This is a genomic window from Spongorhabdus nitratireducens (assembly GCA_947387575.1).
In the GTDB taxonomy this organism is placed as follows: Bacteria; Pseudomonadota; Gammaproteobacteria; order Pseudomonadales; family Endozoicomonadaceae; genus CANDOC01.
Map to the genome: position 1 here is coordinate 1 of CANDOC010000013.1, position 57,671 is coordinate 57,671.

General features: G+C 50.0%; 50 protein-coding genes (1 of these 50 running past the window's edge). 22 read left to right on the forward strand and 28 right to left on the reverse strand.

Going from position 1 to position 57,671, the window contains the following annotated elements:
* From ACYZZ0_RS20350 to ACYZZ0_RS20375, 6 genes are all read left to right on the forward strand, one after another.
* A partial coding sequence (locus ACYZZ0_RS20350) for an Ig-like domain-containing protein (protein ID WP_461538499.1) occupies positions 1 to 2,232 on the forward strand: 2,232 nt, incomplete at its 5' end.
* Positions 2,233 to 2,339: 107 nt separating this feature from the next.
* A complete protein-coding gene (locus tag ACYZZ0_RS20355) occupies positions 2,340 to 3,860 on the forward strand; it encodes a TolC family protein (RefSeq protein WP_461538500.1) in 1,521 nt (506 codons plus the stop codon).
* Between the two features lie 10 nt (positions 3,861 to 3,870).
* Positions 3,871 to 4,734: an efflux RND transporter periplasmic adaptor subunit gene (locus tag ACYZZ0_RS20360; RefSeq protein ID WP_461538501.1), complete on the forward strand. Its 864-nt coding sequence runs from the start codon at positions 3,871 to 3,873 to the stop codon at positions 4,732 to 4,734.
* A complete protein-coding gene (locus ACYZZ0_RS20365) occupies positions 4,731 to 6,059 on the forward strand; it encodes an efflux RND transporter periplasmic adaptor subunit (RefSeq protein ID WP_461538502.1) in 1,329 nt (442 codons plus the stop codon). The genes ACYZZ0_RS20360 and ACYZZ0_RS20365 overlap by 4 nt, the downstream gene beginning before the upstream one ends.
* 3 nt (positions 6,060 to 6,062) lie before the next feature.
* Positions 6,063 to 8,159, forward strand: coding sequence for an HlyD family efflux transporter periplasmic adaptor subunit (locus ACYZZ0_RS20370; RefSeq protein ID WP_461538503.1), 2,097 nt, complete (start codon positions 6,063 to 6,065; stop codon positions 8,157 to 8,159).
* A gap of 147 nt (positions 8,160 to 8,306) precedes the next feature.
* The gene (locus ACYZZ0_RS20375) at positions 8,307 to 8,753 is read left to right on the forward strand and encodes a hypothetical protein (RefSeq protein ID WP_461538504.1); all 447 of its coding nucleotides are present in this window, start codon (positions 8,307 to 8,309) and stop codon (positions 8,751 to 8,753) included.
* Between the two features lie 28 nt (positions 8,754 to 8,781).
* On the opposite strand, the gene ACYZZ0_RS20380 is transcribed toward ACYZZ0_RS20375, so the two are convergent.
* From ACYZZ0_RS20380 to ACYZZ0_RS20390, 3 genes are all read right to left on the reverse strand, one after another.
* Positions 8,782 to 9,090 carry an NGG1p interacting factor NIF3 gene (locus ACYZZ0_RS20380; RefSeq protein WP_461538505.1) on the reverse strand — a complete coding sequence of 103 codons (309 nt, stop codon included), beginning with the start codon at positions 9,088 to 9,090 and terminating at the stop codon, positions 8,782 to 8,784.
* 109 nt (positions 9,091 to 9,199) lie between these two features.
* Positions 9,200 to 12,334 (reverse strand): efflux RND transporter permease subunit, encoded by a 3,135-nt coding sequence (locus ACYZZ0_RS20385; RefSeq protein WP_461538506.1) that lies wholly within the window; start codon positions 12,332 to 12,334, stop codon positions 9,200 to 9,202.
* Between the two features lie 9 nt (positions 12,335 to 12,343).
* The gene (locus ACYZZ0_RS20390) at positions 12,344 to 13,600 is read right to left on the reverse strand and encodes an efflux RND transporter periplasmic adaptor subunit (protein WP_461538507.1); all 1,257 of its coding nucleotides are present in this window, start codon (positions 13,598 to 13,600) and stop codon (positions 12,344 to 12,346) included.
* Positions 13,601 to 13,871: 271 nt separating this feature from the next.
* On the opposite strand from ACYZZ0_RS20390, the gene ACYZZ0_RS20395 reads away from it, so the two are divergent.
* Both ACYZZ0_RS20395 and ACYZZ0_RS20400 read left to right on the forward strand, forming a co-directional pair.
* Complete coding sequence (locus ACYZZ0_RS20395) at positions 13,872 to 14,591, forward strand: response regulator (protein WP_461538508.1); 720 nt, start codon at positions 13,872 to 13,874, stop codon at positions 14,589 to 14,591.
* A gap of 106 nt (positions 14,592 to 14,697) precedes the next feature.
* Positions 14,698 to 16,149, forward strand: coding sequence for an ATP-binding protein (locus tag ACYZZ0_RS20400; RefSeq protein WP_461538509.1), 1,452 nt, complete (start codon positions 14,698 to 14,700; stop codon positions 16,147 to 16,149).
* Between the two features lie 59 nt (positions 16,150 to 16,208).
* Here the strand turns inward: ACYZZ0_RS20400 and ACYZZ0_RS20405 are convergent, their stop codons facing one another.
* The 6 genes from ACYZZ0_RS20405 to ACYZZ0_RS20430 form a co-directional block, all read right to left on the reverse strand.
* On the reverse strand, positions 16,209 to 17,270 hold the full coding sequence (locus ACYZZ0_RS20405; protein ID WP_461538510.1) for a class I SAM-dependent methyltransferase: 1,062 nt from the start codon (positions 17,268 to 17,270) through the stop codon (positions 16,209 to 16,211).
* A 131-nt stretch (positions 17,271 to 17,401) separates the two neighbouring features.
* Positions 17,402 to 18,142 carry a YciK family oxidoreductase gene (locus ACYZZ0_RS20410; protein WP_461538511.1) on the reverse strand — a complete coding sequence of 247 codons (741 nt, stop codon included), beginning with the start codon at positions 18,140 to 18,142 and terminating at the stop codon, positions 17,402 to 17,404.
* 53 nt (positions 18,143 to 18,195) lie between these two features.
* A complete protein-coding gene (locus ACYZZ0_RS20415) occupies positions 18,196 to 18,981 on the reverse strand; it encodes an HAD family hydrolase (RefSeq protein ID WP_461538512.1) in 786 nt (261 codons plus the stop codon).
* 27 nt (positions 18,982 to 19,008) lie between these two features.
* Positions 19,009 to 19,755 carry a bifunctional 2-polyprenyl-6-hydroxyphenol methylase/3-demethylubiquinol 3-O-methyltransferase UbiG gene (gene ubiG, locus ACYZZ0_RS20420; protein ID WP_461538513.1) on the reverse strand — a complete coding sequence of 249 codons (747 nt, stop codon included), beginning with the start codon at positions 19,753 to 19,755 and terminating at the stop codon, positions 19,009 to 19,011.
* A gap of 243 nt (positions 19,756 to 19,998) precedes the next feature.
* Positions 19,999 to 20,304 (reverse strand): YebG family protein, encoded by a 306-nt coding sequence (locus ACYZZ0_RS20425; RefSeq protein ID WP_461538514.1) that lies wholly within the window; start codon positions 20,302 to 20,304, stop codon positions 19,999 to 20,001.
* A 122-nt stretch (positions 20,305 to 20,426) separates the two neighbouring features.
* The gene (locus tag ACYZZ0_RS20430) at positions 20,427 to 21,272 is read right to left on the reverse strand and encodes a transporter substrate-binding domain-containing protein (RefSeq protein WP_461538515.1); all 846 of its coding nucleotides are present in this window, start codon (positions 21,270 to 21,272) and stop codon (positions 20,427 to 20,429) included.
* Positions 21,273 to 21,577: 305 nt separating this feature from the next.
* Here ACYZZ0_RS20430 and ACYZZ0_RS20435 point away from each other — a divergent pair, with 305 nt between their 5' ends.
* The 3 genes from ACYZZ0_RS20435 (at position 21,578) to syd (ending at position 24,770) form a co-directional block, all read left to right on the forward strand.
* Positions 21,578 to 22,555: a DMT family transporter gene (locus ACYZZ0_RS20435; RefSeq protein WP_461538516.1), complete on the forward strand. Its 978-nt coding sequence runs from the start codon at positions 21,578 to 21,580 to the stop codon at positions 22,553 to 22,555.
* Positions 22,556 to 22,746: 191 nt separating this feature from the next.
* Complete coding sequence (locus ACYZZ0_RS20440; RefSeq protein ID WP_461538517.1) at positions 22,747 to 24,141, forward strand: DEAD/DEAH box helicase; 1,395 nt, start codon at positions 22,747 to 22,749, stop codon at positions 24,139 to 24,141.
* 56 nt (positions 24,142 to 24,197) lie between these two features.
* Complete coding sequence (gene syd / locus ACYZZ0_RS20445) at positions 24,198 to 24,770, forward strand: SecY-interacting protein (RefSeq protein WP_461538518.1); 573 nt, start codon at positions 24,198 to 24,200, stop codon at positions 24,768 to 24,770.
* A gap of 76 nt (positions 24,771 to 24,846) precedes the next feature.
* On the opposite strand, the gene ACYZZ0_RS20450 is transcribed toward syd, so the two are convergent.
* Together ACYZZ0_RS20450 and mnmH are read right to left on the reverse strand one after the other, a co-directional pair.
* Entirely contained in the window at positions 24,847 to 25,218 is a 372-nt protein-coding gene (locus ACYZZ0_RS20450; RefSeq protein WP_461538519.1) for a Cif family virulence factor, read from the reverse strand.
* 167 nt (positions 25,219 to 25,385) lie between these two features.
* Complete coding sequence (mnmH, locus tag ACYZZ0_RS20455; protein WP_461538520.1) at positions 25,386 to 26,480, reverse strand: tRNA 2-selenouridine(34) synthase MnmH; 1,095 nt, start codon at positions 26,478 to 26,480, stop codon at positions 25,386 to 25,388.
* 304 nt (positions 26,481 to 26,784) lie between these two features.
* Here mnmH and ACYZZ0_RS20460 point away from each other — a divergent pair, with 304 nt between their 5' ends.
* Positions 26,785 to 27,102: a hypothetical protein gene (locus ACYZZ0_RS20460; protein WP_461538521.1), complete on the forward strand. Its 318-nt coding sequence runs from the start codon at positions 26,785 to 26,787 to the stop codon at positions 27,100 to 27,102.
* A gap of 18 nt (positions 27,103 to 27,120) precedes the next feature.
* On the opposite strand, the gene ACYZZ0_RS20465 is transcribed toward ACYZZ0_RS20460, so the two are convergent.
* From ACYZZ0_RS20465 to ACYZZ0_RS20490, 6 genes are all read right to left on the reverse strand, one after another.
* Positions 27,121 to 27,933, reverse strand: a complete 813-nt coding sequence (locus tag ACYZZ0_RS20465; protein ID WP_461538522.1) for a nitrilase-related carbon-nitrogen hydrolase — start codon at positions 27,931 to 27,933, stop codon at positions 27,121 to 27,123.
* 207 nt (positions 27,934 to 28,140) lie between these two features.
* Complete coding sequence (locus tag ACYZZ0_RS20470) at positions 28,141 to 29,061, reverse strand: class I SAM-dependent methyltransferase (protein ID WP_461538523.1); 921 nt, start codon at positions 29,059 to 29,061, stop codon at positions 28,141 to 28,143.
* Positions 29,062 to 29,085: 24 nt separating this feature from the next.
* Positions 29,086 to 30,357 carry a cytosine permease gene (locus tag ACYZZ0_RS20475; protein ID WP_461538524.1) on the reverse strand — a complete coding sequence of 424 codons (1,272 nt, stop codon included), beginning with the start codon at positions 30,355 to 30,357 and terminating at the stop codon, positions 29,086 to 29,088.
* Between the two features lie 137 nt (positions 30,358 to 30,494).
* Positions 30,495 to 31,211 (reverse strand): helix-turn-helix transcriptional regulator, encoded by a 717-nt coding sequence (locus ACYZZ0_RS20480; protein ID WP_461538525.1) that lies wholly within the window; start codon positions 31,209 to 31,211, stop codon positions 30,495 to 30,497.
* 103 nt (positions 31,212 to 31,314) lie between these two features.
* On the reverse strand, positions 31,315 to 31,860 hold the full coding sequence (locus ACYZZ0_RS20485) for a hypothetical protein (RefSeq protein WP_461538526.1): 546 nt from the start codon (positions 31,858 to 31,860) through the stop codon (positions 31,315 to 31,317).
* Between the two features lie 210 nt (positions 31,861 to 32,070).
* Positions 32,071 to 33,363 carry a dicarboxylate/amino acid:cation symporter gene (locus tag ACYZZ0_RS20490; RefSeq protein ID WP_461538527.1) on the reverse strand — a complete coding sequence of 431 codons (1,293 nt, stop codon included), beginning with the start codon at positions 33,361 to 33,363 and terminating at the stop codon, positions 32,071 to 32,073.
* 537 nt (positions 33,364 to 33,900) lie between these two features.
* On the opposite strand from ACYZZ0_RS20490, the gene ACYZZ0_RS20495 reads away from it, so the two are divergent.
* The 6 genes from ACYZZ0_RS20495 (at position 33,901) to rplT (ending at position 39,060) form a co-directional block, all read left to right on the forward strand.
* On the forward strand, positions 33,901 to 34,863 hold the full coding sequence (locus tag ACYZZ0_RS20495) for a substrate-binding domain-containing protein (RefSeq protein ID WP_461538528.1): 963 nt from the start codon (positions 33,901 to 33,903) through the stop codon (positions 34,861 to 34,863).
* Between the two features lie 88 nt (positions 34,864 to 34,951).
* Positions 34,952 to 35,572 (forward strand): bifunctional phosphoribosyl-AMP cyclohydrolase/phosphoribosyl-ATP diphosphatase HisIE, encoded by a 621-nt coding sequence (hisIE, locus tag ACYZZ0_RS20500; RefSeq protein WP_461538529.1) that lies wholly within the window; start codon positions 34,952 to 34,954, stop codon positions 35,570 to 35,572.
* 161 nt (positions 35,573 to 35,733) lie between these two features.
* Positions 35,734 to 37,653 (forward strand): threonine--tRNA ligase, encoded by a 1,920-nt coding sequence (thrS, locus tag ACYZZ0_RS20505; RefSeq protein WP_461538530.1) that lies wholly within the window; start codon positions 35,734 to 35,736, stop codon positions 37,651 to 37,653.
* A gap of 65 nt (positions 37,654 to 37,718) precedes the next feature.
* Positions 37,719 to 38,264, forward strand: a complete 546-nt coding sequence (infC, locus tag ACYZZ0_RS20510; RefSeq protein WP_461538634.1) for a translation initiation factor IF-3 — start codon at positions 37,719 to 37,721, stop codon at positions 38,262 to 38,264.
* A 216-nt stretch (positions 38,265 to 38,480) separates the two neighbouring features.
* Positions 38,481 to 38,675, forward strand: coding sequence for a 50S ribosomal protein L35 (gene rpmI, locus ACYZZ0_RS20515; RefSeq protein WP_461538531.1), 195 nt, complete (start codon positions 38,481 to 38,483; stop codon positions 38,673 to 38,675).
* 28 nt (positions 38,676 to 38,703) lie between these two features.
* Complete coding sequence (gene rplT, locus ACYZZ0_RS20520) at positions 38,704 to 39,060, forward strand: 50S ribosomal protein L20 (protein WP_461538532.1); 357 nt, start codon at positions 38,704 to 38,706, stop codon at positions 39,058 to 39,060.
* A 143-nt stretch (positions 39,061 to 39,203) separates the two neighbouring features.
* On the opposite strand, the gene ACYZZ0_RS20525 is transcribed toward rplT, so the two are convergent.
* The 3 genes from ACYZZ0_RS20525 to rarD all read right to left on the reverse strand — a co-directional run bounded on the left by ACYZZ0_RS20525 (position 39,204) and on the right by rarD (position 43,307).
* Positions 39,204 to 40,694: a CoA-acylating methylmalonate-semialdehyde dehydrogenase gene (locus tag ACYZZ0_RS20525; RefSeq protein WP_461538533.1), complete on the reverse strand. Its 1,491-nt coding sequence runs from the start codon at positions 40,692 to 40,694 to the stop codon at positions 39,204 to 39,206.
* Positions 40,695 to 40,775: 81 nt separating this feature from the next.
* A complete protein-coding gene (gene aptA, locus ACYZZ0_RS20530; RefSeq protein WP_461538534.1) occupies positions 40,776 to 42,116 on the reverse strand; it encodes an omega-aminotransferase AptA in 1,341 nt (446 codons plus the stop codon).
* A 297-nt stretch (positions 42,117 to 42,413) separates the two neighbouring features.
* Complete coding sequence (gene rarD, locus ACYZZ0_RS20535) at positions 42,414 to 43,307, reverse strand: EamA family transporter RarD (protein WP_461538535.1); 894 nt, start codon at positions 43,305 to 43,307, stop codon at positions 42,414 to 42,416.
* A 107-nt stretch (positions 43,308 to 43,414) separates the two neighbouring features.
* Between rarD and ACYZZ0_RS20540 the strand changes: the two genes are divergently transcribed.
* On the forward strand, positions 43,415 to 44,335 hold the full coding sequence (locus ACYZZ0_RS20540; protein WP_461538536.1) for a LysR family transcriptional regulator: 921 nt from the start codon (positions 43,415 to 43,417) through the stop codon (positions 44,333 to 44,335).
* Positions 44,336 to 44,365: 30 nt separating this feature from the next.
* Here the strand turns inward: ACYZZ0_RS20540 and ald are convergent, their stop codons facing one another.
* From ald to dctP, 4 genes are all read right to left on the reverse strand, one after another.
* A complete protein-coding gene (gene ald, locus ACYZZ0_RS20545; protein WP_461538537.1) occupies positions 44,366 to 45,487 on the reverse strand; it encodes an alanine dehydrogenase in 1,122 nt (373 codons plus the stop codon).
* Positions 45,488 to 45,516: 29 nt separating this feature from the next.
* The gene (locus tag ACYZZ0_RS20550; RefSeq protein ID WP_461538538.1) at positions 45,517 to 46,821 is read right to left on the reverse strand and encodes a TRAP transporter large permease; all 1,305 of its coding nucleotides are present in this window, start codon (positions 46,819 to 46,821) and stop codon (positions 45,517 to 45,519) included.
* Between the two features lie 15 nt (positions 46,822 to 46,836).
* On the reverse strand, positions 46,837 to 47,394 hold the full coding sequence (locus ACYZZ0_RS20555; protein WP_461538539.1) for a TRAP transporter small permease: 558 nt from the start codon (positions 47,392 to 47,394) through the stop codon (positions 46,837 to 46,839).
* 74 nt (positions 47,395 to 47,468) lie between these two features.
* A complete protein-coding gene (gene dctP / locus ACYZZ0_RS20560; RefSeq protein ID WP_461538540.1) occupies positions 47,469 to 48,485 on the reverse strand; it encodes a TRAP transporter substrate-binding protein DctP in 1,017 nt (338 codons plus the stop codon).
* 389 nt (positions 48,486 to 48,874) lie between these two features.
* On the opposite strand from dctP, the gene ACYZZ0_RS20565 reads away from it, so the two are divergent.
* A complete protein-coding gene (locus tag ACYZZ0_RS20565; RefSeq protein ID WP_461538541.1) occupies positions 48,875 to 49,246 on the forward strand; it encodes a hotdog fold thioesterase in 372 nt (123 codons plus the stop codon).
* Here ACYZZ0_RS20565 and ACYZZ0_RS20570 read toward each other — a convergent pair whose 3' ends face one another.
* The 4 genes from ACYZZ0_RS20570 to thiS are packed head-to-tail and all read right to left on the reverse strand — an operon-like array spanning position 49,247 to position 55,304.
* Positions 49,247 to 53,101: a hypothetical protein gene (locus ACYZZ0_RS20570; RefSeq protein ID WP_461538542.1), complete on the reverse strand. Its 3,855-nt coding sequence runs from the start codon at positions 53,099 to 53,101 to the stop codon at positions 49,247 to 49,249.
* A 56-nt stretch (positions 53,102 to 53,157) separates the two neighbouring features.
* Positions 53,158 to 54,270, reverse strand: a complete 1,113-nt coding sequence (thiH, locus tag ACYZZ0_RS20575; protein ID WP_461538543.1) for a 2-iminoacetate synthase ThiH — start codon at positions 54,268 to 54,270, stop codon at positions 53,158 to 53,160.
* Positions 54,267 to 55,043: a thiazole synthase gene (locus tag ACYZZ0_RS20580; RefSeq protein ID WP_461538544.1), complete on the reverse strand. Its 777-nt coding sequence runs from the start codon at positions 55,041 to 55,043 to the stop codon at positions 54,267 to 54,269. Before ACYZZ0_RS20580 ends, thiH begins: the two co-directional genes overlap by 4 nt.
* 60 nt (positions 55,044 to 55,103) lie before the next feature.
* The gene (gene thiS / locus ACYZZ0_RS20585; RefSeq protein WP_461538545.1) at positions 55,104 to 55,304 is read right to left on the reverse strand and encodes a sulfur carrier protein ThiS; all 201 of its coding nucleotides are present in this window, start codon (positions 55,302 to 55,304) and stop codon (positions 55,104 to 55,106) included.
* A 260-nt stretch (positions 55,305 to 55,564) separates the two neighbouring features.
* On the opposite strand from thiS, the gene ACYZZ0_RS20590 reads away from it, so the two are divergent.
* Positions 55,565 to 57,364: an aminopeptidase P family protein gene (locus ACYZZ0_RS20590; protein ID WP_461538546.1), complete on the forward strand. Its 1,800-nt coding sequence runs from the start codon at positions 55,565 to 55,567 to the stop codon at positions 57,362 to 57,364.
* Between the two features lie 169 nt (positions 57,365 to 57,533).
* Positions 57,534 to 57,671, forward strand: the 5' portion of a protein-coding gene (locus ACYZZ0_RS20595) for a hypothetical protein (protein ID WP_461538547.1). The gene runs 834 nt beyond the window's last position; only the first 138 of its 972 coding nucleotides appear in the window; the start codon lies at positions 57,534 to 57,536; its stop codon lies off the right edge, out of view.

Consider the following 57,671-nt stretch of genomic DNA (forward strand, 5'->3'; position numbering starts at 1 on the left):
CTCAATAATAATCATCCGGCGGTACAGGCACTGGCCCAGGGTCAGACCCTGACCGATCGATTCAGCTATACCGTCAGCGACGGGCAGGGCGGTACGGCAACCGCCACCTTGGTGATTACGGTTAACGGTACCAACGATACACCGGATGCAGTTGCCGACAGCAATCTCACCAACGAAGATATCGCGATCACCAAAGACAACAGTGGCTCGGTGCTCACTAACGACACTGATATCGATAACAATGCCACCCAAGCGGTATCCAAAGTCACCAACGCAAGCGGAGATACCGCCGCACCGGGAGAAACGATCCGCGGCAGTAGTGGTGGTCGCTTTACCCTGCATGAAGACGGTACCTATGACTTCGATCCGGGCAATGACTTTCAGGATCTGCAACAGGGTGAACAGCGCACGACAGAGATTGAGTACACCGTCACCGATGAACACGGTGCGACCTCAACGGCAAAACTGGTGATTACGGTCGGTGGGGTGAATGATGCACCGACCGCCGGTGATCTGACTGACCAGACGCACAACGATGGTGATACCGTCAATATCGATCTGAGCGGTCGTTTCAGTGATGTGGATACTTCTGACAAGCTGACCTATTCACTGGCTGATGGTTCCGATGCCTTGCCGCAGGGCCTGACTCTGAATGCCGATGGTACACTTACCGGCACCATTGATCGCAATGCCTCTCAGGTGAATGGTGGCCAGTACAGCATTACGGTTCGAGCCAGTGATGGTCAGGGCGGGCATGTTGATCAGACCTTTAGCTGGACCGTTAACAACCCAGCGCCTGAAGCGCTAGATAATCAGGCCGTAGTGAATGAAGGTAATCCGGGGCAGGTATCTGAAACCAGTGGTAATGTGATTACCGATTCGGAAGGACAAGACTCTGATCAGGATGGAGATACCTTGACCCTGACCGATAGTGGTGTCCGTTCCGGTGAATATGGCCAGCTTATTCTGAACAGTGATGGCAGCTATCGCTATATTCTCAATAATAATGATCCGAGGGTGGCATCGCTGGGGCAGGGCCAGACCCTGACAGAAACCTTCTCCTATTCAATCAGTGATGGGAACGGCGGGGTTGCCACTGCCTCCCTGACAGTGACGGTTCAGGGTGTCAATGATCCCGTCGTGGCAACAGATAATTCCGGTGCTGTCAGAGAAGATATCAATACAGAAACCGCGGGGAATGTCATTACCGACGACAATGGTAGTGGTGTTGATTCAGATACTGATCAGAATGATCAACTGACTGTTATTGGTATTGGTGGACAGACAGGAAATACCGGACAGGTTGTTCAGGGTGAATATGGTCAGCTGATCATTAGTGCCGACGGCAGTTATCGCTATATTCTTGATAACTCCAGTGGCAAAGTACAGGCACTGGGCAGTACCGAATATGCTCAGGATACCTTCACCTATACCGTATCAGATGGCAAAGGCAGTACGGCAACCGCAACATTGGTAATTAATGTGCAGGGGCTGGATGAAGCCAATATCCCGGTAGAACCTGAGCCGGATACACTGCCTATTAACCGGCCTCATATACCTGACAGTCAAACCGGTGACAGTGGCAGTGCACCACCGCTGTTCCAGCTGCCTGTGACAGGGGATCGCGATGATCTGTTTGCGGGTATCCTGGGTGACCCGAGAATCAATCCTGTTCGCCTGACTGTGCAACTGAAAGACCGCGTACTGACAGAAGATATAACTGTTTTCAGTTTGCCGGTCGATGCATTTGAACACTCCGAACCCTTCCACCCTATCCGCATGGAAGCCACTCTGCCGGATGGATCTCCGCTGCCTGACTATATTTATTTCAACGCTTCTGAAGGGACATTTTCTGTTGATGTTGCAGATGCTCTGCATCAGGGAGTAGAGAGCGTTGATATCCGGATTGCAGGTAAGGACCTGCAGGGCAATGAAGCGGCCTCAACATTTAATCTGACGTTTGCCGAGACTGTGCAGGATCAGGGCGACCTGCAGTTGGCAGAATCACCTGAAGATCAGTCAGAGTCGGAGGCAGATGATACTCCGGCGGGTGTTACAACCAGTCAGGCTGAGACTGAAGCAGAGCGCACAGAAACAGATCAGCGCTCGGCAATGAATGGCAATGAATCGTTTGCCGAGCAGCTGGCGAAGGTCTCCGGTAATAACTTTGCCAAACAGCGGGATGACTTGCTGTCTGCTTTGCTTGATACGACATCGATACATAAAAGTTGAATTAACCAGAAATAAACGGGTCCGGGATGCTGTTGAAATGTTTCGCATGCAGCATCCCTGTTGCCCGGTATAACAGACAACACAGATACATTAAGTAAGGTAGTTTAATGTTAAGCCTTAAAAAGACGCTGACAGCATCGGTCTGCTGTACTTTTCTTGCTGGCTGCGCCGTAACACCGAAGCCTATTGATCCCGCTCAGCGTTCGTTAAAAGCCAAAGCGGATACGGAATTGATTTTTGCTTCTCAGGAGCCGCTGGGTGAATCCCTGAGCCTGACTGAAGCGATGGCCAGAGCGCTTAAATACAATCTGGATAACCGTGTTCAGCTTATGGAACAGGCTCTTTCTCATCAGAACTTTGAATTGGTGAAGATGGATATGTTGCCGGTGTTATCGGCCTCCGGCGGATACAATCATCGAAATAATATCAATGGTTCCAGTAGCTATTCCATTAAATCCGGCAGGGAGTCGCTGGAACCTTCTACCTCTCAGGAGTCCGAGCGTACCAGTGCCGATCTGAAATTCAGCTGGAATGCGTTGGATTTTGGGGTCAGCTATCTACAGGCCCAGCAGGAAGCAGACCGTTTTCTAATTGCCAAAAATACCCGTCGCAAAGTGATGCTGCGACTGTTGCAGCAGACCCGGGCCATTTACTGGCGGGCCAGTGCCATGCAGCAGCTTGGGAATGATATTGATGTTTTGCTGAGCCTGGCTCAGAAAGCCTCTGAACGACTGCAGGTCATTCGCAAACAACAGTTGCAGCCACCCCTTTCAACCTTGCAGGAACAACGTTTGCTGCTGGAGACGGTGCAAGAACTGGAGAGCATGAAGCAGTCAGTCAATGCGGCTCAGGTTGAGCTGGCGACAATGATCAATGTGCCGCCGGGCACCCGAATCAAACTGCAGTTTCCGCGAAAGCTGAATGGCCTGCCCAGCGTGCCTGCAAATCTGGAGGTGCTTGAATATCTGGCGCTGGAAAACTCAATGGATTATTCCACCCAGATGTATAACGCACGTATCGATCAGTTGGAAACACGCAAAGCCTTGTTGCGCCTGTTGCCGGGTATCGAGTTTTCTTATGCCGGAATGTACGACAGTAACAAATATCTCTATAACCAGGGCTGGGCTGAGGCTGGCGTCAGAATTTCATGGGACATATTCAGACTGTTTTCCAAAGATGAAATTGAAGCCCAGGGAGAGGCTCGCCAGCAACTGACCGAAACCCGCAGGATGGCGGTACAGATGGGGATTATTGCCCAGACGCATCTGGCTTGGCAGCACTATAAAAACAGTGCGACCCGTTATGGTCGTGCGTCTGAAGTACACGGTATTGATGAGGAAATTGCCCGGCTGACGCGTCAGGGACGCCAGAACAGGGCGGTTTCCGAACTGGATGAGATCCAGAATGATGCCAAGGCGCTGCGCTCGGCAATGGCTCGACTCTTATCCTACGCTGAAGCACAGGATGCCTACGGCAGCCTGCTTTTTTCCCTGAGCTTGAATCCGGTGCCGGAAGATTATCAGCTGCAATCAGTAGCTCAAATCAGCCAGCACCTGACAGAAACTTTCGGCAGCTGGGAGTCGGGTGAAATGCCGGCACTGGCTATGACTGTATCTGCTTCAAACTGATACCAAAGCTATGAAAATCAATAGCCTATTTCAGCGACTGGCTCGCTTGCCGGTAAAAAGCCTGTCAGTAAAGAGCCTGCTGGTAGCAAGCCAGCTGGTTGTTGCCAGTATGTATGTGCAAGCTGAAAACGAGCTTGAATCCCTGCTGCCGGTTGAAGCAGAAAGCTTTACCGGTGAAGGGATTCGCGGCCAGCTAAGGCCAACGCACTACACGACATTGGCTGCCGCTATGACCGGCATTTTGCTTGAGGTATCGGGCAGACCGGGCAATGAAATCAAAAAAGGTGAGCTGCTGGCCCGGTTTGATTGTCGGGAAAACTTTGCCGAGCGGGATGTAGCTACGGCCCGTCGTGATGGCGCCAAAGCCAAGTTTGATGTTAACAGCAGACTGGCCAAACTGGGCAATATCAGTGAACTGGAACTGGAAATCAGCCGCACTGAATACGCTATGGCAACCAGTGAAATAAAACTACTGAATGCCCGCCTGAGCCACTGTGAATTGCGGGCGCCATTTTCAGGGCAGCTGACCAGCCGGCAGGTACAACCCTATCAGTTTGTCTCAATGGGTGATCCCATGTTTGAGCTGATTGATACCTCCAGCCTTGAAGTGGAAATGTTGATTCCTTCGCGGGAGCTACACCGCTATCAACCTGGTACCCGAATCCAGCTGACACTCGATGAAACCGGTGAACGGGTATCGGCTCGGGTCGACCGGGTTATCGGTAGTATTGATCCCGTCAGCCAGACGGTGCGCGCGATTGGCCGGCTGGAGCAACATAGTGGCCGGTTATTACCAGGCATGAGTGGCACTATTGATTTGTTGCATTCCGGTTCGCTGAAACCTGACCAGCAAAGCAAGGCGGCTGCAGAATGAGTGAAACAGAGCAACTGTTGCAGCAGCTGGCAAGTTTGCTGACCCTGCAGCAGAAAGTACGTCGTGCTGATAGCACATCAGCTCTGGGCCAGTGTCTGGTGAATGAAACGCGCCACATTGTCAGCTATCGCTCGGCGCTATTGTTTCACCACAATCAGATACAGCAGGTTTCCGGTTTGCCTGAGCCTGTGCGGGATGCGCCGTTTACCCAGTGGGCCAGAAGACTGTGTCAGTACTTGCAGCAACAGGAGGGAGAAAAAATTCAGCCCGTTGATGTTAATGGTTTACCGGCTGAATATCAGGAAGACTGGGCAGAGTTTTTCCCTGCCAACTGCCTGTGGCTGCCGCTGAAAAATGGTGCAGGGGCGGTGCAGGGTTATCTGTTTCTGGCCAGAGCTGAAGTCTGGAACAAGCAGGAACTCAATCTGCTACAACATCTGGCCGAAACTGCAGCTCATGCCCTGCAAGCATTGGAGTTAACACCAAAGCTGAAACTCCAGCCTAAAGCTTCACGTCGGGGGCTTATCGCCGGAGCTGCAGCATTGGTCGTCATTCTGCTGTTAATGCTACCGGTCAACCAGACTGCACTGGCTCCGGCAGAAATTGTGGCGAGAAATAATGACACGATTACAGCACCGCTCGATGGTGTGATTGGCGAAGTCGTGGTGCAACCCAACCAGTGGGTCGAAACCGGTGATGTATTGCTGAAGCTGGATAACCGGGCGTTGCTGGCACGGCTGGATGTTGCGATTCAGGCTTTGAAAATAGCCCAGGCTGAATACAAACGTGCCCAGCAGGCCAGTACCGGCTACCGCCAGAACCAGACCCCGCTGCCGGTATTACAGACCCGGATTGATCAAAGTGCAGCAGAGGTTCATTACCTTCAGTCGCAATTGCAGCGGGTCGAGATCCGTTCTGAAAACGAAGGTGTGGTGATTCTGGATGATCCGGAAGCATTGGAAGGGCGCCCGGTCAGGGTAGGGGAGCGGCTAATGGTTGTGGCTGATCCGGCTTCTGCGGAGATTGAATTCTGGTTGCCGGTAGCAAACAGTATGCCGTTACCGGATAACGCCGAAGTAGAACTGTTCCTGAATGTTAATCCGGGTCATGCACTGGATGGTACTCTGCGAAATACCAACTATCAGGCGCAGCTATCTCCCGAGAACATCCTGGCATTTCGGGGGCGGGCTGAACTGAAGGAAACAGAAGATATACCCAGATTGGGCTGGCGCGGTACCGCCAAAATTCTGGGTAATGATGTACCGCTCTATTACTACCTGTTCAGTCGACCCTATGCTGCTGTACGGCAATGGCTGGGTGTTTAAGTTGTGTTTGATCAAGCACCTGCCATTCCGGTTTTAAGAGATGATCTGAACCTGATGCCGGGAGAGGCGGATCCGGATGGTTCACCCATATGGCTGCTGCAGGATCCGTTAAGTAACCGTTTTTTCAGGTTGGGTGAAATAGAACTGGCTATTGTTGCAGCACTGGGCGCCGGTGCTCCGGAGCAGATTGCAGCACAGGTGACCTGGGAAAGGCAGCAACCTGTCAGCACGGAAAATGTTGAAGAAGTTATCGCCTTTGTCCGGGCCAATAATCTCGCCCAGGCCGATCCGGAACAAATTAAAAGGTATCAGCAGTATCAGGCTGCCAAGCCCGGCATTCTGTCACGAATGCTGAAGACTTATCTCTTTATACGAATTCCTCTGTTCCGGCCGGATCGTTTCCTTTCAACAACATTGCCATGGGTTCGCTGGCTGGGATCCTGGCCGGTTATAGCCATTTTGATCCTAAGTGCTTTTGCTGGCCTGATTCTAGTGACTCAGCGGTTTGACCAGTTTCTGACAACCTTCCAGCATTTTTTTAGCTGGAAAGGTATTGTCGCCTATGCCCTGACACTGTTTGCCATCAAGATGCTGCATGAATTGGGGCATGCCTATGTCGCTAAAGCCAAAGGGTGTCGTGTTCCGGTGCTGGGGGTTGCTTTTCTGGTGGGTTGGCCGGTGTTGTATACCGACACCAGTGAAGCCTGGAAACTGACAGAGCGACGAAGTCGAATGGCCATTGGCGCTGCCGGAGTAGCAACCGAACTGGGAATTGCGGCTATTGCCGTGTTGTTATGGAATCTGGCATCGGAAGGAATCTGGAAAAGTATTTTCTTTCTGTTGGCGACTACGACCTGGCTGATGAGTGTACTGGTCAATTTTAATCCGATGATGCGTTTTGATGGTTATTATTTGCTGTCGGACTGGTTGCGCACACCTAACCTTGAGCCTCGGGCCTTTGCCATGACCCGGTGGTGGTTAAGGGAAAAAATGTTTGGTTTGGGAGAAGAACCGCCTGAACCGCCGCGTACCTATTTTATTGTTCACTCGTTTTGTATCTGGGTTTACCGCTTTTTTCTGTTTCTGGGGATTGCGGTACTGGTGTACTCGTTCTTTATCAAGGTTCTGGGTATCTTTCTGTTTCTGGTGGAAATTGTTTACTTCATTATGCGACCCGTATGGAATGAAATGCGCCGGTGGTGGCAGCGCCGAAACCTTTTCAGCTGGAACCTGCTAACAATCAGAACACTGTTGCTGGCTTTCCTTGTAATTGCGCTTGTTGCTATTCCCTGGCGTAACAGTATTACCCTGACAGCCTGGCTGCAGGGACGGTATATCACGGTTTTTGCACCTCAGTCGGGGCAATTGGCAAGTTCATTACCTGAATGGGGTGAAGTAGCGGAAGAAGGTGCATTATTAACGCGTCTCAGTGCTCCGAAGCTGGAGCAGGAGTTGCAGGATGCCAGGGAAAAACTGGCAGAACTGGCGCAGCAGGTGAGAGCGCAGGATTTTGATGTGGAGATGCGAGAGCGGGCCCTGGTGGTTAAAACCGAGCTGGCTACCCAGTTAAGCCGGGTACGTAGCTTGCAGCGACAGCTTGATTCACTGCAGGTTTATGCGCCTGCCAATGGTCAGATTATTGATGTCTCTCGCGCATTAAGAATCAATGACTGGGTTAGTGCTGGCGAGCCATTATTCAGTCTGGTCGATAGATCTAATATTGAGCTGGAAGCGTATCTTGAAGAGTCGGATCTATGGCAATTGAGTCAGGGCATGGAGGGCTGGTTTTACCCTGAAAATCCTGGTTATCAGCCTTTCAGAGTCAGGGTTGATGAAATTGAATCAGGTGCTTTGAGAGAGCTCAAGACACCTTATCCTGCTTCTGTTTTTGGTGGTGGACTCGCTGTAAAGCAGACCGAAGGTAATGTGATGGTGCCGGTGATGGGAACCTACCGGGTATTTCTGCAGCCGCTTTCGCCACTGCAACTACCGGACACAGTAATCAGGGGGAATGTGGTCATTGAAGGCCGGGCTGAAAGTTATCTGTCGGTTTGGTGGCACAAGGCTGAAACAATTCTGTGGCGTGAATCCGGCTTCTGATCAGGGCTTGGCTATACTGCATCGGGTATGACTGCTCTGATCTTATTCTTGTCCTTTTGCTTGATGGTTTCTTCGATAGCTTTCTCGATCGCTATCTCGATCGTTTTCTAAATAGTCAATTAACCCTGCCTACAGGATCCTCCGGTCATGAAGCTTAACTGGTTAGCAAGAACCTGCTGTTCTCATTTCCTGGTAACAACCCGAGTTGTTGTTCTGACAAGTGGTCTGGTTGTATCAGCTGTCACCGTAGCTGCATCCTCAACAGACACCTCTCCTGTAGAAAAAATGATGTCAATGCCGGCAGAGGAACGTGCCGGACATATCACCGATGCCATGACGAGTATCCTGTCACTGACGGATATTCAGAAAAAAGAGGTCAATGCCATCAACCTGCGCTATGCCCGTGAGGCAGGGAGCTTGATGGATTCATCCGGTACACGAAGTGAGAAGGCTCAGAAAATTCAGGCGATGATGCAGCGTAAGGATTCAGAGCTTAAAAAGATACTGACACCGGAGCAGGATAAGATCTGGCAAGACTATCGGGCAAAAATGCAGAGTAAAATGCACGAAAGAATGATGGAGATGGGGGGCTGAATAATAACCCGCTGTATTCCTGGACCTGTCAGGACAAGACGGGCCAGATTTGATAAGCAGGCTCTTCATAGGGGTGGGCCTGCTTCAGGGCCTTGATAACCTGTTGTTGATATTGCTCCTGAAAGAATGTTTCTACCTTGTACTCTTCGACAACTTCTACCTTGCCCTTTTCGCCAATAAAGGGATTGCTGCCACTCAGGGCCTGAAACTGACCGTGGCCCGGGGTTTGCCAGCAACTGCATTCATAATCCTGATAGCGTCCGGCTCCAGCTGCAAACACTGCATTTTTTACTTCTTCCAGATGTGTTGTCGGAACAGTGAAACAAAGCAGTAGCATGGCAATTCCATTATTGAGTTAATTGATTGTTATAACGTGCCTTATTTGATCCTTTAGATAAGGCAGAAGTTCCAGCTATGTCCTTGTTGGGCAAGTTTTTTTGTGAATGTCATTCAGTGGTGCTTTCCGCTCGGCTGCCAGCTGCGGCAGGATTCAATTTTTCCCGCCATTGCTGAATCAGTGAATACAGTACCGGGGTAAACAGGGTGCCGAAGATCGTTGCGGCCAGCATACCGTACATAACAGTTGTACCCAGTGACTGGCGGGATGCAGCGCCCGGTCCGGTAGCTACAACCAGAGGCATGGTGCCCAGAATAAAAGACAGGGCTGTCATGATGACGGCGCGAAATCTCAGCTGGGCTGCTTTATGGGCGGCCTCCTTGATGCCGATACCTTGTTGCCGCTGTGCCATGGCAAATTCAACAATAAGTATCGAGGTTTTGGCGCAGATACCAATCAGCAATACCAGCCCCACCTGGGCATAAATATCATTGACCCGACCCAGAGCCAGTAATGCCGTCAATGCGCCGCAGGCGGCAATGGGAACTGATGCAATGACTGAAAACGGAATATTCCAGCTTTCATACTGGGCAACCAGAAACAGATAAACAAACAGAAGTGCCAGCCCGAACAGCAAGGGTGCAAGGTTGCCGGCTTCAATTTCCTGGCGGGACTGGCCTGCCCATTCATAGCTGTAACCATCAGGTAGTTCCGATGCCAGCTGAGCCATCGCGGCAATAGCTTCACCGGAGCTATGGCCGGGAGAGGCACTGCCATTAATTGATGCTGAACGGTACAGGTTAAAGTGGGTCAGGCTGGTCGGGCCCAGAATCGGTGTCAGGGTTGCAAAGGTAGCCAGCGGCACCATTTCATTACTGCTGTTACGGACATAGAAGTATTGCAGGTCTGAAGGCTCGGCCCGGAATCGGCTTTCAGCCTGAATAATGACCTGATAGATGCGGGAGTACTTATTGAAATCGTTGATATAAAGCGATCCCAGCTGTGCCTGAAGGGTGAGAAATACATCCGACAGGTTAACGCCCATGGCTTTCACCTTACTGCGGTCAACTTCCAGAAAATACTGGGGAACATTAGCCCGAAAGGTACCAAATACCCGACTCAGATCCGGGTCCTGATTAGCCTTGTAAATCAGACCATTCATGACCTGAGACAGCTCTTGGGGTGATCGTCCCTGAGTATCCTGCAGTTTGAATTCGAACCCGCCGGCTGTACCAAGTCCGGGAATCGGCGGCATTTCAAAAACCATAATCTGGGCATCAGGCTGTACCCATAGTTTACCCTGTAGCCTTTGAGATATAGCCTCTATACTTGTATCGGGTGTCGTACGCTGATCCCAGTCATCCAGCACAACAATACCAAAGCCGTTATTGGAACCGTTACCACTGAACAGACTGAAGCCTGTAATAGCGATGAACTCCGCTACACCCTTTTCTTGGCGAACGATGGGGGATATTTTCTGGAACACATCATCGGTACGGTTAATGGAAGCTGCATCTGGCAGCTGTACATCCATAAACAGAAAGCCCTGATCCTCGTTGGGTACAAAACCTGTAGGCACGGCTTTCAGCAACCATACCGAACTGCTGATCAGGATCAGAAACAGAATGCCCATGACCCCAGCACGTCGCAGCATCATGCCGACAAGTGTTGTGTATCCGCCCGTCAGTTTGGTAATGGCAACTTCAACCGGCTTCAGCAAGCCGACCTGACCACTATTCCCCGGTTTGAGGAATGTGGCGCACAATGCTGGACTGAGTGTCAGGGCATTGATAGATGAAATACAGACAGCAACCGCAATGGTTACCGAAAACTGTTTATACAGTTCCCCGGTAATGCCCGGCATGAAACCTACCGGAACAAAGACCGCCAGAAGTACCAGGGTGGTTGCAATAACCGGTCCGATAACTTCCTTCATGGCATCTTTGGTCGCGGTGACCGGGTCCTTTCCCAGCGTCGTAATATGCCTTTCAACATTTTCGATGACGACAATTGCATCATCGACCACGACGCCGATCGCCAGTACCAGCCCAAACAGGGTTATGGTATTAATCGAGTAGCCCATGACTTTCATAATGGCGAAAGTACCAATCAGGGACACAGGAATAGCGAGTGTGGGAATCAGCGTTGCCCGCCAGTTTTGCAGGAACAGAAAAACCACCAGAATAACCAGGAAAACGGCCTGAAACAGGGTGGTTCTGACTTCAGCAATCGAGCGCTTGATAAATTTGGTCGTATCGTAAGGTATGTTGTAAACCATGTTATCCGGCAGCGCTTTTGCCAGATGGTCCATCTCGGCATAAACCGCATCGGCTACCTGGGTCGCATTGGCAGAAGGCAGCTGGTAAATAACAATAAAGGCAGTCGGTTTATCATTTCGTTTCGCGTCACCTCCGTATGACTTGGATCCCAGCTCGACTCTTGCGATATCGCGGAGTCTGACAAATGAACCATCAGGGCGGGCCCGAATAATAATGTTGTCAAATTCCTCGGCGTTAACCAGACGACCCTGGGTCTGTATGGTGTATTCAAACTGCTGGTCAGGCAGTACCGGGCCCTGTCCAAGCTTTCCTGCAGCTACAATAATATTCTGCTCCTGCAGAGCCTGCTGAACATCAGAGACCGCGATGCCAAGTGCGGTCATCCGTCTTGGATTCAGCCAGATGCGCATGCTGTAGGTCTGCTCACCCATAACCTGAACCTTGGCGACACCCGGCAGGCGTGCCAACGGCTCGGTAATATAGTTGGTGGCATAGTTGCTCAGGAATTTGGCATCCAGGCTGCCGTCAGTTGCATAGAGACTGATACCCAGCAACATATTGCTGGATTCCTTATTGACAGTAATTCCCTGACTGCGCACTTCTGCCGGCAGTTTGGGGCTGGCCTGGGATACCCGGTTCTGAACATTGACCTGGGCAATATCATCGTTGATGCCATTCTCAAAGGTGACAGTAATACTGGCGCCACCATCATTGGAGGCGGTTGAGGCCATGTAAAGCATGCCCTCAACCCCGTTAACCTGCTCTTCTATCGGACGGATGACAGACTCTTCAACGGCCTTGGCACTGGCACCTGGATATACAGCGGAAATCGAAACTGTGGGTGGTGCCAGTTCCGGATACATATTAACCGGAAGGGTCAACATACAGATCAGGCCGGCCAGAGTAATAACAATTGAAATGACAAAAGCGAACTTGGGCCGGTTAATGAAAAACTGACTGAACATGACAGATCCTCATCCGTTGGCCGACTCATTGGCGGGCTTCGGCGAATTGTCAGGAGGAGTGTCGGATGAGTTATTGGTGTCGGGCTTTTTCTCTGATGCTTCTTCAGGGGGAATAATGGCACCGGTAACCGGATCAACTTTCCGCTCAACCGGTGTCACAGTGCCGCCGCTCTGTACTTTTTGCAGGCCTTCCACAATGATGCGCTCGCCGGACTTAAGACCACCCTTGACGACCCACATCGGACCAATGCGTCTTCCCAGCTCAAGGAAGCGAGTGCTGACTTTATTATCTGCTTCAACAACCAGTACAAAACGTCCCTGTTGGTTTTCCTGTACAGCAGCCTGGGGAATAAGGGGACTGGGTGTTTTATCCTGTGACTCGGCAATCAGGGTGACATACATGCCGGGAAACAGAATACCATCAGGGTTGGGAAATTCGGCGCGAAGATTAACGGTACCTGTAGTTTCATCCACTTTGGTGTCAGCAAAGTTGAAAGTGCCTTTCTGTTTGTATGCTGCCCCGTTAGGCAGTCGCAGATTCAGGTTGAACTCTTTACTTTTCTTCTGATCCCTTTCACCTTCTTCCAGATGATAGTTGACCAGCTCTTTCTCATTGATCTGGAAGTTGACGTACATCGGATCCACGCTGGACAGCCTCGCCAGCGGCTCACTGGAAGCATTAACCAGATTGCCGATACTGTAACGCTCCTTGCCGATGACGCCGGCAAAGGGGGCAGTGATCCGGGTATAACCAAGATTGATTCGAGCCGTCTCCACGGCCGCTTCCGCTGCTGCAACGGAGGCTTTAGCTTGATCAAAGTCGCTGCTCAGTTTGTCGAGATCTGATTGACTGATATAGCCTTTGGGCTGTAACTCCTTGCCACGCTTTAGATCATGTATAGCCTTGGTTTCTGCTGCACGGTTGCGGCTGAGTTCAGCTTCTGCGCTGCTCAGGGCGGCTTCAAATGATGCCGGGTCAAGTTCGAACAACAGTTGTCCCTTGTGTACTGTTTCGCCTTCTACAAACCCCCGGTGGGTCAGATAACCTTCAACTCGTGCTCGCAGGTCAACTTCTTCGACCGCTTCGGTGCGGGCAACAAATTCCTTGTGCTCGCCAACGGGCGTGTTTTCGATTTCAGTGACAATGACGGAAGGAGGAGGTGGCGCGGCCTGCTGTGGTGTTTCATCTGAACAACCGGAAACCAGCATGGCAAGGCAGATAAACACCGGCCCTATCAGGGATACCCTGAAACCTGTGGCTGACACGTTATTGCTCCTGAAGGCACAGCAAGGCAGTAACGTTAGAGAATTGATCCTGATCCACAATTCGTCAATGTGGAATACACCATATCTGACGAGAGGACACACAGATTACATAATCTTTACACGCTGCTGCTGCACACTACATTTGACATTCGGTAGACTTCATCGTCCATATCGATTGGTTTTAACTGTGCGGTGCCGTGTAGCCTGCATGGCGTGCTTTTTGTCCTGCCTGGCCGGTAAGCCATCGATGAAACCATGGAAGTTGTACGTTATGACTGAAATTGCGACCCGCATCCTGCTTGTTGATGATGACATTGAACTGTGTGAACTGCTGAAAGAGTACCTTTCCATTGAAGGTTATGATGTCACAGCCGTTCATGATGGCCGTTCCGGTGTAGAAGCTGCGCTTAGTGGTGAATTCCAGCTGGTATTGCTGGATGTGACCCTGCCGGCGCTAAACGGTTTTGAAGTGTTGCGGGAGATTCGGCGCGAGACTCAGCTTCCGGTATTGATGTTGACCGCACGTGGCGATGATGTGGATCGGATTGTCGGACTCGAAATCGGTGCTGATGATTACCTGCCCAAGCCGTATCACAGTCGTGAGCTAGTGGCCCGGATCAAGGCTATTCTGCGTCGTGCCGGCAGCCAGTCTGCCGAAGCCAGCCCGGATCGTGGCGGCATGCTGAAAGTGGGTGATCTGGAACTGAATCTGGCCAATCGTGAAGTTTATGTCGATGGCGAACAGGCTCAACTGACTGCAACCGAGTTTCTGGTGCTCAAGGCGCTGGTGGAAAGTGCCGGCCAGCTGATCAGCCGTGAAGATCTGACCCAGACTGCACTTAACCGACGACTGGCGCCGTTCGATCGTGCAATCGATATGCATGTCAGTAATGTGCGCAAAAAAATCAGTAAGCGAAGTGATGGTGGGCCACGTATCAAAACTGTGCGCGGTGCAGGTTATTTTTATACGGCTGGTGAACAGTCGGAGTAACCCGCCTTTAATACATGATGAAGATGTAGCTGTTCCTGCTTCAGGTTTCTGCCGGGAGTGGCAGCTGTTTCTTCCGCTCTGCTGTTGAGAGAGTTCTTGTCGCCCGATGTTAAAGTCTTTTTTCCACTGGTTTCAGCAACGTACACGTCACCGTCTGTTCTGGAAGGTGTTTCTCTGGATCTGGCTGATTACATTTGTTCAGGTCTGGGTTATCACTCTGAACCTGCTGGCCTGGGTTGATTCTTCCGAGTATGCACCCGAGCGGGAGGCTATCTTTCAGGAACTCACCAAGGCGGTAGGGTTGCTGGAAGCAAAGTGTATCACCCTGCAGGGGTTGGAAGAATCGAAGCTGGCTCCCCAGTGTGTCAAGGACTTGCATCTTCCCGGTGGCCAGCTGTTTGTAATGGATCACCAGGGCGGCGTTCTTGGCGGTGTGGCTTCATCCAGTCTGCTGCGGTTGTATCGGGATAGTCAGGAAGACAGTCATCCTCTGATCCGTTCCAATCTATGGGAAGTCTTGGCAGGACCTTCCCGGGTTGCCGTCGGCAGCAGTGAATATCTGGTATTTGTCGCTTTTGAACGGCCGCAGATCTTTATCAATCGTTTTCACCGGGCGTTTCTTAACAACCCCTATGGCTTTACCGGCAGTTTTCTTATTGGTCTGATTCTGTGTGTATTGCTGTCGGCTTATCTGGTGTCGCCTATTCGTCGGTTGCAGGCAGCTTCCAGACGACTGGCGCGGGGTAACTTTGATACCAGTGTCGGGATGTCGGTACTGGAGCGCAATGATGAATTCGGCGATCTTGGTCGTGATTTTGACCGTATGGCATCTCAGCTGAACATGTTGCAGGGCTATAAAGAACGACTGCTTCGGGATGTATCCCATGAATTGCGTACGCCTTTAACTCGACTGCAGCTATCGCTTGCGCTGGCCAGAAAGAAAGGTGGTGAAACTGTTCAGGTCGAGCATGACCGGATCGAGAAAGAAGCCAACCGCCTGAACCATATGGTGGGGCAGATCATCCAGTGGTCACGGATGGAAAATGTGGTGCAGATGACCCCGGAGGTATTCTCACTGGATCAACTGCTGAAACGACTGGTTGAAGACGGCCGCTTTGAAGCGGAAGCTAACGGCAAGTCGGTTGAGCTGACCCGTCTGGACAGCTTTGACATCAAGGGTGGTAGCAGTTGGCTTGGTAGTGCCATTGAAAACTGCCTGCGGAACTGTATCCGTTTTTCACCAGAAGGCACCAGTGTCCGGGTTGCCCTGACGGTATCCAAGGAAACCCTGGATGAGCAGGCTGTACTGACCATTCGTGACCAAGGGCCGGGTGTCAGTGAAGAAGGTCTGGCACATTTGTTTGAGCCATTCTACCGGGCCGACAATAACAACGGACAGAGTAATGGTAGTGGTCTGGGGCTGGCGATTGCGGCCCGGGCTGTGGAGTATCACGGTGGTACGATCAGAGCCCGAAATGCATCACCGGGTCTGGAGTTTCGGATTCAGCTGCCATCCAATGGCGTCGATAGCAGAACCCGGACGATGATAACCTTTTGATGTCGTTTTGAAGCCGTCAGGCACGCAAATCCTGTTTTGCGTGCCTGATGCAATTGCTCTCAGGGCGTAGCTTCAAGAATCATATTGGTAGCTGTGTCCATAACCTTGCGAACTGTTGAGAAACCGGCTTCTTTTAATATGCCGGTGAGTCGCGCTTCTCCAGCCTGTGCTCCCAGCCCAAGTCCCACCTCTTGGGCACGGGAAGCAGGTATACAAACCATAGTAGAAAAACTGTAATACAGACCGGACAGGGTATTCAGGTTTTCTTTCAGACTGTCACCCGCCAGTGGCTCCACAACCATCAGCTTGCCATCCGTTTTGAGCGCCTGAAGCATATGCCGGGCAGCACCAACCGGATCTCCCATATCGTGCAAGGCATCAAAAATACAAATCAGATCATAGTCTTTGCCTGAAAATTGTTTGGCCGGACTGACTTCAAACTCAATATTACCCAAACCTGCCTCTTGAGCCCGCTGACGAGCGGTTGCTATGGATGGCTCAAAGAAATCAGCGCCGAGTACCGTGGAGTTTGGATAATGCTCGGCCAATAAAAGACTGGTTGTGCCCTGACCGCAGCCGATATCAGCGATACGGGCACCGGCCTTCAGTCGTGTCTCAATTCCGTCAAGTGAAGGAATCCAGTTGGATACAAGGTTGGCAGCATAGCTGGGGCGGAAAAACCGATCGACACCACAAAAACAGCATTCATGATGTTCTCCCCAGGGGCGGCCCCTGCCTGAACGAAAAACGTCCAGTGCCGTATCATGAGTGGCATATTGGGACACAATAGACTGAAAGAAGCCCTGCATGCAGGCGAGTCCGCCTTCATCGGCAAAAATTGCAGCCTGCTCCGGACTGAGCTGAAACTCGTCGGTTTCCGGGTTGTAATCGATATATTCAAATGCGGCATTAGCAGAAAGCCATTCGCGCAGGTATCTGGGCTCAAGCCCGGTATGGTTTGCCAGAGTGGAATGTGAGCACGGGCCATGCTGCTCAAGCGCCCGGTATACGCCGGCCTGATCACCAAGGTAGGCCATCAGAACCCCCATGGCGCCGCCGACATTATCGAGTAGTTTGGCTTGCAACCCTTCCAGCCTGGCCTGATCGATCGGATTACTCACGTTCTATGCTCCACTGCTGCTTTTGATTAGAACCTGAAGTAAATGGCTCACAACAGGTTTGTAAGCGAACAGTGTAGATCAGGGCGGAAGGGTTGCTTTCAGGCGGCTTTACTACTGGCCGCTAAGGGCTTCTACTGCGCGTTAAAGGCTTCGCCATTAACACCCTTGCTATCCGGTCCCATCAGATACATGTAGACCGGCATAATTTCGTCAGGTGTCGGCAGTGTGCCCGGGTTTTCTGCCGGGAAAGCTGACGCGCGCATCGCCGTGCGGGTGGCGCCGGGGTTAATGCTGTTGACTCGTACCGGACTGACACCTTCTTCTTCATCCGCCAGTACCTGCATCATGCCTTCAACGGCGAACTTGGAAACAGAGTAGGCACCCCAGTGAGCTCGACCCTTGCGGCCAACGCTGGATGAAGTAAAGATGACTGAGGCATCCTCACTCAGGCGCAGCAGTGGCAACAAAGCCCGGGTCATGAAAAAGTTGGAATTTACATTTACCTGCATCACTTGCATCCACTTTTCCGGATCATAGTGAGCTATCGGGGTGATGGTTCCCAGTTGTCCGGCGTTCAGCAGCAGTCCGTCCAGTCGACCGAAATTTTGCTCGATATTGGCGCCCATCTCTTCATAATCTTCAGGTGTGGCACCCTGCAGATCCATCGGATAAATCGCAGGCTGGGGGCCACCGGCTGCTTCGATAGCATCGTAAGTCTGCTCCAGCTGCTCGATATTACGGCCGGTCAGAATAACGGTGGCACCGGCTTTGGCGTAGTTAACCGCTGCACTGCGACCAATACCGCTGCCGGCACCGGTGACCAGAATAATACGACCTTTCAGCAGGTCAGGTGACGCTTGATAGTCAAACATACTTTTTCAAAACTCTTGTGAGAACTCTTTTGAGAGCTATTCTCGAATGATGATCAATTTTGGGATTCAGATAGGGTTACAGTAGTTTCCTTTCCGGAAAGCACCCACCCCTGTTGTTCAAACCAGGGCAGCAGCCCACTGTCGTTTTCTATATGCTGGTGTGCCGGCCAGTCATAAGGATTGATTCCCGGAGCAAGATAACCATAATGGACGGCAATGGTCAGCATACCGGCATTGAGCCCGGCTTCAACATCACGCAGATGATCACCAATATAAACACAGTTTTCCGGCTTGCAGCCTAGTCGTTCAGCGGCAATCAGCAGACCTTCAGGGTCAGGCTTGGATTGCTGCACATGATCCGGACAAATCAGTACTTGGCTGGCCTGGAGTCGCTGTAACCGATGCATTAATCCCAGGGTATGACGCTCCGGCTTGTTGGTGACGATGCCCCACTGAATACCGCGAGCTTCCAGCTGTTCCAGCAAAGGTCCCAAGCCGGGATAAATATCTACATTGTCGTTAGTATTGCCAGTCAGGTGCTGGTCGTAACGATCAAGGAATTCATTGCGCAGGTTTTCCAGTTCGATCCCGGGTTCCAGCTCAAAGCCGAGACCAATCAGAGTACGGGATCCGGCAGAAACATGACGCCGAATCACATCTGGGTCCAGTTCCGGGCGATTATAGTCCCGCAACTGCTGGTTCAATACGAGGACAAAGTCATCGGCGGTATCCACCAGCGTGCCATCCAGATCGAATAGAACGGCTTCTATCGGGCGAGGCTCATCCATTAGCAATTCCCTGTTGTGATTATGAGCACGGGTAACTGCGGGTGACATCATACGGCAGTTACCCGAACGGTCTTGTTATTATTCTGCGGGACGTGTGGCATAGGCAAGATAGTTTACGTCAGTATCCCGTCCGAGCTTGTATTGCCCGGTGATCGGGTTGTAAGTCATGCCGGTCAGATCATGCAGCTGCATTCCGGTTCCCCGGATCCAGCGGGACAGCTCTGACGGACGGATAAACTTGTCGTAGTCGTGGGTGCCCTTTGGCAGCATTTTCAGAATGTATTCTGCGCCGGCAATTGCCAGCAGCCAGGCTTTGGGGTTGCGGTTGATAGTGGACATAAAGACCTGACCACCCGGTTTTACCAGAGTGAACAGGGATCGGATGATGGATTCCGGATCGGGAACGTGCTCCAGCATCTCCAGACAGGTCACTACGTCGTAACTGCCGGGCTCTTCTTCAGCCAGCTGTTCAGCGGTAATACGGCGGTAGTTAACCTCCACACCACTTTCGAGGCTGTGCAGCCTAGCGACATTGAGAGGGGCTTCACCCATATCAATACCGGTAACTTCTGCACCACGACGGGCCATGGATTCGGACAGAATGCCACCACCACAGCCCACATCCAGTACTTTTTTACCAGCCAGTCCGGCTCGCTCATCGATATAGTTCAGGCGCAGCGGGTTAATGGCATGCAGGGGCTTGAATTCGCTGTTGGGATCCCACCACCGGCTGGCAAGCGCCTCGAATTTAGCGACTTCGGCACCATCAACATTCTGGTGCTGGTGTTCCGGCTCCTGCTGCCGTCCATCGGAGGATTTTGTCATGGAATTCTGTGCTTTTATCTTCTGATCTGTCGTGTGCCCGGAAAAGTCTGAATTTCAGTTATCTTCTGCCGTTCGGGGCCGCTTTTGATATGTTGCGATTATACCGGTGGATGGCAGGGGCTCAAGGGATTGAGGTCAATAGAGCGAAGGAGGATGAACAGAGGGTATTACGAAGGGAATAGAAAAGGGGCGGGAGAGACCCGCCCCTGAAGATGAAGAGGCTTATTTGCTCGCAGTAGCGACTTAGCTCACGGCAGACAGTTCTGCAGATTCAGCTTCCTCTTCTGCTTCTTCCGGACGTGAATCCAGCAGATTGGTCAGCAGTTCCGGCTTGCCCTTGCAGGCTTTGGCCAGGGTGTCGGCATTTTTGGCCAGCAGCAGGCCAATGGCTTCGCCCTGCTTGTCGGATACATCTTCCAGGCTGACGGTGATCAGTTCACTGATGGCATCGGCCAGTTCCAGAGTCTGATCCCAGGCTTCGGCTTCTTTTTTGGTCGCAAACACTTTTCCGTCCCGTTCCACGCGCCAGAGAGGCGTAATCATTCCCATCAAGTATCTCCAGTTCTGACACTACTGTAATGACTGTATTTATATACAGTATGCCAGCAGACTCGCATCTGCTCAAGGTTGTTCAGGAAATGGGCGGTTTGCAACAGGTCTTTAAGGGGGCTTTATTCGTCAGCTCCGTTTGCTGTCCATTTCTTAACAATGGCCCGGGCTTCCGGGGTTTGCAGCCAGCTGTTAACCGCCTTCAAGAGTGCCGGGCTGGAGCGTTCCAGCATATATACCTTTTCAGTACGGTTGAAAGGGTTGGCTGCATTAACCGGGCAAAGGCCACTGCCTTTTCGTTGCCAGTAGATGGCTTCAATCCGGTCGGTAACCATGATATCTGCCCGCTTCTGCAGCAGCCACTGGAAGGGCTGGGCATTATCTTCAGTTATATTGATCGCAGCGTCCGGCAACCATTTGCGCGCCAGCTTTTCATTGGTACCGCCGGGGTTTTCAACCACTTTGTAATGACTGCCGTTAAAAGCTTCCAATAGTTGCTCGGTAGTTTTGTCTTTCAGCTGTGCTGCATCTTCACAGCGCATCAGGGCGACCTTGCCATCTTCATAAACGGTGTCGGTCAGGGAGAAGTAGAGTGCGCGCTGTTCGGTGCGGGATACACCTCCCATTGCGATATCGAACTTGCTTGCACCCATATCGTCGGACAGGGTTGGCCAGCTGGTATCTACAAATTCCACGGTAATCGTCTTGTTGGCCTCTCTGGATAGAAACTGCCCCAGAGAGTGAGCCATATCGATTGCCATACCTTCATAGCTGCCATCCGGCTGCTTCTTGGTCAGGGGGGCATAATCACCGGTTGTTCCCACACGAAGGGCTCCAGCCTTGATAATGGCTTCCATATCCCTGGCCTGTATCTGTGAGGACAGGACCAGTGCGATGATCAGCCAGCTAATAAGGCTGACAGGGTTCAGGGATGCGGTATGGCGTGTCTGACAAGGGAAGCTGTTCATTATTATCCTCGCTTTGTTGATTTCAGATATTTCCCGACACTCAGACCATTTTATTGGGTAATGGTTGCGGTTTGGCTGTGGCTGTCAGCGCTGTGAGGTAAGACTTTTGGAGCATTGCGCCAGTTGCCTGCTTTTGAAAATGTACCTGCGTTGTAGAAAAAGCCTATTCAATCGGGAACTTGGCTGAGCTTAAGCTATCGAAGCAAGACAGACTTGGGTGATATGCGGGATTGGTATCGATTCAAGCGTATGGGTAGTCCGTATCTGGTCTAGGAAGTAGTAGGTCAAAAAAGGAGGTAGGGGCCATGCTGAAAGGGACTGAATGGCCGGGAGTTATCTGCGCGATAATGGCTGGAGCCTTATGGGGTTCTATCTTTGTAGTACCTGAAATGCTGCCTGGGTTTACTGCCGCTGAGGTGGCATTGGGCCGTTATCTGGTATACGGCATGGCATCTGTACTGGTGCTGGCATGTCGTTCTGAAGTGCTGCGCTGGTTGCACTGGCGTGATTATCTCACTGTATTTCTGCTGGGTCTCTCCGGTAATGTGGTCTTTTACCTATTGGTGGTTACCGGTGTCGAGCTGGCCGGTGCCGAGCTGGCAGCCCTGTTCTCCGGTGTGGTTCCGGTGACCCTGACTGTGGCCGGTAACCGTCGTGACCGCTGCCTGATCTGGCGTCAGCTGGTACTGCCGCTGGGGCTGATTCTGGCCGGACTGGGGATGATGCATGGCTGCAAGATGCAGCATGTACTGCACTGTGAAAGTGAACAGATTCTCTGGGGGATGCTGGTGCTGGTACTGGGCGTTGCCTGCTGGACTTGGTATGCGCTGAAAAATGCCGAATTTATCCTGTCCCGACCGGAACTACGCACCAGTCATCTGGTTGCCCTTACCGGTCTTGGAACGCTGGCCGGAGTGCTGGTAACAGCCCCGATACTTTATTTTACCGGTCATGGCCCCTGGGCCTTGCTGGCAACCGAGCATACTTCTTCGGAATGGATGTTATTTGCTGCTGCCATGCTGTTTCTGGGGCTACTGGCAACCTGGATACCGATGGCTCTTTGGAACCGTGCCGGCCGCTTGCTTCCGGTTACCCTGATGGGGCAGTTGGTGGTGATGGAAAGCATCTTTGGCTTGTTATATGCCTTGTTGCTGCAGGGACGCTGGCCTGATCTGAATGAGCTGTTAGCGGTTTCCTTACTGGCTGCCGGTGTTGTGTTGTGTGTTCGTCGTTATCAGCAGGCCCGGTTGATGGCCAGTTGCGATAATCGGGCAACGGCGTAAATGTGGTTATAATCGTGCTGCCAGTGATGGCAGCACGATTGCCTCCCAGCACAATCTGCCTCCCGGCAGATAGCTGGTGCAGGGAAAGTCAGTATCGGTACTGTATCCGGGAAAGTGCAGACCTCAATGGAAATTGCTGATAACCTCACTCTCCGCTTTCTATTTCTCTTGTTTGGTATATCTCGAATCTCATGACCCACTCCTTTGCATCCCTGGGTTTATCTGCTCCTTTACAACAGGCGCTGGACGAACAGGGCTATCGCGAACCGACTCCGATTCAGTCCAAAGCGATTCCCATGATCCTGACTGGCCGTGACATGATGGCAGCGGCACAAACCGGTACCGGTAAAACGGCCGGATTTACCCTGCCACTGCTTCAGCGCCTGTCCGATATGAAAGCATCAAAATCGGGTGCACCAAGAGCCCTGATTCTGGTACCGACGCGGGAACTGGCTGATCAGGTCGGTAAAAGTGTGGAAGCCTATGGCCGACACTTGCCATTCAAGTCGGCGATTATTATTGGTGGTGTTGATGTCGAACCACAGCTGCAACAGCTGCAGCAGGGTGTTGATATTGTTATTGCGACCCCCGGTCGACTGAAAGACCTGCTCAACCAAAAGAAACTGTCACTGCAACAGCTGCGCATGCTGGTACTGGATGAAGCCGACCGAATGCTCGATCTGGGCTTTATTCAGGAGATTCGCAGTATTATCAGTCTGCTGCCCCAGAAGCGACAGAGCCTGATGTTCTCGGCGACGTTCTCACCGGATATTGTTGCGCTGACAGAAGAACTGATGCGCCATCCGGTTCGGGTTGAAGTTGCTCCCAGAAACAGTGCTGCTAAAACCGTTAAACAAACTGTCTACGCGGTGGATGTGCAGGATAAGCCTGATATCTTGTCGTATATCATTCAGGGCGGAAAGTGGAGCCGGGCACTGGTTTTTGTTCGTACCAAAAAGCGGGCGGACCAGCTGGTGGAGCAACTGGCAGAAGAGCAGTTAAGTGCGGTTGCAATTCACAGTAATAAAAGTCAGATTTATCGCACCCGGGCACTGGATGCGCTGAAGAAAGGTAAAGTCAGAATTCTGGTAGCGACTGATGTGGCAGCCCGTGGTCTTGATATTGAGCAATTGCCGTTAGTCGTTAACTATGATTTGCCTAAAGTTGCACAGGACTATGTTCATCGAATAGGTCGAACCGGGCGTGCAGGTGAATCCGGCCGGGCCATTTCACTGATGAGTCCGGAAGAACGCAAGCTGGTTGGAGCCATTGGTGAATTGCTGGGTCGTAAGTTGGCACCGGAGCCGTTGCCATTCTTTGAAGATGGCGTGCTTGATACTGCTACCTTTGAAACCCCGGTAAAAAAGACCTTGAAGGTACGCAAACAGACAACGTCTCAGAAGAAAGGCGGTGGTTCAAATCCGGCAAAGCAGCCCCGCAAAGGTCAGGGTTCGAATCACAGATCTGCCAGGAACAGCAATAAAGCCGGTACGGCAAAAACCGACTCAAAAAATAAACGGCCAGCCGCTGCTAAAAAAGTCGGAGGCTTTGGCGCTAAGCCGAGAGTACGACGTCAGAGTTCATGAATATAGCGGTTATCAGTTAGCCGTTTATACCCCGTTTCAGCAAAGTACAGAGCAGAATGTCAGATACGTCGAACAAACAATCGTCAGTCACCCGTGAGCTGGATTTGTTTCAACAGCGATTTATGACCCTGTATCGGGATCGGTACCAGTCAGATCCGGTTATTGAGTTTGATCATGAGTGGGTATCACCCTGTGAAAAAGGTGAACCGGATACGGATAATCAAGTTTGCTGGCATCCCGTTGCGATCAATGATGAGTTGAGCTTTGCTTCAATGGAGCAGGCTTTGAAGCTTGAGCTTCATCCTGATCTAAAGTCCTATTTTGCCAGCAGTTATAGCGATAACCTGCCGGCAAAATGTGCTGATGGTCAGCTGGAGTTGCTACTGCCATGGAATCGTCGGGACTTTGACCGGCTACAGGAAAACCTGATTGGTCATATTATGATGAAGCGCAAGCTGCGTCAGGCCATTACGATTTTCTTTGCTGTTACTGACGACGATGAAATTATACTGTCGGTAATGAATGATACCGGTGAGGTTTGGGCTGAGCGGGTAGGCAAGGAACCTCACCGCAAGATTGCAGATAATCTGGCTGAATTTATTGCCGGGCTTGATCCGGTGGTTAAGTAAAAAGGTTGAGTAGAGAAAAGACAGATTGGCAGGTATCGGGCTGATACCTGCCAAGCGTAGCTTATATCAATCAATTTCAGAATTGTTCGGTAATTTCAAACTGATCTCTCGCCAGTTTCCATACGCCATCCGGCTGTTTCACCCACTCTTCCAGAGTAATAACACCCCGACCGATATTCATCGACCAGTTAGCTCCCAGTTGAACTGTTTGCTTGTCCTGCTGCTTGAGCCAGATTTCTGAATACTCCAGATTGGAGGCGCCGGACTCAATAAAGGGGCGCCATAAACCATCGACGCTTTTGGCTCCGCTGAAATCTCCAAGAGGCTTGACCTTGACTTCGGCATCGTGAAGGTAGCCGGCGACACAATAATCGACATCCCCCTTGTTGAAATGCTTGACCCAGTTCTGGCTGGCTTTGAGCGCCTCAAGCAGTATGCTGTGGTTCATGGTGCTGCTGCCGTATAAATGGCTGATGGGTATGAGCCTAGTTGAAGTTAAATCGTGTTGCCGTAATTTAACAAGAACTGATATACGATAAAGTCAAGGCTTCAAGATGGGAAGCGAGTACGGTGGCGATAACCGCACTCATTTGGTGCTCTTTATGCAGGATGGTATTACTGCATGCGGGTGGTCAGCCAGTCCCGAATTTCTGAACGATCTCCGCGAAAAACAGGTTTTGGCTTCTTGGTAAGCTGGTACTCATACATCGGATCGTAATAATCACGCAGCAAAGTGGTGATCCACTTTTTATGGCGCGATTTATCGCCTGTTGCCTGTTCTTCCTCCAGTGCCTGAGTGACGATGTCGTGCAATTCCTGATAGCGTACGCCACCCAGCCGCTTGCGAATTCGATACAGACTGTCTGTCAGACCTGATGCATAGCTTTGGTAACCTTCTTCCTCACCGTAGGCCTGCTCGCAGCTTTGACGATTCTCGAGAATATATTCCTCAAAGGTAATTTCAACCCGGTACTCCAGCGACTCTTCCAGTTGTACCAGTTCTGACTGCTTCATCTTTTCCCGCAAATTATCCGGCAGACTGCAGCGACCAATCAGTCGACTCTCATCCTCAAGCAGCAGGGTGTTATTACCGGCTGCACATTGCTTCATCATGGCAATGGACAGGGCATTTTCAAAGCAGATTTGGGACGGTTGGCCACCGACTCTGCGACCAAAGCTGGAGCCCCGATGGTTGGCCAACCCTTCCAGGTCAATATTGGCGGGCACCTGATGCAGCAGACGGGTTTTGCCGGTACCGGTTTTACCGCCCAGTACAATAAACCGGGTCTGTTGCAGGTTGTGTTCCAGCTCGTCAATCAGAAACCGGCGCAGCGCCTTGTAGCCGCCCTTGACCTTAGGGTAAGGAGAACCTGACTCGGCAAGCCACTGTTGGGTAATACCTGATCTCTGGCCACCACGGAAACAGTACAGAAAGCCTTCCGGATGCTCCCGGGTAAATGCTTGCCAGGCTTCCAGACGTTCCGCCTTGTTTCTGCCTGATACTAACTGATGTCCCAAGGCTGTGGCTGCCTCGGGTCCCTGCTGCTTGTAGCAGGTACCGACTTTCTGGCGCTCGGCATCGTTCATGATCGGCAAATTCACAGAGCCGGGAAACGCGCCCTTGCTATATTCCAGAGGCGCCCGGACATCCATCAATGGCACATCATTCAGAAACAAAAATCGGTAATCGTCAGTGTCGTTGCGAGTCATCAATATTCAGTGCTTCAGTTGAACGGGGGAGTTCAGGTATCAGTAAAAAAGAAAGGAGTTCAGAATACTCTGAGTCATTTTGCTCTGGCTCCTTACCTGAATAGCTGGCAGCTATTATATGCAGTACGCAGCGGTTTGCTATGCCGCAGAGTCATACTGTGCGGATTAGTTAGTTGTGCTTGCTCGCAAGCAGTAAGTGGTCATTTCTTACCGGAGCGGGAGGATTAGTCGTTTTGACCAAAGCAAAGCTCGGTTGATCTCATATTATTGATGCTTTTCAGGCAAGTGAGACCGGATAGAAGTTATGTCCCTGAGTTCTTCTCAATGCATCTTGATGTGGTACACCCACCGGCGTCAGGCCAGCTCTCTGTGGCAAGGTGTATGCAGGAGTGATTTTGACAAGCTGAAGAGTACAGGCCGTGAGGTGGTGAATAAGCCGGTATCAACTCATTCTGTAGAGTGCTGTGTTCGGCCGATGATACAGATGCACTATACCCAAATGGCATTCTGGTCCGAGTTATTGGAACAACGCGGTTGGTCTTTTGATATCAATCAGGATAAATGGGTGCCGGCCAAAGGCCTCAGTGGTCAAGCTGCTTTGGCAAAAAAGCGAGTGCGGTAACAAGACCTCAATCGATTTTTAGTCATGGCCATACAAATGCGGTTTGCGATCTCGCAGGTAAGGGATCGTTTGTCTGAAACGGGCAAGATCCTCGAGATCAATGTCTGCAGTCTGAAATCCGAGCTCGCCTTTCATCTGACTGATAACAGTACCGCGGGGGTTACAAACCATACTGTTGCCGAACAGGTGAAAATTATCACTTTCATGATGTTGAACGGCATTAATGCCGGCAACAAACAGTGAATTCTCCAATGCCCGCTGGCGCAGGTTAAGTTCCCATAAATCACGATCAAGGACGGGCCAGGCGGCAGGAACAATCAGGATCTCCGCGCCCTGCTGACACAGCAGACGTGCAGCTTCCGGAAAACCGATGTCATAACAGATAAGAATGGCAATGCGTCCCAGGGAAGTATCAAAACAGCGAAGTTGGTCACCTGCCCGGAAGTGCTCTTTTTCCAGCCCCCAAAGATGAACCTTGGCATACTCTCCGGCCACATGCCCTTGATCATCAATCAGCACAGCTCCATTGTAGGCAACCCCTGGCATGGCTGTTGGCAGCACAACAGGGCTGACAATATGGCACTGAAACTCCCGCGCTACTGCACTCAGATTATCCAGACTCTGCGGATAAGACTGAAGTCCATAATCAATCGTGCTATGCCCGAGTTTATGAAGGTTATAACCGGTACTGAAAAGCTCGGGCAGACAAATCAGGTTGGCTCCGTTTTCAGCAGCTTCCCTGCATAATGTCGTAGCGGCTTTGATGTTTTGCTCGGTGTTACCCAGTTTGCAGGGTGGCTGGACAAGGGCAATTGAGACAGGTCGGCTCATGCAAGATCCTCTCGGTGATATTGCCCAGATCCGTGAATCATCAGCGAGCAACTACAATATTGTATTTATAACAGCAGGCAATATAGTTGCGATTTCAGGCTTTAACCAGTTCGTACGTGCAAATACCTACCCTCTAAAGCTGGTAATCAGGGCTGATATTTATCCTGACTCCAGCTCTTTTGAGTTAAATGTGTGTTCCTTTGGCCGCTATTCGCTATTTTTGAGGCGATAATGCAGCACTTTAAGTGCTCTGTCCGGGTTGGTATCTACAAAGGCCGGCGGGTTATCCAGCTGGTTCATAAACTCCAGCTCTGGTGCTGCTTCAGAGACCTGACTTTTCAGAAAATCCCGGCTGAGCTCGGGTGCATTCAGGCATAACAGAGCCTCGCCTTCAGGAGCCAGTAGAGAAGGCAGGCGGCGCAGGACTTTTGAATAATCCTTGGTGGCGATAAAGCTGCCTCGCTGAAAACTCGGGGGGTCGACAATTATCAGATCATAGGGGCCGGACTTTCTGAGTCTGCCAAAGGTTTTGAACAGGTCATGAGCCAGATAGCGAATGCCTTTATCCAGCCCGTTTCTGGCATGGTTTTTCTTTCCAGTCTTCAGTGCTCCGCCACTCATATCGAGATTAACCACACTGTCTGCACCGCCGGCAGCGGCGGCGACCGAAAAAGCACAGGTATAGGCAAACAGGTTCAGCACCCGCTTGTGTTTACTCTGAGCTTTTACCCACTGGCGTCCGGAGGCCATATCAAGAAATAATCCGTGATTTTGCCCCTGCAGCAAACTGATCCTGTATTCAAGCTCTCCTTCCTTTACCCAGTGTTCCTCCGGGATAGCGCCTGAAATGATTTCAGTGGAGACTGGGTATTTTCCGCGATTTTGCCATACCAGATTAAAGTCCTGATCCGGAAAGCAGGCTTGCCACCATTGCTGGATACTCTGGATATATACCTTCAAATCTTCTTCGGAAGGCGTTTTGAAGGTTGTCAGTAGCAGGGCAGGAGGAAAGAGATCCAGCGTAATGGCTTCATACCCGGGATAACAATGGCCCCGGCCATGAAAAATACGTTGAGCCTGGTCGAGTGCCAGCTCCTTTGGAAGGTAGGACGAAAGAGGTGAGGTCATGCAGTAGTCTGGCTATATGTTTGATTAAGAGTTGGATAAATTGCAGCGGATTTTAACCATGTTCAAACCAAAATAAACCAGTGCGGATACCAAAATGCCGGTAATTGTTGGAATACCAATGTCATAGATACTGCATAACCAGGATGTCGCGGCTCCGGTTAGCCAGCCAGTTAGAGCAGAGCCATTAACTTGCAGGTCAGATGCATCAGAATGAGCAGAACGGGATTCTGATCGGTTGGCAAAGATCAGGCAGTCAACCCAGATAACGCCAACGATAGAGGGAATCAGGATGCCGAGCCAGGTCAAAAATTCTATGAAGGTATTGATGATGCCACTGGCGGCAAAGAAAGTACCGATGCAGCCTGCCAGCAAGGTCAGATTAAACCGGGCAGTCGAAGTGAAAATATTCTTCAGGGCGAGGCCGACACCATAGGCATTTACAATATTGGATGAAAGAGATGCCAGCAGAATAATCATGAAGGCTGACCAGCCAAATCCAAGGTCAGCGAGGGTTTGAGTAATATCCCAGGTTGGAGTGTTGATTGCCAGAATTGAGGCACAAATCTGCTGGGCCGTGCAGACTACCCCCATGCCTATACCGGCAACCAGCATTACATCCTTTGAGGTACGGGTATAGCGGGTAACATCCGAGGCAACAACCGAACTGACCACGAACAGTCCGATGATCATATTGATACCCTGGGTGATGCTCAGCCCTTGATTGGCCGGCTGATACTGCAGTAGATCACCCAGCGTATTGGTATGCAGGGTAATCACCACACCCCATATCATCAGACCCAGCAGCAGTGGAATTCCAAGATAGTTTGATAGTGCCATAAAGCGGAAGCCTGCTGCTGCAAAAAACGTCATCAGGCTTCCAAGGGCTATGGCAGCAAGGGTGAAATCAATCGAGGGGTAGATTTTTTGCAGTGACAGTGCAGATATGGAGGTCTGAATCCCGAACCAGCCACAGCTGGAAATGGCGAGCACCATGGAAATCAGATACTTACCGGCTGTTGAACCAAAAACCTGATTGGTAATGATGTATGTGCTTAATCCGCGATGGCTGCCAATATACCCGGTAAGAAATGCCATTAATGCCAGTATCAGGTTGCCACTAATGGATATCAGGATGGCTTGCTGCAAGGAAAACTGCTGGATCAGAATGCCGCCGCCCATCAGGGCGCTCATGCAGATATTGACACCCATAAAATTGAACAGCGGAGCCTTCCAGCCCAGTCGATCCTGTTCGGGAATAACGGATATCGCATGACTTTCTGCTTCTTTGAGTGCCACGTAAATACTTCCCGAATCCTCAAAGGTTCAGTCTGAGTTAGCGTTGCTGCTATTTTGTTACGATACGGAAGATTCTTTATAAAGACACTTGAGTCTGCAAAATGTTCAGATTTGATGTGCAAGCTATTGAAAGTGTCCTAATCCAGAAAAACGGTCAGGTGCTGCTGAAAAATAGAGGGCACAATAAATTTATCCAGCCCCATACTGAATGCTACATCAATAACATCACGGTATGAGTGCACATTGAATTTGGTTTTCAGCCGGTCAATATGAGTGCGTACACTGTTTTCTGAAATATTCAGCACATGTGCAACTTCTTTGGGTTTACGATTGCACATTAACAGAAACACAACCTCGGATTCCCTCGTGGAGAGGTTGGGGAAATTTGATATTTTCAGGTCAAAATGCTGATTCGGACGGGTGTCCTGACGCATTGCATTGCGAATGGCGTGATTCAGTTTCATCCACTCGTCTGATAGCGGTCGCCCCTGAAGAATACAGCCGGTAATGGAGTCATGCTCGTTGTAATAGGGGTTGGTAGAGTAAAAGTGAACATACCAGCCATGGCGATTGTTGGGGTGAATAGCAATATTGCGAATAGGTTGAGCAGTCCGGATGCATTCAACATCATAGGATTTGAACTCATCACCACAATCCTGATAACAGGGGCATGGAGGGTCAATAATATCCCGACCGCTTATATCATAGGATTCAGGCAGCCCGACTTCCCGGTGATGCTTATAGTTGGTATATACAAACCGCTGGTTTAAATCCCTGACAATCCATACGTTATGGTCATCATGACGCATGGTATTCAGGTGAGCCGGTGATAAGGTGAACTGTTTTTGATCCATACGCATCACTGCAAAGTAATAAGTTATTGCCTGTTTTGCTGAGCGCGGGATCTGAGTATAGGTTATTTTGTGGATTTGACAGCAACATTTGAGATTATGACTATCAAATTGTGTCTTCTCCCCTGAGTTGGCCATGCAACCGGCTTTGAAACAAGTCGCTCAAGCCATTTCCGGACAACATGCAATGGGCCATGCTCTGTAGAAACTCGCCATATCCTGGGCTGGCCGGGTTGATTGTCCACATCATATTCCAGCGTGCACTATTCAACTCTCTGATTTGGTTATCAACCAGTGTTAGTGTCTGTTTAAAAAATACATTGGTATACGAACAGATAAATGAATACTTGCTGCGACCGGCCAGCATGCTTCGGTTAAATACGGTGACATCATCAAAGAAGGGGCCGAAAAAAAACTGCAGTATCTCCAGAATTTCTTCAGCAGGTTTGCTTGAACGGGTCACGATGGTGAGTTGACAGGATTGTTTATGCTCATGCCGGGCCTGAAAAAACTGGCGGTGCTGATGTTGATACAGCGGGCAGGTCTGGTTTTTTTCCACAATGCAGAAATCATCGCTGTAGCCTTCACCCTCAATACGTACCTCTTTGGTAAAGGCCTGACTGGAGGCATGTTGCTTTTGTGTTTCTGACAATTTGTTTTCTTTATGCCATACCACCGTTTCATCAAAATCGAAGAAGAAATGCATCGGAACGCCGGATGTGATGTGTCAGCAGGTTTTTCAATAAACAGTTATTTCCGTCAAACAGACTAGCTGTGAAAAATGTAAAGGGGAGATAAAACCAAAAAGCCCGGAGTTTAATCCGGGCTTTTTCAGTCAGTTGATGCTATCCGGGAAGGATGCTCAGGCGGCTGCAGTCTGGCTGTAGCCTTTGACGTTATTGGTGTCGCGCATTGCTTCCAGATCAATCTCGCCTTCGGTGCGGGCAACAATGGTGCTGACAGCAGTGTCACCTACCACGTTGGTCACGGTGCAGACAGCATCAAGGATACGGTCAGTAGCGATAATGATACCCAGTGCTTCAATCGGCAGACCCATCTGATGCAGGATGATACCGGTAGTTACCACTGCGCCACCCGGAACACCACCGGTAGCAATTGCCAGCAGGAAGGTGGTCACGGCCAGGGTCACCAGCTCGCCGGTGCTGAAGTCGATGTTGTAGGCGAAGGCTACGAAGATGGTAGCAACAGCCATGTAGATTGCCGCGCCGGACATGTTCATGGTTGCGCCCAGTGGTACAGAGAAACCGGCAACCTTGTCAGATACACCCAGCTTCTCGGTCAGGGTACGGTAGGTAACCGGAATAGTCGCGTTGGAGCTGGCAGTGGAGACAGCGAACATCATCTGCTCACGGGTCTTGCGAATAAAGTTCAGCGGGCTGGTACCGGTGATCAGGCCGACAACAATCGGGTAGAAGATGAACAGCCAGATGCTCATTACCAGCAGGCCGGTCATGACATAGGTGAATACGCTGGCGATAGAAGCAGTGTCCAGAGTAGCGGCCAGCTTGGCGGTCAGGAAGAACACACCGTAAGGGGCCAGAGACATCACCATGGTGATCAGCTTCATCATCACATTGTTAGCAACTGCAAAGGCGTTGCTGGCACTGTGAGTGTCCTTGTTTTCCAGCGTCTTGATAGCAACACCGGTGATGATTGCCATAAACAGAATCTGCAGGATGTTACCTTCAGCGAAAGCTGCAACCGGATTGGACGGAATAATACCGGTCAGCAGGCTCAGCAGGGAAGGTACTTCGGTACGGCTCAGTGCCAGGCTCTCATCGGCCAAACCCAGCTGTGCACCAACACCCGGCTGAATCATCATTGCGATAATGATCGCAACGGTAATAGCAATAATGGTGTTAACCAGATATAGACCGAAAGTCTTGATACCCAGACGGCCAAACTGACCGATATCTTCCAGGCTGCAGATAGCGTTGACGATGGAAATAAAGACCAGCGGTACAACCATCAGTTTGATCATGGCAACAAACATGCTGCCACCGGCGCTGAACAGGCCGTTAACCAACCAGCTGTAAGCCATACCGTCCGGGGAACCGGTATATTTAATCAGAACCCCCAGACCCAAACCCATAACCAGGGCGATCAGAATACGTTTTGCCAGATTACTACTCATCTCTCAGGCACCTTAGACATATTGTCATTATCACGTTGTTGGCGGCGACACTAACCCAAGTATTTATCGCAGGGCAATACGTCTAATTTTGGGTGTGAGTAGTGGTTTTTAATGCGTCTTGATCGATTTTGTGGTTTTTTGTTCTGAATGCCCTAGCGAAAAAGTCAGGTTTACACCTTGATTAATAGTTCGGGCAATATCAAATGGCTGCGTACAAGTGCTTATGCGAATTGAGGGTGGTTTTGCCTTGGGTCAATTTTTCAATAACTGCAGCCGGGCTTTTCAGGAATGACTTTTGCTAATCGACGCTAAAGCTGATTTTTAAACTCTTAGAAATACAGGTCAGTCGTCGCTGGTTTTATGTGATGTGACAGTAGCAATGGCTTATTAAACACCATGCTGACTCGTAGCCTGAAGTGCTCTTTCAGTGATAAACGTCAGACTTTCCTGATTATGGCATTCTCTCTGTCGATCATTGCGACCCCTGCTAGACTGGAATAGTCATTTTTCACCTGATTCCTGCAAAGGTCAGGCCACATGTCCTGTTTTATCAAATTATTGTTCCCGTTATTGTTTCTGCTGTCTGCCATGACATTGTTCGCCAGTCCGGTGTCATCCGAGCAGAAGATTCAGGCGCCGTTAATTGCCCTGGTACTGCAGTCGATGAGCAGCGATCTGAGCCGCCGGATGGAGCGTGCTGCACTGCAGTATCGCAACAAACATCCGGATAAATTCCGGCTGCAAGTCACTGGTGTGATGAATGATGTGGAGGTTGACCAGCAGATTAAACAAGTCGACCGGGTAGTAAAAGAAAAGGCATATGGCCTGGTCATTGACCCGGTAGACCCGCGTCGTTTGGTACCTGCTATTGATCGTGCGCATCGCAAGGGCATAAGGGTCGTTGTTATTCATAACCATCTTGACTGGCAGGCAATGGGAAAGAGGCACCTGCTGGTTCCGTTTGTCGGGCCGGATAACCGCCTGGCCGCACAGCAGGCAGGTTTGTACCTTGCCGGCAGGTTAGAGAGAGGGGATCGGGTTGCCATAATCAAGGGGCGTCCCGGTTCGGCAGCCAGCTTTGAGCGTACTAATGGTTATCGTCAGGCCATGCATCAGGCCGGGCTGTCTATTGTGGCAACCATCAGTGCCCGGGGGCAGGAAGATCAGGCACAGAGAATAGCAATGAAATTGTTAGGGGAATTTCCTGCCCTGAGAGGTGTTATGGCCACCAATGATGAAATGGCGATAGGTGTTGTACAGGCGCTTGAACGGCAGAAGCTGGCAGGAAAAGTGGCAGTGGTCGGCTTTGGGGCCTCATCACAGATTAAACCTTTTATTGAATCAGGTTCTATTCTGGCAACGGTTGATCCTGAGTTGGAACAAATGGCGGTAGAAGGTATTGATAAATTGCTGTCAGGCAGCGGTGGTGACCGGGCACTACCGGCCCGACTGGTGGATCGCCGTAACTATGCCAATACACCAGCGAATCAGGATATGTAGGGATTTATACTTGTTGCCTGCCTTAAAAGGAGCGAAGATAGCCGCGCATCCCTGTCAGTAGTGACGAAGCGAACAGCGGTAAAACATAATGGATAACAAGCAACTGGATCCGGGAACCCTCAATTGGGATAAAGTTGATGGCATGATTCCGGCTGTCATTCAGGATCATCTGTCCGGCAAGGTTCTGATGCTGGGGTATATGAATCAGGAAGCCTTGAAACATACCCTTGAGTCCGGTCAGGTGACTTTCTTCAGCCGCAGCAAACAAAGACTGTGGACCAAAGGCGAGAGTTCCGGTCATTTCCTGTCGCTGCAATCCATTCAGGTTGATTGTGATGGAGATACACTGCTGGTGGGCGCCAGCCCTGAAGGCCCGACCTGCCATCTGGGTACTGAAACCTGCTGGGCCGGATCAGATGAACCGGCAGTCAGTTTTCTGGCCGACTTGCAGCGGGTCATTGCCGGCCGTAAAGGTGCTGATCCGGAATCCTCCTATACCGCACAGCTATTCCACCGTGGTACCAAGCGTATTGCACAGAAAGTGGGAGAAGAGGGCGTAGAGGTCGCACTGGCAGCTACGGTGAATGATAATGAAGAACTGCTGAATGAAAGCGCTGACCTGCTGTATCACCTGCTGGTTCTGCTGCAAAACCAGGGACTGGGGCTGGAAGATGCCATTGCAGTTCTGCGACAGCGGCACGGTTCCTGATTGACATTTTCTGATTCAGGCGTATAAAGCACTTTCCTTTTTCGGCTGGCGCCAGAGTATGGCGCAGCCGGTAATCACCATGTGGCTTCTGGTAATGGCCACCACTGATAAAGCTCAAGTGATCCAGAGTAGGGATCACCACTGAAATGCGGAGAACAGACATGCCTGTTATTACTCTTCCCGACGGCAGCAAACGGGAATATTCCGAAGCGCTGTCCATTATGCAAGTTGCTCAGGATATTGGCCCGGGTCTGGCCAAGGCGACTCTGGCTGGTCGTATTAATGGCGACCTTAAGGATGCCAGCGCGCTGATCGAACAGGACGCTGACCTGTCCATTATTACCTCCCGAGATGAAGAAGGCGTTGAGATTATCCGCCACTCTACCGCTCACCTGCTGGCGATGGCGGTACAGGATCTGTACCCGGGTTGTCAGGTAACTATCGGTCCGGTTATTGAAGACGGCTTCTATTACGACTTCTCTTACGAGCGTGCTTTCACCCCTGAAGATCTGGAAAAGATCGAGAAGCGTATGGGTGAGCTGACCAAGAGTGATATGGCCATTGAACGTGTCACCATGACCCGTGAAGAGGCTGTCAGCGCGTTTGATGCCCGCGGCGAAAAGTACAAGGTTGAAATCATCAATGAACTGCCGGAAGGCGAGGTGATTTCCGTCTACCGTCAGGGCGACTGGATGGACCTGTGCCGTGGCCCGCACGTACCATCTACCGGCAAGCTGAAAGCATTCAAACTGATGCGCGTGGCCGGTGCCTACTGGCGTGGTGATTCCAGCAATGAAATGCTGACCCGCATTTACGGTACTGCCTGGGAAGACAAGAAAGCTCTCAAGGCTTACCTGCAGCGTCTGGAAGAAGCGGAAAAGCGTGACCACCGCAAGCTGGCCAAGAAGCTGGACCTGTTCCATATGCAGGAAGAAGCGCCGGGCATGGTGTTCTGGCACCCGAACGGCTGGAGCATCTATCAGGCGCTGGAACAGTACATGCGCCAGAAACAGCGTGAGCATGGCTATCAGGAGATCAAGACTCCGCAGCTGGTGGACCGTTCCCTGTGGGAGAAATCCGGTCACTGGGACAAGTTCAAGGACGACATGTTCACCACCAACTCGGAAGAGAAGGATATCGCGGTCAAGCCGATGAACTGCCCGTGTCATATCCAGGTCTACAACCAGGGGCTGCGCAGTTATCGTGATCTGCCGCTGCGTCTTGCCGAGTTCGGTTCCTGCCACCGTAACGAGCCGTCCGGTGCACTGCACGGGATTATGCGTGTTCGTGGCTTTACCCAGGATGATGCCCATATCTTTGTCAGCGAAGACCAGATCCAGTCTGAAGTATCTTCTTTCATCGATATGTTGCACGAAGTTTACGATGATTTCGGCTTCACCAACCTGATTTACAAGCTGTCTACCCGCCCTGAAAAGCGCGTAGGTTCTGATGAAATCTGGGACAAGGCAGAAAAAGCCCTGGCTGAAGCACTGGATGCCAAAGGCCTGCCATGGGAAGAACTGCCGGGTGAAGGCGCATTTTATGGCCCGAAAGTTGAATTTTCTCTGAAAGATTGCATTGGCCGCGTGTGGCAATGTGGTACAATCCAGGTCGACTTCTCAATGCCGGGTCGCCTGAGTGCAGAATATGTGGACGAAAGCGGCGAGCGTCGCACCCCTGTCATGCTGCACCGCGCCCTGCTGGGCTCCTTCGAGCGCTTCATCGGTATCCTGATCGAGCACTATGAAGGCAAGTTCCCTACATGGCTGGCCCCGGTACAGACTGCTATTCTCAACATCACTGATAAGCAGGCAGCGTATGCCAGTGAGTTGGCTACCGCACTTGAAGCTCAGGGATATCGTGTAAAAGCGGACTTGAGAAACGAAAAGATCGGCTTTAAAATCCGTCAGCACACTCTGGAAAGAGTGCCTTATCTGCTGGTTATCGGCGATAAGGAAATGGAATCCGGCACTGTTGCCGTCAGAACCCGTAATGGTGAAGATCTGGGAAGCATGTCTCTGGAAGACTTTACCCAGCACCTGGCGGCTGACATTGCCAAGCGTGGCCGAGCTGCCATCTGACTCGAACAGGAGATACTGCAATCAGACGTGCTAATATTCGTGACCGGCGCCCACAGCGTCCGCCGATCAACGAGAATATCCGTGCAAAAGAAGTCCGCCTCATCGGTGTAGACGGTGAGCAAATCGGTATTGTTGACATCCGTGACGCACTTGAAAAGGCGAAAGAAGCCGGTGTCGATCTGGTAGAACTGAACCCGAATGCTGAGCCGCCGGTGTGCAAGGTCATGGACTATGGCAAGCACCAGTACGAGCAGAAGAAGCAGAAGGCGGCCGCCAAGAAGAAACAGGTACAGACCCAGGTTAAGGAAGTAAAATTCCGTCCGGGGACTGAAGAAGGGGATTACCAGGTAAAACTACGCAACCTGGTACGTTTCCTTGAAGAAGGGAATAAGGCGAAGGTATCGCTGCGTTACCGTGGTCGTGAGATGGCTCACCAGGAACTGGGCATGGAACTCCTCAACCGGGTTGAAAAAGACCTGATTGAGCTGGGTACCGTTGAACAGCGTCCGAAAATGGAAGGCCGTCAGCTGATCATGGTTATCGCTCCCAAGAAGAAAAAGCAGGCTCCGCAACCGAAGCCTGCTTCCACCGAGAAGTCTGAAGAAGCTTAATTCTTCTGACCTTCCGCTCGAACGTGCCGGCAGTTGTTCTGCAGCTGCCGGTTTGTTTTTGCGGAAAACCTGACTCGGTGGGCATTCTGTCTGTTGATTGTTCTCCATAAGGCTATTGTCGTATGAAGAATGTCGGGCGACAGAATGTTTTTAAATTTCAACTCGGTAGTCAGTCGCAGGAAATGTTGATTGCTGCCCAAATGCGGAGTGTTTTTCATGCCAAAGATGAAAACCAACTCAGGCGCTGCGAAGCGCTTTAAGAAGACTGCAAGCGGTTTCAAGCGCAAGCACGCCTTCAAGAGCCACATCCTGACCAAGATGACTACCAAGCGTAAGCGTCAGCTGCGCGGCACCAGTGCCGTGTCCAAGGCTGATACTCCGCTGGTAGAGCGCATGCTGCGCGTACGTTAATTCATCAAGGTTTTAGAGGTAAAGGCATATGGCACGTGTTAAGCGCGGTGTCGTCGCTCGTCGTCGTCACAAGAAAGTTCTCAAGCAGGCTAAAGGTTACTACGGTGCACGTTCACGTGTATTCCGCGTAGCTAAACAGGCAGTCACCAAAGCGGGTCAGTACGCTTACCGTGACCGTCGTCAGCGCAAGCGTCAGTTCCGTGCGCTGTGGATTGCCCGTATCAACGCCGGTGCGCGTCTGAGCGGTCTGTCCTACAGCCGTTTCATCGCTGGTCTGAAGAAGTCCGCGATCGAAATCGACCGTAAGGTACTGGCTGATCTGGCTGTACACGAGAAAGAAGCTTTCTCCCAGCTGGTTGCAAAGGCTAAAGCCGCTCTGGCTTAAGTCTGTGACCGCTGTCTGGTGTTAAGCCGGAAAGCTGATTTAAAAAGGAGAGCATTTTGCTCTCCTTTTTTTATGGGTTTTATTATGTGACGAGTGTCTGCTGTTCAGTTGCCAGGTAAATCAGACCTTCTTATGAGCAGTAATCATGAAGGAAAGGCAAACTGGGCTCCTTCGCGAACGCCAGCAGATGGCCAGCGTTGTGTAATGGTTTTGCGTTTGGTGTAGAAGCGCACAGCATCAGGCCCATAAGCATGCAGGTCACCAAACAGCGAGCGCTTCCAGCCGCCGAAACTGTGGTAAGCCACAGGTACAGGTAGTGGTACATTGATGCCGACCATGCCAACTTCGATATGATCGGAGAAGTAACGGGCTGCTTCACCGTCACGAGTAAAGATACAGGTGCCATTGCCATATTCATGATCATTAATCAGGTTCATGGCTTCCTGCATACTGTTTACTCTGACAACTTGAAGTACAGGGCCGAAAATTTCCGCCTTGTAGCTATCCATCTCAGAAGTGACATGATCAATCAGGGTCGCACCCACGAAAAAGCCGTTTTCATGGTTTTCAATGCTTGGATTGCGCCCATCTACAACAACCTCTGCACCCTGTGCTTCTGCACTGTCGATAAAACCATTGACCTTATTCTGATGTTCTCGAGTAATGACCGGGCCAAAGTCATTACTACTGTTGTCAAATGCTCCTACCTTGAGAGGCTGCATTGCCTGTTTCAGGCTTTCTATCAATCTGTTGGCGGCTTCGTCACCCACAGCAACCGCTACAGAAAGCGCCATGCAGCGTTCGCCGGAAGAGCCAAAGGCCGCGCCCAGTAGCTGGTTTACAGCATTGTCCATATCAGCATCCGGCATTACGATGGCATGGTTTTTTGCGCCACCCAAAGCCTGACAACGCTTTCCGTTTGCATTGGCTGTGGCATAGATATACTCAGCAATGGGGGTTGAACCTACAAAGCTGACGGCTTTGACGTCATCATGCTTAAGAAGGGTATCAACAGCTTCCTTGTCACCCTGGACAACATTCATTACGCCTTTTGGTAGCCCGGCCTCTTCAAGTAACTGGGCTATAAACAAGGTTGAGCTGGGGTCTCTTTCGGAAGGTTTAAGTACAAAACAGTTACCACAGACGATTGCCATGGGGTACATCCAGAGAGGGACCATCGCCGGGAAGTTAAAGGGCGTAATGCCGGCCACAACGCCAAGGGGTTGAAATTCACTCCAGGAATCAATGTCGGGGCCGACATTTCTGCTGTGTTCGCCTTTCAGCAGTTCAGGAGCGCTACAGGCGTACTCAACATTTTCAATACCACGTTGAAGCTCTCCCATTGCGTCATGACTGATCTTGCCATGCTCTTCGCCAATCATGCGGCAGATCTTGTCACTGTTTTTTTCCAGCAGCTCCTTGAAGCGAAACATAACCCGCGCTCTTTTCAGTGCGGGTGTATTGCGCCATGCAGGGTATGCTTTTGCAGCCGCAGTAATTGCAGCTTCTACAGTGTTCGCCGGAGCAATGGCTACCTGACGACTGACTTCACCTGTAGAAGGATTGAATACATCCTGGGTACGGCTGGCATCAGTCCGTATTTCTCCGTTAATCAGGTGTCCAACCAGTTCCATAAGTTACCTCTTATCATGTAAACCTGCTTATGCAACCAAACTACACAAGCAGTCTGTTTGTTGTTTTGAGTTGATAATCAATCAGAGTTGCTGAATGGATTCGCCCAAAGCATTGATCAGGCTGTCAATTTCTTCGGGCTCCGTAGTGAACGGTAATCCCAGTTGGATGGTGTCTCCGCCATATCTGACGTAGAAACCCTTTTGCCACATGCTCATGGCAATCTGGTAGGGTCTTAAAGCGGGTTCACCCGGAGCGGCTGCAATAGTCATCGCACCTGCCAGGCCGTAGTTACGAATGTCTGTGATTTTATCCAGACCTTTCAGACTGTGTATCGCTTCCTCAAACAGCGGACTGATATCAGCAACTCGCTGAATCAGTTGATCTTTCTCAAGGATATCAAGGGTCGCCAGAGCTGCAGCACAGGAAACCGGGTGTGCTGAATAGGTATAGCCGTGAGGTAGTTCCAGCATGTAGTCAGGTCCCCCCTGTTCCATGAAACAGTCGTATATTTCACTTTGGACTACCACTGCTCCCATCGGCACGGTGCCATTGGTCAACTGTTTGGCCATACCCATGATGTCCGGTGTTACCCCGAAAGCTTCTGCGCCGGTATTGGCACCCATGCGACCAAAACCTGTAATCACCTCATCAAAAATTAATAAAATCTGGTGCTGATCACAAATCTCTCGCAGTCGATTCAGGTAACCTGCCGGAGGAGGAAGTACGCCAGCAGAGCCCGCCAGAGGTTCTACTATTACAGCCGCTATATTGGCTGCGTCATGAAGGGCAATCTGTTCCAGCAGCTCATCAGCCAAATGAGCCCCGTACTCAGGCATTCCCTTTTGAAAGGCATTTTCTTTCAGAACGGTATGGGGGAGATGATCTGCATCGACTGCCTGACCAAACAGGGAACGGTTTGGTCCAATGCCTCCAACACTGATGCCTCCAAAGTTAACACCGTGATATCCCTTGCTCCGGCCAATAAGCTTGGTCTTGGAAGGTATTCCTTTTTTGCGCCAATAGGCACGGGCTATTTTCAGGGATGTTTCTGCTGACTCGGAACCAGAACCGGTAAAAAAAACGTGATCAAGCCCGGTGGGGGTTATTTTCTTTATTCTATTGGCCAGCTCAAACGATAGTGGATGAGCAAACTGAAAAGCCGGGGAGTAGTCCAGTTTTTTAATCTGGCTGGAAACTGCTTCAGTGATCTCTGGCCTGCTGTGTCCTGCTCCGCAGGTCCACAAGCCGGAAAGGCCATCAAATATTTTACGGCCGTCAATATCTGTATAGTAATTACCCTGGGCTGAAACAATGATACGTGGATTCTTTTTGAATTCTCTGTTTCCACTGAATGCCATCCAGTGGGTACCTAAATAATCAGGGTCAGACATTAACTGCTCTAATGATTGCGGGTGAGGCATTCGCAACTCCTTTACATAACCGCTGCGGGTTACATTTTTATTATTTTCGTGGCATGGGCTTGCCTTAGCCTTGGGGTCACTGTGCCTGAGCTATATGTTTAATTAAATTTTGAGATATTAAATTTAAATTAAGTAAATAGTTAACTAATGTTAGCTTCTTCATTTAGACTGAATTTAATTCAGCGACTCGCTTGATAAATGCTTTCTATGTGACTGAAGATGGAAAAAGCGTCGTACAGAACAAAATCCATACGACGCTTTAATTGTTAGTCGTTAATTGCTTCAGGTTTAATTGCTTCAGGGGTTATTGGATGCTGCCTGGTTTCGGATTGCGATGATCGACTCGGCGCAAGTCAGCCCCACTGCTCCCCATATCAATCCGTAAGATAGATATTGATCACTGCTGAACGGCTCGTGAAAGACGAACACTGCAATCAGAAACAGCACTGCCGGCTCAAGATAACCTAATAACCCGAAAAGGGTTATGGATAATCTGCTGGAAGCCATGAGATAAAACAACATCGATGCTGCAAATAATCCACCCAGGCCGATAAGCATTGCCCAGCCTTGCCATGATGATAGTGGTGCTTTTGTTAAGCCATCGGACAGTAACAGAATACCAATACCGGCCGGGAGATAGATCAGTGTTTCGATGAAGTTACCTGCCAATGGTGATATCGCAGCTTTTTTTCTGACAATAAAGTAAAAGGGATACAGGCCGGCTACCGCCATTGTCACCCAGGACAGGCTTCCGTATTTAAATACTTCAATGAGAACTCCCTGAATGGCCAGAAAGAGTGCAAACTGCTGATTTCTGCTGATCGACTCGCCATAGACAACCTTGCCCGTTAATACCAGTGTTAAGGGTAACAGGAAGTACCCGAGGGAAAGTTCCTTGGTTTGTCCCTGTAGTGGTGCCCAGACAAAAAGCCACCACTGAATACCCGCAAGCAGGGCTCCCAGAGTCAGTAGCAGTAAAACTTTTACTGACTTGAAGGCTTCTGTCACTTTGTTCCACTGGCGACAAGCTAAAACGATAAAAGCCAAAATCAAGGCAGTAAAGATGATGCGATTCCAGAATACAGAATAGCCATCCATGCCAAGCTGCTGGATATACCATGGGGCAATGCCAAAAAGTATTGATGCCATTACAGAGCAGGCCAGACCAGGTATGGATAAGGCAGTATTCATTGCGGGCTCCGTTCAAAAAACAGGTATTTTGAATGGACTCTAGATAGAAATAAGGTTAATTTAAATTGAATATGAATTAAGTATATTTAATTAATTGTTTAACTAATATGAGAAGTAGCAAGGAATTCAGAGGCCAGCTTGGTGATGCCGATCTGCGAATTCTGAGAATCTATAGAACGGTTGTGGAGTGTGGTGGCTTCTCGGCTGCTGAAGTTGATCTGAATATCACGCGTTCCGCCATCAGTATTGCTATATCCAGTCTGGAAACCCGGTTGGGTTTCAAACTTTGTCATAGAGGGCGGTCAGGATTTTCACTGACAGATGAGGGGCATGATGTTTATGAATACACCCTTGAATTGCTCTCTGCTATCGAAAACTTCAGAACCCGGGTCAACAGTCTCCATGCCGCTCTCAAGGGAGAGCTGAATATCGGTATCACCGATAATCTGGTTACGATCCCACATATGCTGATTACCCATGCTCTGGCACAACTAAAAGAAACCGGACCGGATGTAACTGTCAACATCAGAATGATTCCTCCCAATGACATCGAGCGTGCTGTTTTGTCAGGCCAGCTGCATGTTGGTGTTGTTCCGGACATACGTCACCTGTCAGGGCTTGAATATCACCATTTGTATAAAGAAAAATCTTTCCTCTATTGTTCTGATCTCCACCCGCTTGCCGGTCTTGATGAGCAAAGTGCCCGTATTCAAACATCCAAGCAGGATACGGTCGTGCCTGCATATGCCCAGTCTGCTGCCATAAAAACGCTTTATCAAAATTTTAAAGCCAGTGCGACAGCAACAGATCGTGAAGGTATCGCATTTCTTGTTTTGACAGGAAAGTACCTGGGTTTTTTACCTGAGCACTTTGCCGATCAGTGGGTCAGAGAAAAAAGAATGTTTGCGCTGGAAGCTGACAAATATCACTACACGACAAATTTTTCGGCCATAACCAGTAAAACGGCAAGGAAAAATCTGGTTCAGGATACTTTTATGGACTTGTTGCTGGATAAGAACAGCAGGTAGGGCTGTTGCCCTGCCTGCATCGGATATGGGTCAGATTTCCTGTATCATCTCGGTTGCTGGTACATAAGGCTTGTTTTGTGCGGCAGCAACACTTTCACAGGTCAAAACACCTTTGCAGACATTCAGTCCATTTAACAAATGTTTATTTTCCATGAGTGCACTGCGAGTGCCTTTGGTTGCCAGTTCCAGAACATACGGCAGGGTTGCATTGTTAAGTGCCATCGCTGATGTGCGTGCCACTGCTCCAGGCATATTGGCAACACAGTAGTGCACAACGTCGTCCACTATATAGGTAGGATCAGCATGAGTCGTTGCCCTGGCGGTTTCAGCGCAACCACCCTGATCTATGGCGACGTCTACAATAGCTGAACCAGGCTTCATGGCAGCAATCATTTCCTTAGTGATCAGCTTGGGAGCGGCTGCACCCGGTATCAATACACCACCAATAACAAGGTCGGCCTCAAGCACATACTTTTCTACCGACTGTCCGGTGGAGTAAATTGTCTTGATCTTGTTTCCGTATTGCTGATCGAGTTTTTTCAGCACTTCCACAGAGCGATCAAGAATAGTCACGTCGGCACCCATACCAACGGCCATGGCAGCTGCATTGGCACCCACTACACCACCTCCGATAATAGTGACTTTCGCTGCTTCGACACCGGGAACGCCACCTAACAGTACACCTCTGCCCTGGCGGGATTTTTCCAGGCAAGCTGCCCCGGCCTGAATCGACATTCGACCTGCGACTTCTGACATGGGGGCCAGCAGCGGTAATCGACCCGAATCGTCAGTAACGGTTTCATAAGCGATACAGGTTGCGCCGGATTTAATCAGGTCATCTGTCTGGGCAACATCCGGAGCAAGATGAAGATATGTAAACAGGGTGTGGTGTGGCTTTAATCGCTGTCTTTCTACGGCGAGAGGCTCTTTTACCTTAACAATCATTTCGGCTTCAGCAAAAACCTCATCTGCTGTAGCGAGAATCACTGCTCCGGCAGCAATATACTGCTCGTCAGAGAAGCCGATGCCATCACCCGCACTGGTTTCCAAAACAACCTGATGGCCGTGGGCCGTCAACTCTTTTACGGAAGTCGGGGTCAAACCAACACGGTATTCGTGGTTTTTAATTTCTTTGGGTACACCAATAATCATTGTTGTTTTTCTCCAGGTGATAGGACTTTTTATTCAATACCCAGTACCAGTCCGGGCAGATACAGAGAAAGCTCAGGTATGAATGTAACGATCAGTACCATGGGTAAATGACCGAAACAGAGCAGTTTCAAGGTGGGTTTCAGGTATTTATTCAAGGGTAATTTGCTGACTCCACCGGCCATATACAGCATGGGCGCGCAGGGTGGTGAAACATTGCCAAGGCCCAGATTGACACCGACAATGGCAGCAAAGTGAATGGGGTGGATTCCCAGTTGTTGAATCACTGGTAAAAAGATAACAGCAGCCAGTACGCTACCTGAAATATCATCAACAATCATACCGATAAGTAACAGCAGAACATTGATTAACAGCAGAATCACATACTTGTTGCTGGATAATTCCAACAGGGCTTCAGCCAGCTCTTTTGGAATCTGTTCAAGAATCATGGCACGACTCATAATGAACAGAAAAAACAGCACCGCCATAATGGATCCGGTCATTGTGACTGCACGCACAGTAGCTGTGCCGAGCGTTTTGAAAGACAAACCTTTGTAAACAAACAGGCCTACAGGGATCGCGTAAATGACAGCAATTGCTGCTGCTTCAGTCGGTGTTGCAATACCGCCATAAATAGCCCCCAGGATAATCAAGGGCATCAGCAGTGCAAAAAAGGCACGATAGCCGGTTGTTGATATTTCTTTGACCACACCCTTGAATGGTAGGGGCGGATCAACTTTGATATCAGTGTTATTTCGGAGAAACCAGAAGTTGAGACCACAGTAGATCAGGGTCAGCAAAATTCCGGGTATTATGGTGGAGAGAAAGGCTGCGCCTACTGATAATCCACCCGTTATTGCGAAGACAATCATCGGAATGCTGGGGGGGATCATTAAGGCCAGCACGGATGAGCAGGCGACGAGTGCCGTTGCATGCCCCTGTGGATAACCTTCTTTGACCATTCTCGGGATCATGATCTGCCCGATTGCTGCAATAGCCGCTGAGGAACTGCCGGAAATTGCACCAAAAAGGGCACAGGTGAGAACGGTTACAGCCCCCAGGCCGCCTTTTATTCGACCTACAAACGCATTGACAAAATTTAGAAGTCTGTTTGAAATCCCCCCTTCTGCCATGAGTATTCCGGCATAAATAAACAAAGGTAAGGCCAGCAGGGCAAATCCACTTGCGGTTTTAAATCCATGAGGAATGAGAAATGAAATATCGTTCCCTGTCAGCCATGTAAACAACAGTGCTCCGATACCAAAAGAAAATGCGACCGGAACTTCCAGCAATAATAAGACGACCACAATTAACATGGTCAGAAGAAAAAGAGTCATTACATCTGCCTGTATTTATTTTGATTGTTCAAGTGCAGGTGTTTTCAGGTTTTTCAGAGTTCTGTATTCCCTGACGGTATCGATCAGAAAATAGCCAGTCATCATAAGAAAACCAAGGATCATGCTGCCGCTCCATAGCCCTTTAGGCCACTGCAAGTAGATGCTTGAACGTCCTTTTTCGATAACAAAAAATGCGTATTTACAGGCGAAGTAGCCAAATATTATGGTCGCTACAATGCATATCGCAGAGCGCCCAAGCTTGATCAAGTACAGCTTGAACGGATCTGAAATCAGCAGACTTACAATACCTCCCGTTATGTGTTCTTTTTGTTTTGAGGCGTATCCCATGCCCAAAAAGTAAATCCAGACACCAAACAGAATGGTGACCTCTTCAATACCTGCAAATGGAGAATCCAGCATGTATCGCATGATGACCTGGGCAAACATAAGGGACGCAAGAGAGATAGCGGCCAGAATCATCAATGATCTGAGGATGAAATCAATAAGAATTTCTGACTTCGAAATAAATCCTGAATGTATTCGGGTTGTGTTTTCTAGACTTGATAAGGACATCAGCTAATCTCCTGAGTGCGTAAATCGCGGCACTTCAAAAAATTGAAGTGCCGCCTCGCCAGAATCGAGTGGTTTTAGTTGACGCCTGCAACATTTTTGACTGTTGCCATCAATTCAGGACCGATGACTTTTTCCATAGATGTCCACTCATTCTTGTAGAGCAGCTGTTTGGCATTATTCAGTTCACTGTCTGACAGTTCAACGACATTGATTCCGGCTTCCTTTACTTTATTCAGATAGCTTTTATCAATGTTTTCAGCTTCGGCCCAGGTCCACTCCAGAGCCTTGTCTGCAGCAGCTTTTACCTTAGCTCTCTCTTCCGAGGGCAGGTTGTCAAACCAGTCTTTGTTGACCAGCCAGAAGGCATGTTCGAAGTAATCCTGTGTCAGTACATAGGTTTCGAGTACATCCCGCATCTGCCATATTTCAACGGCCGGGCCAAAAGAGCGACCGTCGACAGCACCTAACTGCAGGCCGGTGTAAAGCTCACCATAGGGCATTGGTACGGCCGAGAATCCCCAGGTTTTGAAACGATTAACCCCCAGCGGTGAAGGAACCACGCGCATTTTGATACCTTTGGCATCTTCCGGGAACTGAGTTGGTACCTTTCCAACGCCCTTTCGAATGGCAATGGAGCCAAAGCCGGTCGGAATCATGCCAAGTGCAACAAGATCAAGGTCTGCCAGAATTTTGTTATACACATCCAGCATCGGACCATTCGGACCATATGCCTTGCGTGCAGATTCCCAGTCATCAACCACGTATCCCAGCCAGCTCAGGTCGAGTCGGCGATCAAACTCTGATGCCCCGAATGACAATGTCATCGGGATGGAACCATGCATTGCCTGCTCAAACTGCGATGCCCAGTCACCCAGATCTCCCCCTGGGTGATACTCAACATTCAGTTTTGAGTTTTGTTGTTTCAGTGCCTCCATGAATTTTTCGGATGATGCGTGAAAAATGTGATCAGTTGGATAAGACTGAGCCAGAATAAAGCTGTCTTTAGCTGATGCTGTTTCTGCGACGGGAAGAGATATCGCCAGAGTGAGTGATACAATCGTTACAACATTTTTGATTTTTTGTTTTAACACCAGACGGTTCTCCGGTTTTTTTAATTATTATTCGGTCAACCCCTGACTTTCACTGCAATGTGAAAGATCAGAGTGATACAGTCTGCATAGAAGAAAAAATGTAATAAATTTGTCATGAGTTATCCTGAGTTAAGTGTTTGTTAAACTTGATAAATTATTTTCAGGCTTTAATGCAGGCGGTAATCTGAAGTCAGTACGTTAAAGCCGGGCGGGAAAAGGTAAGGCCTCCCAACTGTTTTATAGTCTCCCCGTGTCGGGTTGTTTGCCTGCAGAGTGGTGCTGTATGGTGGTTTCTGCACTGAAGCAAGTGCATCAATAATGAATCAGAAAGGTAGGACATGATGTCGATCTGGAAGCGCGAAGTTTCAGTGGAATCCTCAGAAAAAAGTATGAAAAACACCTTGTGTGATCATCTGGGGATGAAAATAACCGAGATCGGAGATGATTATCTGACCGGAACCATGCCGGTAGATAAACGTACTCATCAGCCGATGGGATTGTTGCACGGCGGGGCATCTGTTGCGCTGGCTGAAACGCTCGGCAGCATGGCGGCTAATATGGCTGTAGAGCCGGGTGCTTACTGTGTAGGACAGGAAATTAATGCCAACCATATTCGTTCAGTGACCAATGGCCTGGTTACCGGTATCGCCAAAGCGGTTCACCTTGGCCGCAGTTCCCAGATTTGGGAAATCCGGATTACAGATGAGAGAGGAAAGCTGGTATGCATTTCTCGTCTGACCATGGCAGTGATCAGAAAATAACTACTCAGCCTTGAACGGAGTTGCTGTAGTGGCGGTTTTCGCCGGAAGTGGAGCTAGTGCAGAGAGTTTGGCTTTTTCCTGTGCTTTCTCCTCCTCAAACATCTTCGTCATCCAGTCACGCTGGTGTTGCAACTTATCGAGTAAATAAGGTGCTTCAGCACTGTATTTTTTCAGTCTCGGACTCGTTCTTTCGCACTTTAACCAGCACTCGAGCTGCTCTGCAGACTTCCTGAAACGCTCCCGCTGTTTACTTTTAACTCCCGTCATTGATTGGGCTGCATCAAAACCCAGTGATAACCGGTGAAACAAATCTTCAATACCAATACCTCTGATAAACGGGAAGTAAGCACCCTGAACATGCCGGCTGTTCCATGTCTTAGTGGTAAAGAAACAGCAGGCTTCATCTGTCGGCAGTTCTGTTGCTGAATACGGTATCAGGTCAATTTTACAAATACGGCCTGTTCCATCGTTATGGTAAATGGTCACAGAAAGGCTGCGGCGTATATTACCCAAATCATAGCCTTTTACATGGACGCACATTAGGTAATGGCCTAAATCAATCTTTTTTTCCCGCTGAGAATCAGTCAGCTTGCCGGGAGAGCTGTGAATCTCGACCACTTCCTGAAGCTTTTTGATGGGCGGCGCTGATATCGAAAGAGATCTTACAATTAAAGCGAGTACATCGTAGAGCCGTTCTCTGTCATACAGGATGTCAAAGTCACTGGGTGTGATCGGTATATCGGATGATTTTAAATGGTATATACAAGAGATAAGTGCACAGTGCAGCTGGCTGCCATAGAGCGTCAACCTGGGAGCATCCAGGGGCTCTGGATTGAATAATGTTAAAAGAATGTTCTCTATTACAGGCTCTGAAAAGTCGACATCCCATATTCCGGTATGGTGTCGTAATGCAGTTTCAAACTGTCGTAGAAGATCGCCTGCACCACTACTTTTAATTGTAGGATAATTTAACAGGGGCAATATGAGCTCAGGCTGTTCAAGGAAAGAACTCCAGTTGTAGAAGAGCAGATGATGAAATGCGCTACCTAGATGAATTTGTACCGCTTTGTCAAAATATTCAAAGTGCTGACAGGCCTTTTGAACAGCATCAACTGAAAACTCTGGACTCAAGGTAAAAAGAGAACGAGGGGTGATGGAATGAGTAATATACCATGAGGCAGAGGTTACAGCATTTTGTTTTATTGTCCTATCGAGGTCTGCCGTGGACTGGGTAACACGAGCGTCAGCCTGAACAGCGGTGTGTTTTTTTAAAAATCGAATCACTTGAATTCGCTCAGAGTGTGCATCAGCCAGATCTCTTTTCTCGGCAAGCATAGCGTTGATTCTGACAATATTTTGAGTGACTGCCTCAACGGCAAGTGTTATCAAGTGGTTTTTGGCTGTCTCTCCCAGAACGCTACAAGTCACATCCCATTTATTCTCAATGTAAGACAGGAAAGTAATTTGTGCTGCTCTGTGAGTGCGAGTGGCTTGTTCTATATTTGCAACAAAGATACACGCATTTACCATCCTGATTTGGTCAGTGAGCAATGGATGACTGATTTCAAGTTTTGCTAAATGTTTGAGTTTGCTTCTGCAGAGTTTGAGGTAGCTCAGTGGGCGGGTGTGTAAATCTGGTGGAAATCTTTTGATAAGGAGGTCTGTATACTCCCTGAACGATTCGGCTAATTCAGTGGTATGAGTATGCAGTTCTTTTATATTTGCTACCGATTCCGGTAACAGAGGCAGCCGCGGATCTTCTAAAGGTGTCTCACACTGTAACAACGCTTTAAAGTGTCTTGACTGGACATGAACGAGCGAATTTTCATCCGTGTCAGGTTGTGCGGCTGGCGCTACTACATTGAACTCAGGTTTATGCTGTGCACTGGGCTGTGGCGGTGAGTTGGTTGTGAGTTCAGGCCAGTCTGTTTTGCTGTTGTGATGGGGCTCTAAAAGTGCCCCGGCTTCTGCCAGCAGACTATTTATGGCAGCTCCTTGCTGGTGTTGGACCCATACACCTTCTTTGGCGACGGATAGGCATTTTATGCAGAACTCAACTTCTTTCTTGTTGATCGTTTTCCCCTGGTCAAGGGTCTGTTTCAGGTAAGTCAGATAGTTGCTGTAGGCACTCGTCAGGCAGGGCAGAAGGGATGTTTTGCAAACCCTGGTATGGGGTTGGATTATGTTTCCCGGCGTTATTATCCAGCAGCGAATAAGTCCCCAGGCAAGTCGTACCGGAAGTCGCTGGCTGATACAGTCATGATCTTTCGATTCCAGCAGGCGAACAAGCGGCTCAAAACCTTCATCCAGCGTTGTCATGATAAGCAATCTGGCTTCTTCAGGAAGTGTTTTTTTATGGTGCTGGCAAACACTGCCAAGGGTTTCCATTGCGGTTACCATATCGGAGTGGTTATTTACAGAAAGAGTCTCTCTGACTTTCTCACATGCTTGTTCTGTTTTGTCTTTCGATAAGACTTGATAACACTTGGCGCAATGCTTGATAAACTGGTTATTGTTCGAGTGATCCATGAACTGAATCAATACGTCGTACTCTTTACGGAAGGTCGTCAAATCCTGAGTGAATGCCATATAGTCAACATCCTCGACTGGATGTGGCATTCCCCGGCAAATCAGTCGATTGGCGTAATCCCGGACGTGTCCTCTTTCAGATGGTTGCAGGCCGCGATAGTACAGCCGAATAAATCGGCTCATCTCTACATGTCCATAAGTCATGACGCAATGCTTTGAGTCCATAGCTGTGAGGCGAGTTAAATCATCGATTACCTGGCTGATTTCTGCTGGTCCCATTTGCTCGCTTATTTCATGTTCCAGCGAAACAGTAGAAATATGAGCATGAGAGCTATGTGATATCTGTCCCTTTTTTTTCTTTCGTCCAGAAGGTGAGGAACCGGGAAAGGATGCTGTAGAGGAAGAAGAACTGGCACCTGAGGTTAGACAAGTTGTTTTTTGTGTCGTATCTGGAGATTTGATTTTTAATGTCAGATCCAGCTCTTCTCTGAAGTGGGCACCCTGATGACTTGACTGAACCATTCGGGGAAGGCTTGAAAGAGGGAGGGATAAGCATATTTTTTCAGGTAATCCGGGGATGGATGTATCCCGAAAAAACCTGACTTTCATTATCCCTCTGAGCTCCAGCTCAACATAATTAGGAAATAATCTGACGGGCAGTGTACGGTTATAACCACTTGCACCACTGCGGTTAAATTCATAATAGTAACTGTCATGCAGAGGTTCATAACACGCTGTATATGAGAAATCGGGAGGAGTGGCTATAGGTAAAAAAAGTGCAGGTATTATATTTTTTCCACTGATATTCAAAAATCCAGCATTAGCGGTTCTGGCAATTTTACTTCGACTACTGACAAGCAGTTGGTAGTCATGCTCCGGTATACAAACCAGCTTGTTTAATGGTTCGTTTGTGTGATCTTTTCTGCTATGGATATTGAATCGCTTGATATATCCATGCTGGTCAAGAATGTATGTTTCAAGGCTTACGGCTGTTGTTGCTGAGCGATCTTCGTCAAGAAGCTGTGACAGCTCGCCAAGGAGGGCCCGGTCAATACTGTTACCACGCCTGTAATCTGTTTTGCAGAGAAAAAACATACGCTGCAAAAGAAATTCATTTTTATCAGGTTGTGATTCAATCTTGAGGTGCATCCAGATATGGACGCACTGTTTATTTCTTGTCAGAAACGGATTTGGTTCATTTTTATCGTTAACGCAACAATAAAACTCGCCTGAATGATCTGAAGGAATGCCGAAATTACTGCCTGCGTGAGACAGGCCGGCACAAAAAAACAAGACACCAATCAGCCGCCACCAGAGATCCATCATATGCCCTTGTTTTTTTAAGAGCAGCATAGACGATTATCGGGTGGCGGGAGGCTACCTTAAGCAGAAAGGCTTGTATCCCAGTCTTTCCACACCGGCTCCAGTCCTTTTTCACGAATAGCCACAGCGACTTCATCCGGACGACGATTGTCATCAATGCTGAACTGTTCCAGCGACTCGTCACGATTGGCATAACCACCAGGGTGAGTGCTGGACCAGGCGCTCATGGTAGTCACACCAAGAGACATGACATTATCCCTGAAACGTGCGGATTCGCGGGTGGAAAGAGATATTTCCAGTTCCGGCTTGAACAGCCGCCAGGCGCAGATCAGTTGTAACAATTGTCGTTCACTTACCGGATGCTCCGGCGAGAATGAGCCTTCACAGGGGCGCAGCCTCGGAACTGACAGAGAGTAGCGAGTACGCCAGTAAGTCTTTTCCAGATAATCCAGATGAAATGCGGTATAGAGGTTGTCCAGCCGCCATTCATCCAATCCCAGCAGTGAACCGATACCGATTTTTTCGACCCCGGCTTTACCTAACCGGTCAGCGGTATCCAGCCGATAATCAAAGTCCTGTTTGCTGCCGCGCAGGTGGAACCTGGCATAGGGTTCCCGCTGATAAGTTTCCTGATAAACCAGCACCGCATTCAGACCGAGCTCAATCAACTCTTCGTAATCAGCCTGATCCAGCGGCTGTACTTCAAAGCTGATATGGGCAAAGTGCTTGCGCAGATGAGGCATAACCTCGCGGAAGTAATCCATACCCACGGTGCCGTCGGCCTCGCCGGTAACAATCAGGATATGCTCAAACCCCATGGCTTTGATCGCTGCAATTTCCTGATCGAGTTCTTCCATCGACAGGGTTTTGCGTCGAATCTTGTTACCCAGACTGAATCCGCAGTAAGTGCAGATATTAGTGCATTTGTTCGATAAGTACAGCGGAATATAAAGCTGCATGGTATTGCCAAACCGCTGCCGGGTCAGCTGCTGGCTACGGCGGGCCATGGTTTCAAGATAAGGCGCTGCAGCAGGAGAAATTAAAGCCTGGAAATCGTTGATATCCAGCTTTGTTTTGGCCAGGGCAACTTCCACATCGGACTGTTGTTTGCTGTTGATTTCCAGCCTTAGCTGGTCAGGATTTAGCTGATTGTATACATCATGGAAACTCATGCCGGCTCATCCAGAAAGCTGGTTAAGGGACTGCTGGCTTCAGCCTGGGGTGTATATTTTTTACCGGGCAGACCGGCCTCGTATGCTTCACGGCCGGCAATAACCGATTGGCGGAAGGCGTTGGCCATTTTCACCGGATCGCCGGCAGTTGCAATGGCTGTGTTGACCAGTACCGCATCTGCGCCCATTTCCATGGCCAGCATGGCGTCAGAGGGTTTGCCGATACCCGCATCCACTACGACCGGAATACGGCTCTGGTCAATTATAAGCTGAATAAAGTCACGGGCACTGAGTCCCAGGTTGCTGCCAATCGGTGCCGCCAGAGGCATAACAACTGCACAGCCCGCTTCTTCCAGTCGCTTGCACAGTACCGGGTCGGCATGCACATAAGGCATGACGATAAAGCCTTCTTTTACCAGCATCTCGGCCGCTTTCAGGGTTTCTACCGGATCAGGCATCAGGTGACGGCTGTCCGGATGGATTTCCAGTTTGACCCAGGGTGTCTGCATCGCTTCACGGGCAAGGCGGGCAGCAAACACGGCTTCTTCGGCATTACGGGCGCCGGAAGTGTTGGGCAGCAGATTAACCTGACTGGCTTTCAGTGGGGTATAAATATCGTCTTCATCCCGGTTCAGGTCAACCCGGCGTAATGCCAGCGTGACCAGTTCCGAAGCCGACGCTTCCAGCGCCTGCAGCATGGTCTGGCGGTTACGAAATTTACCGGTTCCGAGAAACAGGCGGGAGGAGAAGGTCTGGTTTGCAATAGTCAGCATGGGACTCAATATAATTCTTGTACTTAAGAGGTAGGCAGGAGATCAAACAGAAAGTCCGTTTTATCCTCCGGCAGTGGCTTTGATCAGCATCACCTGATCACCTTCCGATAAAATATAGTCACTCCACTCCGAGCGGCTGACAATGGCTTGATTCACTGCAACAGCAACACCTTCCTGAGCGGTCTGAAGGGTTTCCAGCATCAGGCTGACGGGGGCCGAGTCGGGTAGTGTTACCGCTTTGCTATTTATAATGACCTGCATTGGGGTATTTACCAGTAAACAAGAGGGCCGATTCTAAAGGATTTGCGTCAGGGCGTTAACCCATAGTGTCTCTGACTGAGATCTGGTTATTTCTGTAGGTGATTTTTCGGCAGTACAGACTGAACTGACGTGAACACTGGGTGTTGCGGCGTCAATTTCAACAAAGATCAATGTTTGTGCAGTTATTTACCGTAAAACCTTTCGAATATCCCTGTACCGGCGTTATAGTCTCAGACCGTTGAAAACATGAATCCTTTGATGTGATAAAGGGACCGTCAAAAGCGATGAAGACCACTGACAAGCTTGCCGCGCTGCAGGCCGCAATGAAAAGCCGGAATATTCATGCCTGGATTATCCCGAGCTCTGATCCCCACGAAAGTGAATATGCTGCTGACCACTGGAGTGGTCGCGCGTGGCTGTCCGGTTTTACCGGTTCTGCGGGTACTGTAGTGGTACTGCAGGAGCAGGCCGCACTGTGGACTGACGGACGTTACTTCCTGCAGGCCGGCGAAGAGCTGGAAGGCAGCGGCATTGAACTGATGCGTGATGGCGAGCCGGGTGTTCCTTCCATCAGCCAGTGGCTGCTGGAGCAGCTGGATAATGGTCAGGTTGTCGGCTTTGATGGCAAAGTGATGTCTCTAGCCAAAACCCGTGAGCTGAAAAATGCCTTTGGCCCAAAGCAGCTGCAACTGAGCACTGATGCCGACCTGCTGGAGCAGATCTGGGAAGACCGTCCGGCCATGCCGGCGGAACCGGTATTCCTGCACAGCGATGAAATGGCAGGCACAACCCGCGAAGCCAAACTGGCCGACGTGCGCAGCAAGCTACAACAGGCCGGTGCCGAACACGGTCTGGTAACGACGCTGGATGATATCGGCTGGCTGTTTAACCTGCGCGGTTCCGATGTTGAATGCAACCCGGTATTCCTGGCTTATGCGCTGGTATCACCCCAGTCCGTACAGCTGTTTGTAAACGACAGCCGTATTGAAGCTGAAGCGCTGGAAGCGGTTAAGGCATCCGGTATCGAACTCAAGCCTTATGAAGCAGTAACCGCTGCACTGGCTCAGCTGGCAGAAACAACCCTGCTGGTTGATCAGGCGACAACCTGCCAGCATCTGGTTGATGCGATTCCGGCTTCTGTTTCCGTGATCGAAGGCCCATGCCCGGCCAAGCATCTGAAAGCAGTGAAGAGCGCTGCTGAAGTTGCTCATATGGAAACCTGCCACCGTCGTGACGGTGCTGCCGTTGTTCGCTTTATGCGCTGGCTGGAACAGGCTATTCCGACCGGTGAAGTGACCGAACTGGGTCTGGAACAGAAGCTGGAAAGCTTCCGAGCCGAATCTGCTGAATTCAAGGGCCCGAGCTTCCGTACCATCGCTGGTTATGCCGGTCACGGTGCCATTATTCACTACGGTGCCAGCGAAGAGACCAACTCTAGGGTAGAACCGAAAGGTCTGCTACTGGTTGACTCCGGCGCCCAGTACCCGGATGGCACCACCGATATTACCCGTACCTTTGCCTGCGGCGAAATGACCGAAGAAGAGATGCGGGACTACACCCTGGTGCTGAAGTGTCATATTAATCTGGCACGTGCCCGCTTCCTGCGCGGTACCCGCGGTATTCAGCTGGATATGCTGGCTCGTCAGCCGGCCTGGGCGCTGGGTCAGAACTACAACCACGGTACCGGCCACGGTGTCGGCTACTTTATGAATGTTCACGAAGGCCCGCAGAGTGTCAGCCCGCGCTGGATTGATGAACCGCTCCTGCCGGGTATGCTGATCACCAACGAGCCGGGCATGTACCGCGGTGGCAAGCACGGTATCCGGATCGAAAACATCATGCTGGTAGAGAAGGATATCGAGACTGAATTCGGTGAATTCTACAAGCTGCGTGATCTGACCCTGGCACCGATCGATACCCGTCCGCTGGTGCGTGAGATGCTGACTGCGGAAGAGGTTGAGTGGCTGAACACTTACCATGCCAAGGTGCAGTCCGAACTTTCCTCTGTGCTGGAAGGTGATGATCTGGAGTGGTTGAATAAGGCGACAGTGGCCATCTGATAGCTACAGCTTTGTCGCGGATATAAAAAGGCAGCCGGTTGCCGGCTGCCTTTTTTATTACAAGAACATAACCTTTAAACACATTTCTATTCGCGGAGTCTGATAACCAATACAGTGCATTGCTTCTATATTGATTGAGTTATATGGCTACCTTTATGGAGAGAAATGTATGCGCTGTATCCTAAATGGCATATTCGATAAGTTAGGCATCTCTACCGCGTTGTTGTTCTTTTCTGGTTTTTTTCTCCTGATTAATAGCTCCTGTGCTTTGGCGCATTCGTGGACGTTTCAAGTGAAAAGGAATAGC

Coding starts and splice junctions, on each gene's coding strand:
- ACYZZ0_RS20385 (WP_461538506.1), bottom strand. CDS start 12,334: ATGTTCAGTCAGTTTTTCATTAACCGGCCCAAGTTCGCTTTTGTCATT.
- ACYZZ0_RS20360 (WP_461538501.1), top strand. CDS start 3,871: ATGAAAATCAATAGCCTATTTCAGCGACTGGCTCGCTTGCCGGTAAAA.
- rarD (WP_461538535.1), bottom strand. CDS start 43,307: ATGAATACTGCCTTATCCATACCTGGTCTGGCCTGCTCTGTAATGGCA.
- ACYZZ0_RS20380 (WP_461538505.1), bottom strand. CDS start 9,090: ATGCTACTGCTTTGTTTCACTGTTCCGACAACACATCTGGAAGAAGTA.
- ACYZZ0_RS20480 (WP_461538525.1), bottom strand. CDS start 31,211: ATGGATCAAAAACAGTTCACCTTATCACCGGCTCACCTGAATACCATG.
- thrS (WP_461538530.1), top strand. CDS start 35,734: ATGCCTGTTATTACTCTTCCCGACGGCAGCAAACGGGAATATTCCGAA.
- rpmI (WP_461538531.1), top strand. CDS start 38,481: ATGCCAAAGATGAAAACCAACTCAGGCGCTGCGAAGCGCTTTAAGAAG.
- hisIE (WP_461538529.1), top strand. CDS start 34,952: ATGGATAACAAGCAACTGGATCCGGGAACCCTCAATTGGGATAAAGTT.
- ACYZZ0_RS20460 (WP_461538521.1), top strand. CDS start 26,785: ATGTCCCTGAGTTCTTCTCAATGCATCTTGATGTGGTACACCCACCGG.
- thiS (WP_461538545.1), bottom strand. CDS start 55,304: ATGCAGGTCATTATAAATAGCAAAGCGGTAACACTACCCGACTCGGCC.
- ACYZZ0_RS20565 (WP_461538541.1), top strand. CDS start 48,875: ATGAAAAACACCTTGTGTGATCATCTGGGGATGAAAATAACCGAGATC.
- ACYZZ0_RS20395 (WP_461538508.1), top strand. CDS start 13,872: ATGACTGAAATTGCGACCCGCATCCTGCTTGTTGATGATGACATTGAA.
- ACYZZ0_RS20355 (WP_461538500.1), top strand. CDS start 2,340: ATGTTAAGCCTTAAAAAGACGCTGACAGCATCGGTCTGCTGTACTTTT.
- ACYZZ0_RS20450 (WP_461538519.1), bottom strand. CDS start 25,218: ATGAACCACAGCATACTGCTTGAGGCGCTCAAAGCCAGCCAGAACTGG.
- ACYZZ0_RS20410 (WP_461538511.1), bottom strand. CDS start 18,142: ATGTTTGACTATCAAGCGTCACCTGACCTGCTGAAAGGTCGTATTATT.
- ACYZZ0_RS20580 (WP_461538544.1), bottom strand. CDS start 55,043: ATGCTGACTATTGCAAACCAGACCTTCTCCTCCCGCCTGTTTCTCGGA.
- ACYZZ0_RS20525 (WP_461538533.1), bottom strand. CDS start 40,694: ATGGAACTGGTTGGACACCTGATTAACGGAGAAATACGGACTGATGCC.
- ald (WP_461538537.1), bottom strand. CDS start 45,487: ATGATTATTGGTGTACCCAAAGAAATTAAAAACCACGAATACCGTGTT.
- syd (WP_461538518.1), top strand. CDS start 24,198: ATGTCAGATACGTCGAACAAACAATCGTCAGTCACCCGTGAGCTGGAT.
- aptA (WP_461538534.1), bottom strand. CDS start 42,116: ATGCCTCACCCGCAATCATTAGAGCAGTTAATGTCTGACCCTGATTAT.
- ACYZZ0_RS20440 (WP_461538517.1), top strand. CDS start 22,747: ATGACCCACTCCTTTGCATCCCTGGGTTTATCTGCTCCTTTACAACAG.
- ACYZZ0_RS20555 (WP_461538539.1), bottom strand. CDS start 47,394: ATGTCCTTATCAAGTCTAGAAAACACAACCCGAATACATTCAGGATTT.
- ACYZZ0_RS20570 (WP_461538542.1), bottom strand. CDS start 53,101: ATGATGGATCTCTGGTGGCGGCTGATTGGTGTCTTGTTTTTTTGTGCC.
- ACYZZ0_RS20415 (WP_461538512.1), bottom strand. CDS start 18,981: ATGATGTCACCCGCAGTTACCCGTGCTCATAATCACAACAGGGAATTG.
- ACYZZ0_RS20490 (WP_461538527.1), bottom strand. CDS start 33,363: ATGAGTAGTAATCTGGCAAAACGTATTCTGATCGCCCTGGTTATGGGT.
- ACYZZ0_RS20400 (WP_461538509.1), top strand. CDS start 14,698: ATGTTAAAGTCTTTTTTCCACTGGTTTCAGCAACGTACACGTCACCGT.
- ACYZZ0_RS20365 (WP_461538502.1), top strand. CDS start 4,731: ATGAGTGAAACAGAGCAACTGTTGCAGCAGCTGGCAAGTTTGCTGACC.
- ACYZZ0_RS20435 (WP_461538516.1), top strand. CDS start 21,578: ATGCTGAAAGGGACTGAATGGCCGGGAGTTATCTGCGCGATAATGGCT.
- thiH (WP_461538543.1), bottom strand. CDS start 54,270: ATGAGTTTCCATGATGTATACAATCAGCTAAATCCTGACCAGCTAAGG.
- ACYZZ0_RS20470 (WP_461538523.1), bottom strand. CDS start 29,061: ATGACCTCACCTCTTTCGTCCTACCTTCCAAAGGAGCTGGCACTCGAC.
- ACYZZ0_RS20465 (WP_461538522.1), bottom strand. CDS start 27,933: ATGAGCCGACCTGTCTCAATTGCCCTTGTCCAGCCACCCTGCAAACTG.
- ACYZZ0_RS20550 (WP_461538538.1), bottom strand. CDS start 46,821: ATGACTCTTTTTCTTCTGACCATGTTAATTGTGGTCGTCTTATTATTG.
- ubiG (WP_461538513.1), bottom strand. CDS start 19,755: ATGACAAAATCCTCCGATGGACGGCAGCAGGAGCCGGAACACCAGCAC.
- rplT (WP_461538532.1), top strand. CDS start 38,704: ATGGCACGTGTTAAGCGCGGTGTCGTCGCTCGTCGTCGTCACAAGAAA.
- ACYZZ0_RS20375 (WP_461538504.1), top strand. CDS start 8,307: ATGAAGCTTAACTGGTTAGCAAGAACCTGCTGTTCTCATTTCCTGGTA.
- ACYZZ0_RS20495 (WP_461538528.1), top strand. CDS start 33,901: ATGTCCTGTTTTATCAAATTATTGTTCCCGTTATTGTTTCTGCTGTCT.
- mnmH (WP_461538520.1), bottom strand. CDS start 26,480: ATGACTCGCAACGACACTGACGATTACCGATTTTTGTTTCTGAATGAT.
- ACYZZ0_RS20540 (WP_461538536.1), top strand. CDS start 43,415: ATGAGAAGTAGCAAGGAATTCAGAGGCCAGCTTGGTGATGCCGATCTG.
- ACYZZ0_RS20425 (WP_461538514.1), bottom strand. CDS start 20,304: ATGGGAATGATTACGCCTCTCTGGCGCGTGGAACGGGACGGAAAAGTG.
- ACYZZ0_RS20430 (WP_461538515.1), bottom strand. CDS start 21,272: ATGAACAGCTTCCCTTGTCAGACACGCCATACCGCATCCCTGAACCCT.